The sequence below is a fragment of the Citrobacter sp. CK202 genome (assembly GCF_030333225.1).
Lineage (GTDB): Bacteria > Pseudomonadota > Gammaproteobacteria > Enterobacterales > Enterobacteriaceae > Citrobacter_B > Citrobacter_B koseri.
In genome coordinates this window covers 56,059-110,060 of the sequence record NZ_JAOWGI010000013.1, presented here as the reverse complement: position 1 = coordinate 110,060, position 54,002 = coordinate 56,059, and the positions used below count along the sequence as shown (strand labels likewise).

The window sequence follows — 54,002 nt, the reverse complement described above, 5'->3', positions numbered from 1 at the left end:
TGGTAGATTTCGTGCAGTTGAAACATTAGTAATGAAGTCTGTCACTTCATTACTGAAGAAGTAATGTAACTATCATATTTTAAATCTCTGAAAATAACTATACAATTCAATAAATTGAATTTCAGCATGACGGGAAACATGTATGATAAAATTTTTAATGTTGATTGTGGTGACATTAACCATTGCAGGTTGCTCCCCTCTTGCACCTACAGGCTGTCAGAAAAAAAACGCAATGGAATCATGCGAATATAAGAGTTCGGGTAAAGTGTCAGATAAGGATATATATGGATGGTATTCATCCAGAATAAAAAAAGCTTTGGACGCAGCACTTACAGAGCCCCATGCCTGGAATGGTAAAAGATGTAACGCTCATTTGGATTTCAAAGTCGATGGCACCCTGCAAAATTTTATCGTGAAAGGTGGTGACAAAGATTATTGCGCTGCATTGCAAAAAGCTTCTGAAAGAGCGACATTCCCGGCGTTTACCGATCGGAGAGTTTACTTTAATATGGGTTCCGCAAGATGGAACTTCGAAGGTCAGCCATGAAAACTATGGTGCGCCGGGAGATCCCCGGCGTTCTCAACCTGAGAAAAAACCATTTTCACTTCCGCTGGCCAGACCGTTTCCTCAACATCCACCAGCAGCAGATTTTCCAGTTCAATAATCCTGTTAGTGGTGTATTGCGAAAGTTGATCCATCACTTCACCTCCGACCATGCCCGCTTATTACATCTCGGGAAGCGTTCTAGCCTCCATATCCAAATCATCCACAGCATCTTATGAAATTCAGGTAGCGCCTGATAATCATCAGCACTCATCTCGAGGGCCTTGAGTCGCCACTCTGCCACCTTGGCAACCCGCCATAACATCACCATGCAAAACAGAGTGCAAACAATAAGGAAACCGAAAAAAAGATAAGTAATCACCTCACCCCCATATAACCATTGCGGCCATAGCAAACGCCACACCAACAATCATGAACGCAGTAGGCCAGTCCGTCACTTGTGCTCCTGCTGTTGATCCGCTTTGATGTGCAGCCGTGGTTCTCCGTCTTTCGGTTCTGGCCACTGGCGCGCCATATTCACTTTCAGCTTTTCTTCCATTGCTGCTGTGATTTCACCATCGCAGATACCAGCGCGCCGCTGGGCGTCCCATAACAGGAACTGCATATCAGCCCACTCGCTGAGGTCGTCAGGTTCTGCTGCGGCTTCCAGCGCCTCTTTCGACAGGTGCTTAAGTGGACCAACAGGACCAACATTTCCGAACGTGGCATCAGACCATTCAGCATGGCGCCGCCGGATTAAATTACGCAGTTGGAGAGATGCGCCTTTTTCTTCAGGCAACTCATCACGATTACTTACAAGTTCATCGTTCCTTGCATCACGCAGAGCGTAAAAGACTTTATTACGCAATTCGTTGAACTCGTCAGAGCGAATATCTTCAGCGCAGTACGGCGGCGTCAGCATGCTGAAAATCATGGAAAGTTCACGCTCTGATAACTGGATAGTTTTCACGATTTACCTCCGTTAAGCATTGCGGCGCGGCAGGCGTCATACGATTCACGCATGGCATCTTTGACCCATCCAAGCGGCTTGTTACCGCGAATTTCCAGCCATTCGTCGAATGTTGGTACTGCCGGCGCTGGCGGGGCGGTGTAGACAGGAATCAGATCCTCACCGGAATCTCGCCACATCCACTCTTTAGTGCACGCAGCGTTTTTCCCGCCCATGCTCTTGAAATTGTCGAATGACTGCGGGTCTGCATATGCCACAGGCTCAGCGGTAAGCGATGCCAGCGCGATACGCGCCAGCTCTCGTACAACTTCTGGTGGTGCGTAACGGTCATTCAGGTCATCCCACAGACGGAGCATGTTGTCGCTTTCAGGGTGTACATCCTCATTTGTTCCGGCCAGCGCGGTAATCACCTCGTCGGCTGCATCAATAATTTTTTGCGCCTGTTCTCTGGTAATAGTGGTCATGGGTTAGTCCTTTGGCGTACATGCGCCACGAAGAGGTATTTCACCGTCGTTTATCTTTTTAACTTCAGCAAAGGCTGCGCGACACGCTGATTCTGAGTTAAATTCCTGAGCGGCGATTGAGGGGCTATTCCAGTTGTAGCCGCCAAGCATCCAGATAATTAATACCCACATAACTCACTCCCCCTTACCGATGCCAGCGGCGGCAACTTCTTTCGCCAGCCGCTCAGCTTCACGAAAGTCCCAATCCACGCGGTGCGCTATCTCAATTGCAGAGCGCACAGTGCGCTCAATCAGAGAGTCCAGTTGATCGATTGTCATTGCTATGTCAGGGTTGTGAGCCAGTAACTCAGCGCGCCGAATCTGCCAGTTGTTGCAGGTTTCCAGTAATGAATTAGCCATCACTCAGCCTCCATGTTGATGCCAGCGGCGCGGTCAATGCGTTCAATTTCTGCCAGAATTAACGCGCCAGCTTTCACCAGGTCACGGCGCGGGTTAGTTGGTTTCCACCATGCCGGGTCCCACGGCCAGTTATTTGGCTCGTCTGCTGACTGATAATCGCCAGGGTTTGTCGGAAATACCCACCCGCGAGCGTTCGTGTAATGCGCATAACATGCCGCTGCGCCAGCTAATTCCCCGCTATCATGTAAATCGTCATGCTCTGGCGTCCACCCTTCAACCGATTGTTGCCGCTGGCGCTCTGCTATCACATCCAGAATTGCGGGGTTGAATGCACGCGCCTCCAGTTCTGCTATGCGCTTCTCTGCGGCGTCCAAATCCTCGCCTAACTTCTGCGCCATCTGAAACCAGTTAGCTCGCTGTTCTTCTTTGGCTTCCAGCTTTGATTCCAGGTGATCGATATAGAGCTTCAGAACGTCGGCGCGGTGCTTACCCCACGGCTTAATGACGTCAAATCGCTTATCACCCTGCACCCATTCTGTTTTATCGTGCCACTCATTGAATGCGGTACGGAAAGACTGGAGCGCTTCCAGCTCATCCAGCAGCGCCAGCGCAGTTGCCGGGGTAAAATGCTTCATGAAATCATTCAGCGCATTGATTCGTTGCTCGAACGGCATAACCGGAGCTTCGCCAGCGATTTTTGTTTTCTCTGCGATATCACGCAGCGCCTGTTTGTCGATGTTGCTCATTGGGCGGTCTCCTGGCGAAACATCATGATTGTCAGATCGCCTTTAGTAGCCAGGCGAACTGTCGTTCCGGGCTCGATGCTGGAAAGGTCAAACGCATCGTAAAATTCGTTTACTGCTTTTTGACGACGAGATTGCTTTCTGCGTTTATCCCACTGCTTTAGCGCAATAGAGATAAACCACTGGCCTGTTTTGAACATGATGAATAGCCATCCCATTAAGGCGAGTCCGGTATTTAGAACGTCCAGAATGCTCATGCTGCACCGCCTTTGCGAAGTTTCTCCATGAACAAGCGAGCTGAGACGATGATGTCTCTGATGCGTACTGATTTTTCGTCTAACTGCTCACCACCGTTTTTAATATGCGCATCCAGTTCTGCCCTGTGATGCTGAATGAAGGCGTTAAGGTCATGCGCCCGCACTTCAGCCAGGAAAGCGTCGGTTGTCGGAGTCGCGTTGATGGCGTCATACACTTCTTGCAAGCATTGTTCGTCAACAAGGTCGCCATCCGGCAGTTGTGTTTTGTTATAAGCCCGGTACACTTCGCTCGCTTCATGGAGTAAACATTCAGAACTACTAATCAGCCCCGCATTCTCCGCAGCCAGCGCGTCACGCTCCTGTACCAGTTTTTCCGTTGCTTCCTGCGCAAGTTTATTGGCCTGTTCAGCAGCATCCATGAGGCCGTTAATCATGCTCAGCTTTGCAGCCAGCGCATTGCTACGGGCAAACTGCACTTCCAGTTGAGATGCCAGATCGCTAATCAGCGCGGCAGACTCAGCACAATGCAGTTCTTTCGCCAGATCATGCCCTGACTTCACTAACTCAATGATTTTTGTTTCTACCGTTGATTTCATGCTGACGCTCTCCCGTAAAATGCCAGAACTCTCTTCATCGCCGCGCTGTTGCGGCAAACGGATGTGACCATGTTTTTTCTCACGGTCGATTTGAAGCGCTTGATATTCAGTTCTCCGCCGGGCAACAGCGAATAAACCGGGTGATGCGGCTCGCCTGTACGGATAACTACCGCTTTGCGCGTCAGGTGAAGCAGCAGGTTGTGAGATTTCTTGCCGTCGCATCCCAGCAGGTTCTGAACCTGTCTCGGCGTGATGGTCTGGTTTTCCCGAAGGAAATCAACAATTGCCCACAGTGATTTGCTTGCCATCGTCATTCTCCTCCCGTTAAATCAGCCCGGCGTCTTTACGCTGCTTGTATTTCGCCATTAACAACTCGGCTGGTGTTGGCCCACGATCCTGCAAAGGTGCGGCTATAGCGCGACGAACGGGTGGTATGGGCTTTCCAGCAAGAGTGCGTTTTTCCCAGTCATGCAGGATGTCGCCAGCAGCCCGGATAAGTTCCTTTTCGCTGAGTTGCCCCTCCGTTCCACGACGGCGCAACTCCAGGCAGACGTGGTAATACAGCGGGTTTTTATCCCTCCAGGGGAATTGCTCACTCGTCGGATAGCGAAAAACAAGTTTCCGCCAGCGCCAGTATTCGCTCATGATGTCGTCCACACTGACTCCCAGCGCGCCACTCCCTTCACGGCACCACGAAATAAACTGCCCGGGCGACGGCCAGAACGGTGACTGACTGGATCGGGCTTTCTGCATTCCGGCGGAAAGTTGCTCACGGGAGGTGATGCCTGACTCAGCAAAGGCGGCGATCCATTGCTGCTTTGCAACGCGAATATCATCGCCAGTACGTAGGTTCGTCTGAGTGGATGCCGGAAATACCTGCATGAGATTTTCAAAAAGCATATCCACCAGCTTTTCAGCGTCACTGTTAACAACCTTACGGCCGTCGTAAGAATCTCCAGCCATGCGCGATAGCACTTCGCTGTCGCGATTCTGAATTGCACGATAAAGATCCGGGGTCATAAAAATTTCTCCCATGCTTCAGCACTGTTCCAGTGCGGGCCGGTTTCGGATTTGCTTGCGCTGACATCTGCGCGTGGCTTGCGGGTAGTGTCTTCACGGTGAAGGGTTAACGTGTCCCACTTGGCGCGGAGCTTTGCGGGGGAGAGAATATTTTTGTACCAGAACGAGTCTTTGCAGGCCCATCTGAACAACTCACAAATCTCTTTGTGGGTGCGTCCGTCCAGCTGGCGCATCAGGCGTATGTCATTCGCCCAGCCAGCCATATTCGGTTTTTTCAGGGATGGTTTGGTGATGTCACGCAGCGCCAGCATCCACTCTGCGCAGCGGAGATCGTCAGATGTCCCCCACTTGTCACCTTTCGGAGTCTGGACTGCTGCATCAGGAACAATTTTGGAAATTCTCTGACGTACATTAAATACGTTAGTATTTAATATATATTGTTCATGATGTGCGCTTGTTTGTGCGGATGTATGTGCGCTTTCATGTGCGCTACCTACCGCCAAATCCGCGCCGTTACTGGCTTCGCCATGTGCGGGCATATGTGCGCTGGTATGTGCGGAAGTTTGTGCGGGCAAATTGTCCATTTTTTGAGCATATTCGACATAATTTGAGATCGTGATCACACGCCCTCTTTGCCGTTCTCCCTCAATGGAAATCATCCCTTCACGCACAAAAAACGTCAGCATTCTCTCAACAGCATCACGGCTTGTTGGGTTGCCTTTTCTGTCACGTAGTTTCAGGCCCAGATCGGCCGCCGTGGTCACCAGTTGTCCGGTTTGTAGCGGCCATTGGCGACCTTTAAAGCTCGCTGTGTATGGCTGGCTGGCAGCGCCCAAAAGCAGGTTATCCCACAACGTACGCAGGTAAACATCTTCTGACCATGGCTGCTTGAGTACACTCCGGTACAACGGGATGAATCCGGTCTTCTGGTTTTCCATCCGGTTGCTCCTGGCGGCGCGTACCGCCGCAAAATCGGCGTAGGCGACATTCGACATAGCTATGCCTCCCTTGCCTGGTGTTTTGAAAAACTCTTTGTCATAATGATCTCGCAATGAGTACGCAACGAATTGCACCCGAAGGCCGTCTGTGTTGGAGCACAGCGGTCTTCACCCTTTCAGAACAAGCCCTGTTGCTTGCCCCGTTTAGCCCGTTTTGAATCAAACCGATCAGCCGGTAATGTTTGCTTTTCTGCCCACAATTTCGCGTGGCGTAAAACATCATCAAAAATCCTCCCCTTTCTGCTTGCCTGGCTCATTCGCTTGTACATATCGACGGCCTGAAATGCCCCTCCCTGAGCCACCGCTACGGTGAAGCCCTGGCGGATCAACTCTTCCCGGACATGCTTTTCTATGAACTCCAAATGATTCATCTGGCAACCTCACATGACACCCGGCGCTATGGCCGCGATACCACTCAGAACCTGAACGACAGCATCACCCGGCAACATATTCAGCAGATGCTCAATCCCTTCCCTGACCTCTTTCACCAGTTGATGCTTTGGCGCATTCAGCATTACGGCCTGTTTCGCCTCGCTGATTTCCTTCTCCATCGCTGCATAACGCGTCATGAAACAATCCTGTCCGATAAGGCGACCACGAAACTCAAGCGGCAAAACAGCCAGGATCGCCGGAGTCAGCTGACGGATGTTTTCGCGCGCATATCCGGTATCGCTGTCCAGCCAGCGGAAAAGCTTCTGCCGCTTACGGCTCAGGTCGTCAGGAAAATCCAGCCCGGCGCCGCCCTGCCGTTCCCATTCCTCAACGATGATCCCGGCGACTACGTCCTGGTTGTCCAGCGATGCCGACCACGCACGAACGGCAGCCCGAATCTGGTCATGCTTATCCGCCGGATCAGGCTGATTGCGATTTATCATCGTGGCTGGAGGAAACCCGGTATTTTGTTGAAATGAAATTGAATGCACGGTTACGCCCTCGCATCCTGCGCTGGTAATCCGTCCGTGGGGTTCGGATACAGATCAGGGCGCAATTCATGGGGGGTAACACCAGTTGCGTTGAAAATTGGTAAAACACGATCGGCTGGCACGACGCCCTTGTATCGTGTTTTCCAGCGACTAACCGACATCGGTTTAATGCCTAGCTTTGCGGCTAAGTTGCTGGCAGTGCCAGCTTTCTGAATGGCCTTTTCTAATCCGTTCATGAGTATCTCCACTAGATTCACAAATAAATTAAGCCTCAGACTTAACAAAAGATCAAGTCCTGAGCGAATTTTAATTTATAAGCAAAAGGCTTATTCTTCTGATATGGCTGAGAAAAAAATACTTAACCCGATTCTCATCGAGCGTTTGACAGAACTGACGCAACGAGGGATGACAAAATCTGATATGGCAAGGGTTGCGGGGATTACCCCGCAATCCGTAAACGGCTGGTTCAAAAAAGGTGTTATTAGCAAAAGTTCTGCATTAGCGGTTGCAGATGCTGCTGGCGTATCAGTTCCCTGGCTACTTGGTGAGGATGTTGGAGAGAAGGACGGTCTTAAGCCTGACGAACAGCGCCTACTCGAGCTCTATCGCCAGTTGCCGGAAGAAGAGCAGCAGAACATGTTGCGGATCGTGTCTCTGCGCCTTAAGGAACTCGACGAGCTGTACGCCAAGTACATGGGGCGGCGGATTAAGGGTGACGGAGAATAGCCGTTTTTTGAAAATCATGCTCTAGTGGCACATTTTAAGTGTTAAGGAAGCAATCAAGTGAATAAAATTCTGTTTGCTTATCCCACATTACAGAAAGATGGAATAAAGGGGCTTAAGTGGTATCAGCCCATGCCGATGCTATCCCCCTCTCCTACAAATGAGTTGCAGACAGTGATTATCACTATAGGCTTTTCTGTCCCTGTAAATCATCTTGTACGCACTGAAATAGATATTCTATTTAATAATCATACAGTAATCATTATGCATGATGATGATGGTTATTTTGAAACATCATCAATCAACTTCATTGAAAGCGATCACGTTTGTTACATTTCATCTATGTTTGTCAGCGATGTAGACCTCAGTAAAGAGGGGCTTTATGAAGCCAAAATTACAAACTTCAAAAATGATGAACATGGTAATAAGACAAGCGAAATAATCGACAGCCATAGCTGTTATTTTCATGTAATTCATCACACCGGAGATGCCGTAAATGGGGCAAGTTTATAGTTTTAACCCCGCGAAAGCGCCAGTTGAAAATAGAGCTGTAACCCCCCATACTAACTTCAAAGACGGTGATGGTTCTGGTGGGGGTGGTGACATGCAGGCAAGAGTTGCAAAGCTTGAGTCAGATGTTGAATACATTAAGCGCGATATCGCTGAAGTAAAATCTGACATAAAGTCAATCGATTCAAGGTTAGCGGCAATAGAGACAGGCATTGGCTCCGCCAAAACAACCATAAAAGCATCGGCTGCTGTAGTGAGCATCATTTTTGCTTTCTGTGCTTATATTTTTGGGAATTACGTTTCAAAAATTCTGGATGCTCTTAATGGACTTGTTCTAAAATAACTCTTCGACCCGGACACCACGCCGGGTTTTTATTGCCCTTTCCTCACGAACTCCGCAGCATCCCTCTTTGCACCCTTGCCTGTTTCGTAGCCATGCACGCTACATCTACTTAATCAGGCTATCCTTGTTGATATATGATGCAAATAATCAGTTGGAAAATAATGAGAGAGTATCTGATAGTATGCTTGGTAACTGTTGTTATGGTCGCCGCGATTTCACTGGTTATGCTGGCCTGGTGAATTTTGCAGGGGTCTTTTCCCTGAAACATGCGCGACAACACACTCCGGTCAGACGAGCTCTGTTATGGTGCATGAACAAGAAATAACAGCACCATATATCCGACTTACAGCCCGGATTACGACACGTTCCGGGCTTTTTTTTTGCCCTATTCTTTTGGCAGCATTAGTACATCCAGCGCTAACTCAACAGCAAGATCAACCTGCTCCTCCTGCCACAGAACCTGAATCGTCTCGATTATTTCTGCCTTTGTGATCTCACGCCCTTCAACCAGAATCTGCATCACAGCCATACCGATCACCTGCGCTATCTGCGGATGCATCTCCGCGAAAAACTCATCATCGTTTGACATATACCCATCCTCTTTGGCGTTTTTGTGAGCATAAGCATCCTCTACTCCCATACATTCGTCAAAAAAATAAGCCTAAAACTTAACTATGAATTCAGTCCTGAGCTTGACACTAGTTAAGTCTAAGGCTTAATATAAATTCACAGCAACACGACCACCCAGGCAGGACGCCCACGAATGTAGCCGCACCAGGCGTATGAAGATGGTGATGAGGTGGATGAGTTAACGCGCAGCAGGTATCAAACGTTCCGCCAGCCGGGCGACAACGGCAAGCAGAGGGATAAATCATGAGTGAGGTTATTTTTAGCTTTGACAATTCTCAGGATGCAGCACGCGCTGGGATGTTGATGAGTAAGGCAGATCCGTCACTGCGTTATATGCAGATGCGAGCAACGGTCTGCGTAACCTGGCATGCGAACATCATTGCGGCCACGCAGGCAGTCCTGGATGCAAACATTCCGTGCACTTTTCAGTACTGGAATGAAATTAAAAACAGTCATCGCAGAGGATGAAAATGATTGATTTCGCACGTCAGCCAGCACGCATCCAGGCCGTTCGAGGGAATGCTTTTACAGCGCCATTTCGATTTTTTTGGTGTGTCATGAAAGGTTGTATCACCAAAAAGGAAACCAGCAAATGAACTCTTTGTTCGCACTGGTATTAACGGTCGCAATGACCAACGGTGACTTTCAGGATGTGATTCTCGGTGTATATGACAACCAGCAGGAATGCCAGGCCGCAGCTGTCGAGCAAAAGGTTAATGGTGAGTGCTGGCCTGTTGAGGGAATCATTCGCAACGGAGAGCTACCAGCAAGCATCTGAGGAGGGGTAATGCAGAAAGAATGCGGTTACTGCCGCAAACCCGTTGAAGAAGGCAAAGAAGTAAAGAGCATCCTTTTCTATCGCAATGGCAACCGGCTTGCCAACAAAGAAAAAGAATACTGCTCAAAGCAATGCGCTGAATACGATCAGATGGCGCACGAAAGTTAACCAGCAGTTCTGAAATATGAAATAAAAAACTCGCCATTAATTTGGCGCGGCTTTTTACACCCTGAATTTAATAACCGGAGAAGTTTTATGGAAATCGTAAAAATCGAAATGAACCTGAAAGCAGTGAATAAAGAATTGGCTGTATTCAACTGCGAGAAGAAAGTATCAGGCGTTATTCATTCAGCCGAAACGGGCGCGGTCACGGTCATTCTTGACGGTGGCTATGTATTCGGCAAGTTCGACTGTCCTCTTTGTGCTGTAGAGGCAATTTCAATGTTGTCCGTGAAAGTAAGTGATGGCGATAACGCCGGGTTTGGCAACTACCGCAGCTACAAACTCGATTACTCAGAAAAAGTTTTCAGCACCGTTCATTAAGCAAAAGCCCACACGAGGTGGGCTTGCCCTGTCCGGTCTAACCGACCAAAGCGAACCGGACATTCTACTTGGTAAAACCGAGGTGCCATTAAGGCGCCTCCATTCTACACGAAGTGAGGATAAAACAATGAGTGGAACTAATCCTGTATTTTTAGTCCGCAAAGCAAAAAAATCATCAGGACAAAAAGATGCGGTTCTCTGGTGCAGTGATGATTTTGAATCGGCAAATGCCACACTGGATTATCTCCTGATTAAATCCGGCGCAAAGCTGAAAGATTATTTTAAAGCTGTCGCCACTAATTTCCCTGTCGTTAACGAACTGCCGCCGGAAGGCGAACTCAGCTTAACGTTCTGCGATTTCTACCAGCTCGGCAAAGACAACATGACCTGGGTACAGATCCCCGGTGTTACGCTGCCCTCTTCTGAGGCCGTTGCCGTCGCCCGTCAGCGTATCGTTGATGGTGTTGATACCGAAACTGGCGAAATTATCCAGCACGATCAGGCGTCAACTGAAGACAATGGCGATCTACCTGAACACCCTCAGTTAACCGTTGTGGCAACGATGCCCTTCCGTCATCGCATACTGGCCCAACATATTGGCGATGGCGAGTATCTCTATCATGTCGATGCAGAGCAGAAAAAAGCAATTCTCGCTCTGGAAATGGACACTGATAACTCATATGTCCAGAACATTTTACTTGCGGCTGAGAATGTTGAACCATTCAAAAAGGCCATTGAACACGATATCCATAAAGCGGTAAATGCCGTTAAGAACGTGTTTCCTGCTGATGGCAAAATCCCTGAGCTGGCAAGCGTTATCCAGTTTCTGAAAACATGGTTCGATACCCCTCATATTGATCGCGGGTTGCTCGTTAAAGAGTGGTGCAAAGGTAATCGTGTATCAGCTATTCAGCGTACTGAAAGCGGCGCGAACGCTGGCGGCGGAATTGCATCCGATCGCAAGATGCCCCAGACCACTCTCGGTCTTGAATTTGAAATAGCCTTAGGCCTGCTGGCGCGTCAGTACGAATTTGATATTTATTCTCTGCCATTGCAGATCGAACTAAAGGCTAACTCAATCATGAACGCAGTTGACGACCCTGAGTGGCTGGCAACGCGCGAACTGTTCGTGTCAATGCCTGGTGGTCTGGACTATTCCCGCGCATGCATCGTTGCAACAGTAAAAACCACACCAGATGAACTATACAAATCCCCGTTTCGCCACCGCGAGTACCTGAATAAGGTGCTGACAGAAACTGACCACGCCAATCCCGATCCGCTTGTCGTTGATATTGCCTGCGGACGTTCGTCCATGCCTATGCCAACGCCAGTAAGACAGGATGAACCATCCGTTGAAGAAGTAAACCGACAACTCGCAGCTGCGCGCGGTGATTACGTTGAAGGTATCAGTGACCCTAACGATCCGAAGTGGGTTCATGAAGACTACAACGCCGCCTCAAATGAGGGAGAAAAAACGGAAAATGAGGACGCCGCCGATGTGCAGGTTCAAGAAACTGACGGTAATGAAGAACAGACTGGTGATGCGCTGCTCGCAAGCGAAAGTGATTTGGGGAATGGTGAAGAGGCAGATACCGGCGAGCAAGCCGATGTAGACCACCATCAGCCGGAAGTGAGCCAGAACAACGATTCTGCAAGCCATTCTGAGCCAGAAACGCAACAAAACGTGCCGGAAATGCAACAGGAAGAACCAGAGCCAGCGTCAGTGTGGCCGGAATACTTCGAGCCGGGGCGTTATGAAGGCGTACCGAACGAGGTATATCACGCGGCGAATGGCATCAGTTCGACAATGGTCAAAGATGCACGTGTAAGTCTGATGTATTTCGAAGCGCGCCACGTATCCAAAACCATCCAGAAAGAACGCACCAAAGTTCTGGATATGGGGAACCTGGTGCACGCGCTGGCGTTACAGCCTGAACAACTGGAAAAAGAGTTCAGCATCGAACCGGAAATCTCGGAAGGCGCGCTCACGACGACAGCGACGATCCGCGCGGTTATCGACGAACACAACGCCAGCCTGCCGGCATTACTCACCGCAGACGATATCAAAGCGTTGCTGGAAGAGTACAACGCCACCCTGCCCGCGCCATTACCGCTTGGGGCATCCGTCGACGAAGCGTATGCGTCATATGAGCTATTGCCTGAAGAGTTCCAGCGCATCGAAAACGGGACTAAGCATACAGCAGCGGCAATGAAGGCCTGCATCAAAGAATACAACGCCACCCTGCCCGCGCCGATTAAAACCAGCGGAAGCCGTGACGCGCTGCTTGAGCAACTGGCGATCATCAATCCTGATCTCGTTGCACAGGAAGCACAGAAGCCACAGCCGTTGAAAGTATCCGGCACCAAAGCGGATCTGATTCAGGCAGTGAAATCCGTCAAACCTGAAACAGTGTTTGCCGACGAGCTGCTTGACGCATGGCGCGAAAACCCCGGCGATAAAATTCTGGTTACCCGCCAGCAGTTGAGCACCGCGCAGGCCATCCAGAAAGCGCTGCTGAATCACCCGACCGCCGGGAAGCTGCTGACGCATCCGAACCGCGCCGTAGAGGTGAGCTATTTCGGTATTGATGAGGAAACCGGGCTGGAAATCCGCGTGCGCCCTGACCTTGAAATTGACATGGGCGGCCTGCGCATCGGCGCTGACCTGAAGACTATCAGCATGTGGAATATCAAGCAGGAAGGTCTGCGCGCGAAGTTGCACCGGGAAATCATCGATCGCGATTATCACCTGAGCGCTGCCATGTACTGCGAAACCGCAGCGCTGGACCAGTTTTTCTGGATATTCGTCAACAAAGACGAGAACTACCACTGGATCGCCATCATCGAGGCATCCGAAGAACTGCTTGAACTCGGCATGCTGGAATACCGCAAAGCAATGCGCGCCATCGCGAACGGATTCGACACTGGCGAATGGCCAGCGCCGATTACCGAAGATTACGCCGAAGAACTCAACGATTTTGATGTGCGCCGCCTTGAAGCGCTGCGCGTACAGGCATAAGGGGGAACAGTCATGGAAAATAGAAACATAGCGGTAATTGATCAGCAGGCACCCAGCACAATGAATAATGGCTCGTTACTGCTGAATGGCGATGTCATGGATCGCATGATGAAGATTGCTGATGTTATGTCCCAGGGTATTTCTACTGTGCCCAAACATCTTCAGGGTAAGCCATCAGACTGCCTCGCCATTGTCATGCAAGCCGCGCGATGGGGTATGGACCCCTACGTAGTCGGTCAGAAAACACACGTTATAAATGGCACTCTAGGATATGAAGCTCAGTTAGTTAGCGCGGTACTGACTGCCACCGGCGCAATACGGGGGCGATTCCATTATGAATATCGTGGCGAAAAGGATCTGATGGAGTGCCGTGTTGGCGCAATTATTAGCGGAGAAAAAGACATTACATGGAATGAATGGCTCTGCGTTTCGGAAGTAACAATCAAAAACTCGCCCCTGTGGAAAAGTAACCCAAAGCAGCAAATTGGCTACTTGCAAGTGAAATACTGGGCTCGTGCCTACACACCATGGGCGATTTTGGGGGTCTACACCCCTGATGAGTTGGAGGAACGCGTTGAGCGCGAAATAAATCCAACCCCGCGAATGACTGTTGAAGAGATCACCAGCGAAACAGGCATCCTCGCTACCGCGCAGGAATCAGCAACTAACGTTGATGCCGTTGCCGACGACCTACGCGACCGCATTGACACAGCAAGCTCTGTTGACCAGGCCAAAGCTATCCGCGCTGATATTGAGTCGCAGAAAGCGTTGCTGGGAACTGCGCTGTTCACTGAGCTGAAAAATAAAGCGGTGAAGCGCTACTACCTTGTTGACGCCAAAAATAAAGTTGAGGCCGCTATCAACTCCCTGTCGAATCCCGGAGAACCAGAAGCGGCGGAACTGTTTGCTAAAGCTGAAGGCACTCTTCACACAGCGAAACGGCACTTAGGCGACGAACTGTATGACCAGTTCCGCATCACCCTGGACGACATGAAACCGGAATACGTGGGCTAAGGGAGGCGGGAGGGTTCGCCCTCCCGGTAATGACATGAGCAAATCATTAAATGCACGCTGCATTCGCCGCTGGGAAGTCGAATTTAAACCACTCTGCGATTCGAAAGTAAACCCGTACTGGCGCAAGCGTGATCTGCGCGGGTATATCCGCGAAGCGGCGCTCAACACTGCTTACAACATGGTTGAGAGCATGGCTGAGAACAACGCCAAATTTGACTATGACGGCGCGCCGAACTGCTGGAGCTATGAGTTCTCTCTCTCTCTCTGGTATCGCTTGCGCCGGGGAAAATATCTCAAAGAAGCGCGCGACTTCCTGAATGAAGATGCGACCAATGACGATATCGACGAAGAGATTCAGAACGAGCTGGAGGCCTGGAATGACTGAGCGCGGAATGATTTTTAATGGTGAGATGGTGCGCGCCATTCTCGACGGCCGGAAGACGCAGACGCGGCGAATCATCAAGCCGCAGCCAGAGGCAACATTAAGCGGAAGTTTATCCGGTAAGTGGTTAAGCAGACCTCTTAACGGACTGTTGTTGCCGAAAATTGAAGATATCGCAATCCATTGTCCGTTCGGCGCCGTCGGCGATCGCATCTGGGTGCGTGAGACGTGGGCGCGCTACAACATCGACCAGGATAGCCACGATATGGCTTACCGGGCTACGCCCCCTACAGACTGGCCAGAAGAAGGAAGATGGCGTCCATCAATTCACATGCCGCGCTGGGCTAGTCGTATTCTTCTGGAAATTACAGACGTGCGGGTTGAGCGGTTGAACGCTATCAGCGAAGAGGATGCGCGAGCAGAAGGCATTATTGACGGTGGCTGTCTGAATTGCGGGGAACCTGAGCCATGCGGCTGTGTTAATCCACAACCAGACGCAACTGATGTCTTCGCCTACCTCTGGCAGTCAATCTATGGGCAAGAAAATTGGGATGCTAACCCCTGGGTGTGGGTAATCGAATTCAGACGGATCGACGGGGGTGACCATGCGTATTGAAGAACTGAAAAAGCTTCCGAAATTATACCGGGTTATCACTGTTGAACTTGACGTTTTGCGTAACGGGTTCGGGGCTAATTACGGTGTAATTTACGATGTTGATACCGTTGTTAAACGCAAGGTTCGCCGCGTTTTAGATGGCGATGGCTGGCGCTGGGCGATGGTTCGTGAGCACCGCAATCAAGAGCAATGGGACTACTTCTTTGAGTACGACAAAGAATGCCTCCATGAACTTAATTACACGCTTGGCCTGATTAAGTGAGGTGAATATGCGACTAATTAACCGCAGCACGCAATCTCCGCTGGCGCGCCGGGCGTGCGATGCAGCACTGGCAAAACATGTTGAGCTTTACGGGGAGTTTGGCCGACAGAAAACAAAGACCACTTATACCGTGGCGGTCGATGGCGTGAAGGTGACGGTAGAAGTTGTTAACCGACACAAGAGCTATGTAGCCACCGCAATGACAGGTATGCGCCGACTGCGCGCACTGCCAGGGCAGATTGCCTGATAACGAATTATCAATGTCACAACACCGGCGCATCTATACTGGCGCCGGTTACCTGAGGTGAACCATGTCACAGGTAATTTTTAACGAAGAGTGGGTTGTTGAGTCCAGACTTACCGAAAGAACAGGGCTTACTGAAGGACAGATTAAAAATTATCGCCAGAAACTATGGGTTGAAGGTGTTCACTTCAAGCGCCTTACTGCGCTTGGACAGACTGACAACTCTAAAGGTCTGCTTTGGTACAACTACCCGAAGATTAATCAGTTAGTTCAGGATGCTTAATGAAATACCCGACTGGTGTTGAACTGCATAACGGAAAAATCAGGATCACATTTATCTATCGCGGCATTCGTTGCCGCGAAGTTCTCCAGGGTTGGGTTGTCAACAGTAGCAACATTAAAAAAGCGGGCAATCTGCGCGCGGCAATTGTGAGTGAGATACAACTCGGTAAGTTCGACTACGCAGATCGTTTCCCGGAATCAAAAGCTCTTAAGAAATTTTCGTCCACAAAACGGATCTCCACATTCAAAGAACTGAGTGATTTTTTTACAGATACAAAGTCACTGGAGGTATCTGAAGCCACTTTGCTATCCATCACATCAGTCGTTAACACCCTGAAACGAGTAGTGGGTGAGAACACACGCCTGGTTGATATTCAGCACGCAGATATTCTGAATTACCGCAAAGAACTCCTGACCGGGGAAGTTTTCAACCCTTCAATGCCAAACCGCATCAAAAATGGGCGCGCGCCCTCAACAGTCAATAAACAGATGGCTGTTTTATCAGAAATGCTGAAGCTTGCAAACCGAAGCCAGTTTATATTGCATGCTCCTTATGAAGGAGTGTCGAGACTCAAGTTATCTAAAAATGATCCCGACCCACTTTTACTTCATGAGTACCAGGCACTGATAGCCGCCCTTCCCCGTAGCCAGGCATTAATCATCATTATTGCGGTACATACAGGGATGAGGCCGGGCGAGATATGCGCACTGGCATGGGAAGATATTGATTTGGTAAAAGGTGAAATCCACGTATCCAGAAATTTGACGAACAAGCGAGTATTTGTACCCCCTAAAACAGATGCCGGGATAAGGACGATAACGTTGCTGAAACCTGCTCATGATGCTCTGCTGGAGCAATACGAAATCACCGGTAACAGTCCAAAACAGGAAATTCAGTTTCATCATCGTGAGATCGGAAAAACTGAGCAGCAATATCTTCGCTTCGTTTTTTCACCGACAACATACTCGTCAACGAAAGGCGGTTACTTTTCCAAGGACTCGATTTCGTATGGCTGGAGGCGTGGGACTAAACTTTCAGGTATACGTGAGCGCAATCCATATCAGTCGCGTCACACATATGCCTGCTGGACGCTGATGGCCGGAGCGAACCCGTCATTCATAGCCAGTCAGATGGGGCATGAAGATGCGCGGATGGTATACGAGGTTTACTCCAAGTGGATTGGTGATATGAACCAGGAACAGGTCAACATGCTGAACAATCAGATGCCGACAGCACTGCCCCCAGGACGCCCCCACGGGCGAGGGAGTATGAAAAAAGTCATTTAATTTCATAGCGCTGGTTTCAATCCACACAATCAGCGTTAAACTACTAATACCGTTAATTTAGGGAGAAAAGATGATGCGCGTACTGGTTGTCGAAGATAATGCCTTATTACGCCACCACCTGAAGGTTCAATTACAGGATTTGGGGCACCAGGTTGATGACGCAGAAGATGCAAAGGAAGCCGATTATTATCTTAACGAGCATCTGCCGGACATCGCCATCGTCGATTTAGGCCTCCCGGATGAAGACGGGCTTTCGCTGATCCGCCGCTGGCGCAGCAATGACGTTTCCCTTCCTGTTCTGGTATTAACCGCCCGTGAAGGCTGGCAGGATAAAGTGGAAGTGCTGAGCGCCGGCGCCGACGACTACGTGACAAAACCGTTTCATATTGAAGAAGTGGTCGCGCGTATGCAGGCGTTAATGCGCCGCAACAGCGGCCTGGCCTCGCAGGTTATCTCTATTCCGCCTTTTCAGGTGGATCTCTCCCGCCGTGAATTGTCCGTAAATGATGAAGTGATAAAACTGACGGCGTTTGAATACACCATTATGGAAACGCTGATCCGCAATAATGGCAAAGTCGTCAGTAAAGATTCGTTGATGCTACAGCTCTACCCGGATGCGGAACTGCGTGAAAGCCATACCATTGATGTATTAATGGGGCGCTTACGCAAAAAAATTCAGGCGCGATATCCTGATGATGTAATTACCACCGTCCGTGGTCAGGGATACCTGTTCGAACTGCGCTAATGAATAAATTACTGCGTCATCTTTTTCCTTTATCGCTGCGCCTGCGCTTTCTGCTGGCGACGGCAGGCGTTGTGCTGGTGCTCTCTCTGGCCTACGGCATGGTCGCGCTGGTTGGCTATAGCGTCAGTTTTGATAAGACAACCTTTCGCCTGTTACGCGGTGAGAGCAACCTTTTCTACACCCTCGCGTCATGGCAAAACAATAAAATCAATATCGAGATCCCGGAAAATCTCGATATGCAAAGCCCCACGATGACACTGATCTATGATGAGAACGGCAAGTTGTTATGGGCGCAGCGCAACGTTCCCTGGCTGGAGAAACGTATCCAGCCGGAATGGCTGAAAGCCAACGGTTTTCATGAAATTGAAGCCGATGTCGATGCCACCAGCACATTGCTGAGTGAAGATCATTCCGCCCAACAGCAGCTCAAAGAGGTGCGGGAAGATGACGACGATGCGGAAATGACCCACTCCGTGGCGGTGAATGTCTATCCGGCTACCGCGCGGATGCCGCAACTGACGATAGTGGTTGTCGATACTATCCCCATCGAGCTGAAACGCTCGTATATGGTATGGAGCTGGTTTATTTATGTTCTGGCGGCAAACCTGCTGTTAGTCATCCCGTTGCTCTGGGTCGCCGCATGGTGGAGTTTACGCCCTATCGAAGCGCTGGCGCGTGAAGTGCGCGAGCTGGAAGAACACCACCGTGAAATGCTCAACCCGGAAACCACGCGGGAACTGACCAGCCTGGTGCGCAACCTCAACCGGCTGCTAAAGAGCGAACGTGAACGTTATGATAAATACCGCACCACGTTAACCGACCTCACCCATAGTCTGAAAACGCCGCTGGCGGTATTGCAGAGCACCCTGCGTTCAATGCGCAGCGAAAAAATGAGCGTCAGCGACGCCGAACCGGTCATGCTGGAACAGATCAGCCGTATCTCCCAGCAGATCGGTTATTACCTGCATCGAGCCAGCATGCGCGGAAGCGGCGTGTTACTCAGCCGTGAGCTGCACCCCGTAGCGCCGTTACTGGACAATCTCACCTGCGCGCTCAATAAGGTGTATCAGCGTAAAGGGGTCAACATTAGCCTCGATATTTCGCCGGAAATCAGCTTCGTCGGCGAGCAGAATGACTTTGTTGAAGTGATGGGCAACGTGCTGGATAACGCCTGTAAATACTGCCTGGAGTTTGTTGAAATTTCAGCCCGGCAGACCGATGAGCATCTGCATATTCTGGTAGAAGACGACGGCCCAGGCATTCCGCAAAGCAAGCGTGATGTGGTTTTCGATCGCGGTCAGCGCATTGACACCCTGCGACCAGGGCAAGGCGTGGGGCTGGCGGTCGCCCGTGAGATCACTGAGCAATATGAAGGGAAGATCGTCGCCGGTGACAGTTTGCTCGGCGGAGCGCGGATGGAGGTGATTTTTGGTCGCCAGCACCCGATTCAGCGCGATGAATGACGCTGGCGTGTAATATTTATGTATGTTCTTCACCGCATGTCGTTAAGCATCCGTTATAATCGGTGTCAGATACCAGCCTGCGGATAATCAACATGGAATATCAATTAACACTTAACTGGCCCGAATTTCTTGAACGCCACTGGCAAAAACGCCCGGTGGTGTTAAAACGTGGGTTCAACAACTTCATTGATCCGCTCTCCCCTGACGAACTGGCGGGACTGGCGATGGAAAGCGAAGTCGATAGCCGTCTGGTCAGCCATCAGGATGGTAAATGGCAGGTCAGCCACGGCCCGTTCGAGAGTTACGACCATCTCGGCGAGAACAACTGGTCTCTGCTGGTTCAGGCCGTAAACCACTGGCATGAACCTACCGCCGCGCTGATGCGCCCTTTCCGCGCGTTGCCAGACTGGCGTATTGACGATCTGATGATCTCCTTTTCCGTCCCCGGCGGCGGCGTGGGTCCGCATCTGGATCAGTACGATGTCTTTATCATTCAGGGAACCGGTCGCCGCCGTTGGCGCGTAGGCGAGAAGCTGCAACTGAAGCAGCATTGCCCTCACCCGGATCTACTCCAGGTCGATCCTTTTGAAGCCATCATTGATGAAGAGCTGGAGCCCGGCGATATTCTGTATATCCCACCCGGTTTCCCGCACGAAGGCTACGCGCTGGAAAACGCGATGAACTACTCGGTTGGTTTCCGCGCGCCGAATACGCGTGAACTGATCAGCGGTTTTGCCGACTACGTTCTGCAACGCGAACTGGGCAGCACCTATTACAGCGACCCGGATATCCCGCCGCGCGAGCATCCTGCCGACGTTCTGCCGCAGGAGATGGACAAGCTGCGTGAAATGATGCTCGACCTGATCAATCAGCCTGAACACTTTAAACAGTGGTTTGGCGAATTTATCTCCCAGTCTCGTCACGAACTGGACATCGCGCCGCCGGAACCTCCGTATCAGCCGGATGAGATCTATGATGCGCTGAAACAAGGCGATGTGCTGGTGCGTCTGGGCGGATTACGCGTCCTGCGCATTGGCGATGAGGTCTACGCCAACGGTGAGAAGATTGATTCTCCGCACCGCCCGGCGCTGGAGGCGCTCTCCAGTCACATCGTGCTGACCGCCGAGAATTTTGGCGATGCGCTGGAAGACCCGTCGTTCCTCGCAATGCTGGCCGCACTGGTCAACAGCGGGTACTGGTTCTTCGAAGGGTAATAAGTTATTGCGATTGAGCCTGATGGCAACGCTAGCGCGTTTTATCAGGCCTACACACGGTAGGCCTGATAATCGAAGCGCCATCCGGCGCCATCACACCACGACACCATTACTGCTGCTTCGCAGTTAGCTCCGCAATACGCACAATCACCTGCACCGCTTTCTCCATCCCTTCCAGCGTCACAAACTCATGCTTGCCATGATAGTTATAGCCGCCGGTAAAGAGGTTCGGGCACGGTAAACCCATAAACGAAAGCTGGGCGCCGTCAGTGCCGCCACGGATCGGCTTCATATCCGGCACAATATCGCAGTCACGCATTGCCTGCTGTGCAATATCGAGAATATGTGGGTGTTCGACCACTTTCTCGCGCATATTGTAATAGCTGTCTTCGATCACCAGCTCGATGTAGCAGTCCGGGTGCAGCCCCTTCCCGACCTTTTTAGCGATCTCCATCATTTTGCGCTTGCGGGCTTCAAACTGTTTGCGGTCGAAATCGCGAATGATGTAGTGCATATCCGCACGATCAACGGTGCCTTTCATACTCGCCAGATGGTAGAAGCCTTCATAGCCTTCGGTCGTCTCCGGGCTCTCATCCGCCGGAACCTCGGCATGAATACGCGCCGCCAGCGACAGCGCATTCACCATCACGCCCTTCGCCGTACCGGGGTGTACGTTATTGCCCACGATTTTGATATTCACGGAGGCCGCATTGAAGTTTTCAAACTCCAGTTCCCCTACGCCGCCGCCATCAACGGTATAAGCCCACTGCGCGCCGAAAGCCTCAACGTCAAAATGTTTCGCCCCTTTACCGACCTCTTCATCCGGCGTAAAGGCCACGCGAATATCACCGTGCGGAATGTCTTTCTGTTTCAGTACCGCCAGCGCGGTCATGATTTCCGCCACGCCCGCTTTGTCGTCAGCGCCCAGCAGCGTTTTCCCGTCAGTGGTGATCAGCGTCTGCCCCAGCAGTTGATGCAGAACCGGGAACATCACCGGCGACAGCACCTCATCGCCGATCCCTAGCGCAATATCGCCACCACGGTAGTTTTCCACAATCTGCGGATTCACATTTTTACCGCTGAAATCAGGTGAGGTATCAACATGAGAGATAAAACCAATCGCGGGAATATCGCCAGCAACGTTGGCTGGCAGCGTCGCCATGACGGTCCCTTTGTCACTTAACGTGACGTTCACCAGCCCCATTTCTTCGAGCTGTTGTTTGAGCAAATGTAATAATTTCCACTGGCCCTCAGTGCTGGGCACTTGCCGTACGCCCGCCTTTGATTGGGTATCCAGCGACACGTAGTGTAAAAAACGCTCAAGTAGTTTATCCATGCAGTCACCCTCACTTTTCGTGACAACATTATTAATAAGCAAGAAAAGACAAATATTGCGTCAGGTCACTTTTATCCCTGCAAACGAGAATATTTCGCGTAGACACTTTTTCTGACTATAAAGCTAAGCCAGTAATTCGCAACAAGGATTGGCGATTTTAGCGGTTTGCCGTAGAATGACCGCCCTCATTAAGAGTCACCAAGGTGGTTAACCACAAACCCCGCATCGGTCAGCCATCCGTTGCGTCTACATGGGACAGAGTAAAAAATTGAATAAACAACCGCGTTCGCTTTCACCGCTGGTACAACTGGCGGGAATTCGCAAAAGCTTCGACGGAAAAGAGGTCATTTCTAATCTGAATCTGACCATCAATAACGGCGAATTCCTCACGCTGCTTGGCCCCTCTGGCTGCGGTAAAACAACCGTTCTGCGCCTGATTGCCGGTCTGGAAAATGTTGATGCCGGTCATATCATGTTGGATAACCAGGACATCACCGACGTTCCAGCGGAACACCGCTATGTGAACACCGTCTTTCAAAGCTATGCGTTATTCCCCCACATGACCGTATTTGAAAATGTGGCTTTCGGTTTACGCATGCAGAAAACCCCCGCCGCCGAGATTACCCCTCGCGTCACCGACGCTCTGCGCATGGTGCAACTGGAAGAGTTTGCGCAGCGAAAGCCGCATCAGCTTTCCGGCGGGCAGCAGCAGCGTGTGGCCATCGCCCGCGCCGTCGTCAATAAACCGCGTTTATTGCTGCTGGATGAATCCCTCTCCGCGCTGGATTACAAGCTGCGAAAGCAGATGCAGAACGAACTGAAAGCGTTGCAGCGTAAGCTGGGCATCACTTTTGTGTTCGTTACGCACGATCAGGAAGAAGCGCTGACCATGTCTGACCGTATCGTGGTGATGCGCGACGGCATTATTGAGCAGGACGGCACGCCGCGAGAAATCTATGAGGAGCCGAAAAACCTGTTCGTCGCCGGATTCATTGGCGAAATCAACATGTTTAACGCCACGGTAATTGAACGTCTCGACGAACAACGCGTACGCGCCAATGTAGAAGGACGCGAGTGCAATATTTATGTTAACTTTGCCGTCGTTCCTGGTCAGAAACTGAACGTACTGTTACGCCCGGAAGATCTGCGCGTTGATGAAATTAACGATGATAACCACATTGAAGGTCTCATTGGCTACGTGCGCGAGCGCAACTACAAAGGTATGACGCTGGAGTCCGTCGTCGAACTGGAAAATGGCAAAATGGTGATGGTCAGCGAATTCTTCAATGAAGACGATCCTGACTTCGACCACTCTCTCGACCAAAAAATGGCCATTAACTGGGTAGAAAGCTGGGAGGTCGTACTGGCTGATGAAGAACACAAGTAAATTCCAGAATGTAGTGATTGTCACTGTCGTTGGTTGGCTTGTGTTGTTTGTCTTTCTGCCCAACCTGATGATTATTGGTACCAGCTTTTTGACCCGTGATGACGCGAACTTCGTCAAAATGGTCTTTACGCTGGATAACTACGCTCGTTTGCTCGATCCGCTCTATTTTGAGGTATTGCTGCATTCCCTCAATATGGCGCTCATCGCCACCTTCGCCTGCCTGGTGCTCGGCTATCCCTTTGCCTGGTTTCTGGCGAAACTGCCGGAAAAAGTGCGTCCGCTGCTGCTGTTTTTGCTGATCGTGCCGTTCTGGACCAACTCGCTGATCCGTATTTACGGCCTGAAAATTTTTCTCAGCACCAAAGGCTATCTCAACGAGTTCCTGCTGTGGCTGGGTGTGATTGACACCCCGATCCGCATCATGTTCACGCCGGGCGCGGTCATTATCGGTCTGGTCTATATCCTGCTGCCGTTTATGGTGATGCCGCTCTACTCCAGCATTGAAAAACTGGATAAGCCGCTGCTGGAGGCCGCCCGCGATCTGGGCGCCGGTAAATTGCAGACCTTTATTCGCATTATTATTCCACTGACCATGCCGGGGATCATCGCCGGGTGTCTGCTGGTGATGCTGCCGGCGATGGGGCTGTTCTATGTCTCTGACCTGATGGGTGGAGCAAAGAACCTGCTGATTGGTAACGTTATTAAGGTTCAGTTCCTGAACATTCGCGACTGGCCGTTTGGCGCAGCCACCAGCATTACGCTGACGATTGTGATGGGCCTGATGCTGCTGGTTTACTGGCGCGCATCGCGGCTGCTGAATAAGAAGGTGGAACTCGAATGATCGGTCGACTGCTTCGTGGCGGTTTTATGACCGCTATCTACGCGTACCTGTATATTCCAATCATCATCTTGATTGTGAACTCCTTTAACAGTTCGCGCTTTGGCATCAACTGGCAGGGCTTTACCACCAACTGGTACAGCCTGCTGATGAATAACGACAGCCTGTTGCAGGCGGCACAGCACTCGCTGACGATGGCGGTGTTCTCGGCCACCTTTGCCACGATCATCGGCTCGCTAACGGCAGTGGCGCTGTATCGCTATCGTTTTCGCGGTAAACCGTTTGTCAGCGGCATGCTGTTCGTCGTCATGATGTCGCCGGATATTGTAATGGCGATTTCACTGCTGGTGCTGTTTATGCTGCTCGGCATCCAGTTGGGCTTCTGGTCGTTGCTGTTTTCGCATATCACCTTTTGCCTGCCCTTCGTGGTCGTTACCGTTTACTCGCGCCTGAAAGGGTTTGACGTGCGGATGCTGGAAGCGGCAAAAGACCTTGGAGCCAGTGAAGTCACGATTTTGCGTAAGATCATTCTGCCGCTGGCAATGCCTGCGGTCGCGGCTGGCTGGTTGCTCAGTTTCACCCTGTCGATGGATGACGTGGTGGTTTCGTCATTCGTCACCGGGCCTGGCTATGAGATTCTGCCATTGAAAATTTACTCAATGGTAAAAGTCGGCGTTTCGCCGGAAGTTAACGCGCTGGCAACGATTTTGTTGGTTCTGTCGCTGGTTATGGTCATCGCCAGCCAGCTTATTGCTCGTGATAAAACCAAGGGCCGTTGAGGCCCACTATTCAGGGGACGTTAAATGAAAAAATGGTCACGCCACCTGCTCGCGGCGGGTGCTCTGGCACTGGGCATGAGCGCCGCTCACGCTGATGACAACAACACGCTCTATTTCTACAACTGGACCGAGTATGTTCCACCAGGACTACTGGAACAGTTCACTAAAGAGACGGGCATTAAGGTTATCTATTCGACCTACGAATCGAATGAAACCATGTATGCCAAGCTGAAAACGTATAAAGACGGCGCCTACGACCTGGTGGTGCCTTCCACCTATTACGTCGATAAAATGCGTAAAGAGGGCATGATCCAGAAGATCGACAAAACGAAGTTAACCAACTTCCACAACCTCGATCCTGAAATGCTCAACAAACCGTTTGACCCGAATAACGACTACTCCATCCCGTATATCTGGGGCGCAACGGCAATTGGCGTTAACAGCGACGAAATTGACCCGAAAACCGTCACCAGTTGGGCTGACCTGTGGAAGCCTGAGTATAAAGGCGGCCTGCTGCTGACTGACGATGCGCGTGAAGTGTTCCAGATGGCGCTGCGTAAGCTGGGTTACTCCGGCAACACCACCGATCCTAAAGAGATTGAAGCGGCGTATAACGAACTGAAAAAACTGATGCCAAACGTGGCGGCGTTCAATTCCGACAACCCGGCTAACCCGTATATGGAAGGCGAAGTCAACCTGGGGATGGTGTGGAACGGTTCTGCGTACGTTGCACGTCAGGCAGGGACGCCGCTTGAGGTTATCTGGCCGAAAGAAGGCGGTATTTTCTGGATGGACAGCCTTTCTATTCCGGCGAATGCCAAAAACAAAGAAGGCGCGCTGAAGCTGATCAACTTCCTGTTGCGCCCGGATGTGGCGAAAGAAGTGGCGGAAACCATCGGTTATCCGACACCGAACCTGGCCGCACGTAAGCTGTTAAGCCCTGAAGTGGCAAATGATAAATCACTCTACCCTGATGCCGACACCATCAATAAAGGGGAATGGCAGAACGACGTGGGTTCCGCCAGTGCTATCTATGAAGAGTATTATCAGAAGCTGAAAGCGGGACGCTAATTCAGCGTTGTAAAGAATGCCCGATGGCGCTGCGCTTATCGGGCCTGGATAAATGCAAACCGTAGGCCGGATAAGGCATTCGCCGCCATCCGGCAAAAAAATCACAGTCCTTTCAATAATTTCTCAATAAACGCCGGTACAACCTGGCTTGCCGGGCCATAATATTTCTCTTCAAACTCGCTGCCGACCTGGCTTGGTTCAAGATTTAGCTCGACCGTATGCGCGCCATGCAGGCGGGCCTCATGCACAAACCCGGCAGCCGGATAAACATGCCCGGATGTTCCGATAGCGATAAACACATCCGCCATCGCCAGCGCCATATAGATCTCATCCATGCCAAGCGGCATTTCACCAAACCACACGACGTGCGGGCGAAGCGAAGCCGGGAACTGGCAGCAGTGGCACTTATCGTCTGAAGTCACATCGCCCGTCCAGTCCAGAATTTGCCCGCTCTGGGAGCAGCGCACTTTCAACAGCTCGCCGTGCATGTGAATGATATTCTTGTTGCCCGCGCGTTCATGCAGATTATCGATATTTTGCGTCACCAGCAGGAAACGATCGCCCAGCGCCTCTTCCAGTTTTGCCAGCGCGACATGCGCCGGGTTGGGCTGAATCTCAGGCCGCTGCAACTGCTGACGGCGGGCGTTGTAAAATGACTGAACCAGTTCTGGATCGCGGGCAAACCCTTCCGGGGTCGCCACATCCTCAACCCGATGCTCTTCCCAGAGACCATCAGCGGCGCGAAATGTACGAATGCCGGATTCGGCAGAGATTCCCGCTCCAGTAAGAACTAATACTCTTGGTTTTTCCATCATTTCCGGCACCACTCTGTCTCTGAAAAAGATTCGCTGACGCAGGCGTTCACGCAAATGGCGTTTGTTTTTACGAAAACGGCTTAATCGATGAGCCCGACGCGACTGCATAACAACCTCTTTTGATTAATCGGTAAGATGTAAGAAGGCAGCGCCGCGCATCCCGCCCGCATCACCGTGTCGCGCCCGTTCAATACGCGGTACACGAGCAACAGGAAGGAGATGACGTGGCAACCTGTCTGCCAGTTGCGTTGTTATAGCAGTGAAGTTTGATAATCCTCCCCCAATCACCACCAGATCGGGATCGACGATCGTGAGGATATTCCCCAGGCAGACCGCCAGTAAATCCTGGTAACGTTCAACATGCGCACGCGCGCGTTCATCACCTTGCTCCCACAAAGCAATAATCTCCGGCGCCTGTAGAGGTTGATGATAGTAATGCTGATACAGCCACGCAAACCCGCGGCCGGAAAGATAATTTTCGATGCAGCCCAGTTGACCGCAGCCGCAGCGACGCAGAGGAAAATCGAACCCCATCAGGGTGAGCGCATCGACAGGCAAACGCATATGACCAAACTCGCCGGTAATATAGCTGCGACCGGTGATCGGCTTACCGTTGAGCACCAGTCCGCCGCCTACGCCCGTCCCGAGGATAAGCCCCATGACCAGCGGATACTGCGTGAACTCATCATCCCAGGCTTCCGACAGTGCAAAGCAGTTCGCGTCGTTATCCAGGCGAACATCACGATCCAGCCGGGCGCTGAGATCGGCGCGGAGCGGTTTACCGCTGGCGGCAGGAACATTGGCGGCATACAGCGTTCCGTCTTCCGTTTCCGGCATCCCGGGAATACCAATGCCCACGGAACCTTTTACGTCAAACCGCTGGTCGGCTTCCGCCACCAGATCGCAGACCGCCGTTAAAAAAGCCTCATAGCCTTCGCGTGGCGTCGGTACGCGTTTTTCCCAGCGCAAACGTCGCTCGTTATCAAACACGCCTAAGGCAATTTTTGTCCCGCCAATGTCAAACCCGTAATGCATCACGCACCGCTCCTTGTTCTTATGTACTGCGACTACTGGCCGCTTAACACTCTCGCAGGGTCAATATTGCTGGCGCGCCGCGCCGGATACCAGCTCGCCAACAAGCTCAGCAACAATGCCGTAACCAGTACGTAAATAACGTCCAGCCAGTGTAATTCGGATGGCAGGAAGTCGATAAAATAGATGTCTCCAGAAAGGAACTGATGCCCTATCAGCTTTTCGATGCCTTCGATAATAGGGGTCAGTTGCAATGAGACGACCACGCCAATCGCCACACCGCACAGACTGCCGAGCAGACCCGCCAGCAGCCCATACCAGACGAAAATGGCGCGGATTAGGCCATCTTTCGCCCCTAAGGTTCTTAATACCGCGATATCGCCGCTCTTATCTTTTACCGCCATCACCAGCGTCGAAACGATGTTGAAGCAGGCCACGCCGATCACCAGCACCATCGCCAGATACATGATGGCGCGGATCATCTGAATATCATGGTACATATAGCCGTAAGTACCGATCCAGCTCTTAATGTAAACGTAACTGTCGGTCACTTCGCCAGCGTCCCGTACCAATTTATTGGCGTTAAAGACATCGTTGACCTTAATCGCGATGCCGGACACGCTGGCCCCCATATCCAGGTACTGCTGCGCGTCTTCCATAGGGATCATGGCAAAGCTGTGATCGAGCTGACCGCTCAGTTGCAGAATCCCCGTCACATGCAGACGTACTCGCTTAGGCTGCTGCAATTTATGATCGGCGCTGGCATTGGGGATCATGATCGACACCCAGTCGCCCTGCCTCACTTTCAGCGCATCGGCAACGCCCTTGCCAATGATGATCTGCTGCTCGCCCGCCCTGAAGTTATCCCAGGCATGGTTTTGCACAAACGACGGCAGCGCGCTCAAGCGCTGTTCCTGTTTAGGATCCACGCCCTTCACCTGGATTGCGCGCAGATTCGCCCCGCTCTCCACCAGCCCGGTAAAGTTGATATAGGGCGCTGCCGCTGCAATCCCCTGTACGTGCTGCACTTTTTCCAGCGCTTCGCGCCAGTGAGTCCACGGCTGATTCACCGCTTCAATTTCACCATGCGGCACCACGGCCAGAATACGGTTGTTCAGCTCGCGCTCGAAACCGTTCATCGCGCTTAAACCGACAATCAGTACCGCCACGCCCAGCGCGATGCCGATAGTCGAGATAACGGAAATCAGCGACACCATACCGCCGCGTCGACGACCACGACTAAAGCGCAAGCCGATCAATAACGATAAAGGCGAAGCCATTACTCAGCTCCCATCAGGCTCAGTTCTGCCGTCAGCAGACCGTCGCGCATTTCAAGCTGACGGCTCATTCGCTTCGCCAGTTGCAAATCGTGAGTCACCACCAGAAACGCCGTTCCCTGAGCGCGATTGAGTTCACCCAGAAGCTGGAAAATACTGTCGGCATTGCGCGCATCCAGGTTGCCGGTCGGTTCATCCGCCAGCACCAGGCGCGGATTGTTGACCAGCGCTCGGGCGATGGCGACACGCTGACGCTCGCCGCCGGAAAGTTCGGATGGACGATGGTTAGCACGGTGATCCAGCCCCACCGCCTGCAACATTTCACGCGCCCGCTCGGTAATTTCAGCCGGTTTTTTCTTGCCGATCAGCAGCGGCATGGCGACGTTTTCCAGTGCGGTGAAATCCGGCAGCAGGTGATGGAACTGATAAATAAAGCCAAGCTTCTGGTTGCGCAGTTCCGCTTTCGCCGCCGACGAGAGTTTGCTCATCGGCTGGCCGCTAAAAATGACATCGCCCGACGTCGGCGTATCCAGGCCGCCCAGCAGGTGCAGGAGCGTACTTTTCCCGGAGCCGGAGCTGCCGACAATCGCCATCATTTCGCCTTCGCCAATGCTGAAGCTGACATCGTGCAGCACGTCGGTTTGCACGGAGCCTTCCTGATAGCGTTTGCACAGGTTGTCGCATTGCAACAGGATCTTATTCATAACGTAAAGCCTCAGCGGGTTGGGTGGCGGCAGCGCGCCAGGAAGGATACAGCGTGGACAATAACGCGATGGCCATCGCCACCAGCGCAATAACAACAACCTGTAGCGGTTCAATCGCCACCGGCAGCGCAGCGCCATCCAGGAACGCGCCAATGATCGGCATCAGGTTATTCAGTTGGCTGGCCAGCAATGCGCCCAGCACTGCCCCCAGCAGCGCGCCGATAATCCCGGCGCTGGCGCCCTGAACCATAAACACCATCATGATCTGGCGCGGCGTCAGCCCCTGGGTTTGTAAAATAGCCACTTCGCCCTGCTTCTCCATCACCATCAAACCTAACGAAGTAATAATATTAAACGCCGCCACGGCGACGATCAGGCTTAACAGCAAACCCATCATGTTTTTTTCCATGCGCACGGCCTGGAACAGTTCACCTTTTCGCTCACGCCAGTCCTGCCATTTCGTCCCCTCCGGCAGCGTCTGCTGGCTGAGGGTATCCACCTTCAGCGGCTCATTGAGCCACAAGCGCCAGCCGGTGATATTGCCCGCCGGGTAGCGCATCAGGCGCGACGCGTCCTGAATATTGGTCAACATCTGGTAGCCATCCACTTCGCTGTTCGCCGCGAAGGTGCCAATCACCGTAAACAGGCGCTGGCTCGGCAGGCGTCCCATTGGCGTGAACTGGCTGGCGGAAGGCACCATCACGCGAATTTGATCGCCGCGATTGACGCCCAACTGCCCGGCAAGCTGCTCGCCGAGGATGACATTATACTTGCCCGCTTCAAGAGAGGTTTGCTTCACATTGACCAGATACGGCGTTAAGGGATCTTTTTGCGCCGGGTCGATACCCAGCATCACGCCCACGGCGACGCTACGCGCGCTTTGCAGCACGACATCTCCCGTGGTAAGCGGCGCGATACGGTTGACGCCATTCAACGTAACCGCTTTTTCGGGTATCTGCTGTGGATTAAGGGAGCCCTGCTCAGACGAGAGAATTGCCTGCGGCATCAGGCCAAGGATGTTGTTTTGCAGTTCACGTTCAAAACCATTCATCACCGACAATACCGTGACCAGCGCCATCACCCCGAGAGTAATGCCAATGGTGGAAAGCCAGGAGACGAAACGACCGAAACGATCTGCTGCACGCCCACGCATATAACGCAGGCCAATAAATAGAGCGACAGGTTGGTACATGAAATCCGTCTGGTTGCTGTTAGCAAAGCCCCGAGTATATAAGCGAAAGCGGAATGGGTAAATGACTGAACCGTAAGTGTTCGTCAGCGTAATTCTGAAAAGTATCAAGAAATCAACTTCCTGAAGATACCTGCCTTGATACTCACCCTTGACCCTGATCTTTATCTTAAAAAAATAAAATACAGAATGTTACGCATTACAACACCGATCCCCGCCCGCAGGATCACAGGCTATGTTGAATAACACGAGTACGCCGTCCTGATGAAACAAAAAGAATTGTGGATCAACCAAATCAAAGGGTTATGCATCTGCCTGGTGGTCATTTATCACTCTGTGATTACGTTCTATCCCCACCTGACCGCTTTCCAGTATCCGTTATCGGAGATCCTGACGAAATGCTGGATCTACTTTAACCTCTATCTGGCGCCGTTTCGTATGCCGGTGTTTTTCTTTATTTCCGGGTATCTGATCCGCCGCTATATTGACAGCGTGCCCTGGGGAACCTGTATTGATAAACGGATCTGGAGCATTGTCTGGGTACTGGCGCTCTGGGGAGTGGCGCAATGGCTGGCGCTTAGCTGGCTCAACCACTGGCTGGCGCCCGAACGCGACATCAACAATGCCTCCAACGCCGCTTATGCCGGGTCCGTCGGCGAGTTTATTCACGGAATGCTGACGGCCAGCACCAGCCTCTGGTATCTGTATGCGCTGGTTGTCTATTTTGTGCTGTGTAAAGTCTTCAGCCAATGGGCAAAACCACTGTTCGTACTGTTTGTACTGCTGAGCGTGACGATAAACTTCGTGCCGACGCCGTGGTGGGGAATGAACAGCGTGATCCGCAACCTGCCTTACTACAGCCTCGGCGCCTGGTTTGGCGCCACGCTGATGGAGTGGATTAAGCATGTCCCACTGCGTCGTTATGCTATCGCGTTTGCGGGCATTGCGCTGCTCGCCGTCATCGCCTGGCTGGCTAATGTATCCCTGCTGCTCTCACTGGTGTCGATTGTGCTGATCATGAAACTTTTTTATCAGTATGAGCAGCGCTTCGGCATGCGTTCTTCCAGCCTGCTGAATGTCATCGGCTCAAACACTATTGCTATCTATACAACCCACCGTATCCTGGTCGAAGCGTTCAGCTTAACGTTGATTCCGAAAATCAACGGCGCGGCATGGTCGCCGCAGCTTGAGTTTGCTCTGCTGTTGGTTTACCCCTTTGCCAGTCTGCTGATTTGCACGCTGACGGGCCTTACCGTCCGAAAAATTTCGCAACGCCTGTTTGCCGATCTCTTCTTCTCTCCGCCTTCACTCCCTGCCGTTACCAGCTATTCGCGTTAATCTTTTCGCCCCCTTCCGGGGGCGAATCAATTTGCTAAAGAGAAACGATCACGGATAATAAAGAGCATTGCTTATCAGTGATATGCCCCCATAGTGTGGTGTATACCCAATAGAGATCCTGCAACCACTATGCCTGAACAACAACGTTATACTCTGCCAACCAAACCCGGCGATCAGCGCCAGTTGGGCGAGCTTACCGGCGCCGCCTGCGCCACGCTGGTGGCGGAGATTGCCGAGCGCCATGCTGGCCCAATCGTACTTATTGCACCTGACATGCAAAACGCCCTGCGCCTGCATGACGAAGTTCGCCAGTTCACCGACCAACTGGTGATGAATCTGGCGGACTGGGAAACGCTCCCTTACGACAGCTTTTCCCCACACCAGGAAATCATCTCTTCACGCCTGTCCACGCTTTACCAGTTGCCGTCAATGCAGCGCGGCGTATTGATTGTTCCGGTAAATACGCTGATGCAGCGCGTTTGCCCGCACAGTTATTTGCACGGCCACGCCCTGGTGATGAAAAAGGGTCAGCGTTTGTCGCGCGACGCCCTGCGCGCACAGCTGGATAGCGCGGGCTATCGTCATGTTGATCAGGTCATGGAACATGGTGAATACGCCACTCGCGGCGCGCTGCTGGATCTGTTTCCGATGGGCAGCGAACAGCCCTATCGTCTTGATTTTTTTGATGATGAAATCGACAGCTTGCGCCTGTTTGATGCCGATACCCAGCGTACGCTGGAAGAAGTCGACGCCATCAATTTGCTGCCCGCGCATGAATTTCCGACCGATAAAACGGCCATCGAGCTGTTCCGCAGCCAGTGGCGTGACACATTTGAAGTTAAACGCGACGCCGAGCATATTTACCAGCAGGTCAGTAAAGGCACGCTGCCTGCCGGGATCGAATACTGGCAGCCGCTGTTCTTCAACGAGCCGCTGCCGCCTCTGTTCAGCTACTTCCCGGCGAACACGCTGCTGGTGAATACCGGCGCGCTGGAAAACAGCGCTGAGCGCTTCCAGGCCGATACCCTGGCGCGTTTTGAAAACCGTGGCGTCGATCCTATGCGCCCGCTTTTGCCGCCGGAATCCCTGTGGCTGCGGGTCGATGAGCTGTTCTCCGAACTCAAACGCTGGCCCCGCGTACAGTTAAAAACCGAACATCTGCCAGGTAAGGCGGCGAATACCAATCTGGGTTTTCAGAAACTGCCGGATCTGGCGGTACAGGCGCAGCAAAAAGCGCCGCTGGACGCGCTGCGTAGATTTCTTGAATCCTTCAACGGGCCGGTCATTTTCTCCGTAGAAAGCGAAGGCCGCCGAGAAGCGCTCGGGGAACTGCTCGCCCGTATTAAAATTTCACCCAAACGAATTTTGCACCTGAATGAGGCGCTCGACGCCGGACGTTACCTGATGATTGGCGCTGCGGAGCATGGCTTTATCGATACGCAGCGTAATCTGGCGCTTATTTGCGAGAGCGATTTGCTGGGTGAACGCGTTGCGCGTCGCCGTCAGGACTCACGTCGCACGATTAACCCCGACACGCTGATCCGCAACCTGGCGGAACTGCATCCTGGCCAGCCGGTGGTACACCTTGAGCATGGTGTGGGGCGTTATGCGGGGATGACGACGCTGGAAGCCGGCGGCATCAAGGGCGAGTACCTGATGCTCACCTACGCCAACGACGCCAGACTGTACGTACCGGTGTCATCTTTGCATCTCATCAGCCGCTATGCCGGAGGCGCCGAAGAGAACGCGCCGCTGCATAAACTGGGCGGCGACGCCTGGTCTCGCGCCCGACAGAAAGCCGCGGAGAAAGTGCGCGACGTGGCGGCAGAGCTACTGGATATTTACGCCCAGCGCGCGGCGAAAGAAGGTTTCGCCTTTAAGCACGATCGCGAGCAGTATCAACTGTTCTGCGACAGCTTCCCGTTCGAGACCACGCCAGACCAGGCGCAGGCCATTAACGCCGTCCTGAGCGACATGTGCCAACCGTTGGCAATGGATCGTCTGGTGTGCGGCGACGTCGGCTTCGGGAAAACCGAAGTGGCGATGCGCGCCGCGTTCCTGGCGGTGGAAAACCACAAACAGGTCGCGGTGCTGGTGCCTACCACCCTGCTGGCGCAACAGCATTTCGATAACTTCCGCGACCGCTTCGCCAACTGGCCGGTGCGCATCGAAATGCTCTCCCGTTTCCGTAGCGCCAAAGAGCAAGCGCAGATCCTTGAGCAGGTCGCTGAGGGGAAAATCGACATTCTGATCGGCACTCATAAGCTGCTGCAAAGCGATGTGAAATTAAAAGATTTGGGCTTGCTGATTGTCGATGAAGAGCACCGTTTCGGCGTACGGCATAAAGAGCGCATCAAGGCAATGCGCGCCGACGTCGATATTCTGACGCTGACGGCAACGCCAATCCCTCGTACGCTCAACATGGCGATGAGCGGTATGCGCGATCTGTCGATTATTGCCACACCGCCCGCCCGTCGTCTGGCGGTAAAAACCTTCGTCCGTGAATATGACAACCTGGTGGTGCGCGAGGCTATCCTGCGTGAAGTTCTGCGCGGCGGCCAGGTGTATTATCTGTATAACGACGTGGAGAATATCCAGAAAGCCGCGGACCGACTGGCGGAACTGGTGCCGGAAGCCCGCATCGCGATTGGTCACGGGCAGATGCGCGAGCGCGAACTTGAGCGTGTTATGAACGACTTCCACCACCAGCGCTTTAACGTTCTGGTGTGTACCACCATTATCGAAACCGGTATTGATATTCCAACCGCGAACACGATCATCATTGAGCGCGCCGACCATTTTGGCCTGGCGCAGCTCCACCAGCTACGTGGTCGCGTTGGACGTTCGCACCATCAGGCGTATGCCTGGCTGCTGACGCCGCATCCAAAAGCGATGACGACCGACGCGCAAAAACGTCTGGAAGCCATTGCCTCGCTGGAAGATTTGGGTGCCGGTTTTGCGCTGGCGACTCACGACCTCGAAATTCGCGGCGCTGGCGAGCTGCTTGGCGAAGATCAGAGCGGGCAGATGGAGACCATCGGCTTCTCGCTGTATATGGAGCTGCTGGAGAACGCCGTGGATGCGCTGAAAGCCGGACGTGAGCCGTCGCTGGAAGACCTCACCAGCCAGCAGACGGAAGTCGAACTGCGTATGCCGTCGCTGCTGCCGGATGATTTTATCCCGGATGTGAATACGCGTCTGTCGTTCTATAAACGCATTGCCAGTGCGAAAAACGAAAACGAGCTGGAGGAGCTCAAGGTAGAGCTGATCGACCGTTTCGGCCTGCTGCCTGACCCGGCGCGCAATCTGCTGGATATCGCGCGTCTGCGCCAACAGGCACAGAAGCTGGGCATTCGAAAACTGGAAGGCAACGAGAAAGGCGGTACGATCGAGTTTGCCGAGAAAAATCACGTAAACCCAACCTGGCTGATTGGTCTGTTGCAAAAACAACCGCAGCACTTCCGCCTCGACGGCCCGACACGCCTGAAGTTTATTCAGGATCTGGCGGAGCGTAAAACGCGTATGGACTGGGTGCGCCAGTTTATGGCGCAACTGGAAGAAAACGCGGCGGCGTAACGCCCTACGACGCCGGATGGCGGCGCAAGCGCCTTATCCGGCCTACGGAAAGCATATCCTGTAGGCCCGGTAAGCGCAGCGCCACCGGGCACATCGCCTTATCCGGCCTACGGGAAGCATACCCTGTAGGCCCGATAAGCGCAGCGCCACCGGGCACATCGCCTTATCCGGCCTACGAGAAGCATACCCTGTAGGCCCGGTAAGCGCAGCGCCACCGGGCGTAATGCCCTCTGCCATCCCCGCGTTTTCGCCCACATTTACAACACTTTGCACTTCTCTTGCACTTCAAGACATGACAACCCGCCATAATGATCATTGACTCAATTTATTACAATAACCATTTGATTTGTGATGATAATGAATAACATGCGACTTTCCCGCTGGCTGGCGTTTTTTACGCTCGCCGCGTCCGTAGCGCTGGCGATACCGGCGCAGGCGAACACCTGGCCGCTTCCTCCTCCCGGCAGCAAACTGGTGGGCGAGAATACATTTCACGTTGTCGAAAACAACGGCGGCTCGCTGGAGGCGATTGCTAAAAAATACAATGTCGGTTTTTTAGCGTTGCTACAGGCAAACCCGGGCGTTGATCCTTACGTTCCCCGCGCGGGCAGCGTTCTGACCATCCCTCTGCAAACCTTACTGCCGGACGCGCCACGCGAAGGTATTGTGATTAACCTCGCCGAATTGCGTCTGTATTACTATCCTCCCGGAAAAAATTCGGTGACCGTGTATCCGATCGGTATCGGTCAACTGGGTGGCGATACGCTGACGCCAACGATGGTCACTACCGTCTCGGATAAGCGCGCGAACCCAACCTGGACACCTACGGCGAATATCCGCGCCCGTTACAAGGCTCAGGGAATAGACCTCCCTGCCGTGGTTCCCGCCGGGCCGGATAACCCAATGGGCCATCATGCGATCCGCTTAGCGGCTTATGGCGGCGTCTATTTGCTGCACGGCACGAATGCTGATTTCGGTATCGGGATGCGCGTCAGTTCCGGTTGTATTCGCCTGCGTGACGGTGATATTGAGACGCTGTTCCGTCAGGTCACGCCGGGTACGAAGGTCAACATTATTAATACGCCGATCAAAGCGTCCGTTGAACCTGGCGGCATGCGCCTGGTAGAAGTCCACCAGCCGTTATCGAAGAATATTGATGACGATCCGCAGATATTGCCGATCGTATTGAACGGTCAAATGCAGGCTTTCAAAGATGCCGCACAGACCGATGCCGCCGTTATGGAGCATGTTATGGAAGTGCGTTCAGGAATGCCGGTCGATGTCACCCGCCATCCCGGGATAACGCAGCAGTCGATGTAACGTCGGATAATAAAAAAGCCCCGCTCAGACAGCGGGGCTTTTTTGTGGCAGTAGCAGTGGCATTAATGAGGGTTAATGCTTATTTGTAGATAACCGCAGTCCCGTGGAGGGTGTTAGGACCGGTTACCGAAGTAATGCGGAAAGATTTCGCGCCCATTTCATCCGCTTTTTGCGCCAGTTGATCTTCCAGAGATCCCAGGTTAGTCCCGGCGGTTGCGGAAATGGTGCCTACTTTCTGTTGATCTACAGGCGTCGCCTGAACTTCAACAGCAGCGAAACTTGCGAAAGAGAGTGAACTCAGTACAGCGGCAGCAATGAGGGTTTTTACGTTTTTCATGATAGTGACCTTTAGCAGATGAACGGTGTCGAAATATTTACTTAACGATCGATAGGTAAATCATAGATGTGATCCAGGTCACACGTCAACATTTTTTTATAACGATCATTATATAAATTAAAAAGGACTTATTTTTCATATCAATACAGGTGAATTATTTTTCTTCTGAATGCGCTGGAGACTGAGCGGGATTATTTTTATAATGGTTGTTCAACAAACCCAACAAGGTACAACGGCATCATGACAACTGACTCGACAGGTTGCGTAAAAAAAAGCCGTGGCCGACCAAAAGTGTTCGACAGGGAAGCCGCGCTTGATAAGGCCATGACACTCTTCTGGCAGCACGGCTATGAAGCAACATCGCTCGCCGACCTCGTGGAAGCGACCGGCGCAAAAGCGCCCACGCTGTACGCAGAATTTACGAACAAGGAAGGGTTGTTCCGCGCAGTGCTGGACCGCTATATCAGCCGTTTTGCGGCAAAACATGAGGCCCAGCTCTTTTGTGAAGAAAAAAGCGTTGAGTCCGCTCTGGAAGACTATTTCACCGCCGTCGCGACATGCTTCACCAGTAAAGACACCCCTGCCGGGTGCTTTATGATCAACACGTCCGCCACACTGGCCGCCTCCTCCCGTGAAATCGCCCATACGGTGAAATCCCGCCACGCGATGCAGGAGCAGACGCTGACCCAGTTTTTGCGCCAGCGGCAGGAGCGCGGGGAAATTCCGGCGCACTGCAATCCACAAACGCTGGCGGAATATCTGAACTGTATTTTACAAGGAATGTCGATCAGCGCGCGTGAAGGCGCGACGTTTGACAAACTGATGCAGATAACCCGCACCACCCTACGGCTGTGGCCGGAGATGCTGAAGGCTTAGCGCCTGACCGTCTGATAAAAAAAAGCCCCTCAGCCTGAGCGAATGAGGGGCTAACGTGCAGAGTACAGCTTTTTTTACGCGTCGTTATTCAGAATCAATTGGCCGTTATTATCCAGCGGGATTTGCGTTCCGGGATCTTTATCCATGCGGATTTTCCCCTGCTGATCGCCAATCTTGTAAGTGACGTCATAGCCCAGCATTTTCTCTGACTTGTCATACACCGTTTTACAACGCTGCTGCGTAGAGGTGTAGGTGTCATTTTCCTGCATTGATCCCTGGATTTGGTTACCGGCGTACCCTCCGCCCAGCGCCCCGACGACGGTCGCCACATCTTTACCACGGCCACCGCCGAACTGATGACCAATCACGCCGCCAGCAACCGCGCCAAGCACCGAACCGGCAATGCGATTTTCGTCCTGAACAGGTTTGCGGTGCGTGACCGTCACGTTGCGGCATTCCTGACGCGGTGTTTTGACGGTTTCTTTTATGGGTGTGGCTGATACGACTTGCGCATATTTCGGGCTACGGTCAAAAACGTTCAGACTGGCCACCGCCGCCACACCCAGCGCAGCAGCTACGCCAATCCCTATACCCGCCAACATTGATTTATTCACGGGAATTCCTCCTTTTTTGCTATTAGTAACAATTTTGCAACCAGCAGAGGGGTTAAGCAAATCAGAAAGAGGATGAAAAGTGCGGGGTTATGCGGCAAACAGACACGATTCAGAGAACTCTGAAGCAGATGGCGCGATTAAATTGCCGGATGGCGGCCGATGGCCTTATCCGGCCTACATGCAGTGCGAGCTGTAGGCCTGATAAGCGAAGCGCCATCAGGCGATACGGTAAGGATTAATGCAATTTCAGACGCGGGCGAATCACACGGTTAATGCTGCCTACTAACATCATTAACCCGGTTTTAAAGTAACCGTGCAGCGCAATCTGGTGCATACGGTAAAGCGAAATGTAAACAAAACGCGCAATACGCCCTTCCACCATCATTGAACCGCGCATCAGGTTCCCCATCAGGCTGCCGACAGTCGAGAAATTAGAGAGCGATACCAGCGAACCGTGATCTTTATAAACGTAGTCTTTCATCGGTTTGCCTTTCATCTGCGCCAGAATATTATTCAGTGCGCAGCTTGCCATCTGATGCGCGGCCTGAGCGCGCGGCGGCACAAAGCCCCCTTCAGGACGTGCGCAGGAAGCACAGTCGCCGATGGCATAAACATCCGGGTCACGGGTGGTTTGCAGCGTCGGTTCAACCACTAACTGGTTGATGCGGTTAGTTTCCAGCCCGCCAATATCTTTCAGGAAATCAGGCGCTTTAATCCCTGCCGCCCACACCATCAGGTCAGCTTTGATGTGTTCGCCATCTTTCGTGTGCAGGCCGCCTTCGTCTGCGCTGGTCACCATCGTCTGAGTCAGTACGCGTACGCCCAGTTTGGTCAGTTCGCTATGCGCCGCAGCGGAAATACGCGGCGGCAGCGCAGGCAGAATGCGCTCACCGGCTTCAACCAGCGTCACGTTCAGCGCTTCGTTAGTCAGGCCTTTGTAGCCGTAGCTGTGCAGCTGTTTCACAGCGTTATGCAGTTCCGCAGAAAGCTCCACGCCCGTTGCGCCGCCACCGACAATCGCAATGTTGACCTTACCGCTAACACCCATGCTGGAAGAGTATTTCAGGAACAGGTTCAGCATTTCCTGATGGAAGCGACGCGCCTGATGCGGGTTGTCCAGGAAAATACAGTGTTCTTTAACGCCAGGGGTGTTGAAGTCGTTAGAGGTGCTGCCCAGCGCCATCACCAGGGTGTCGTACGCGATTTTACGCTCAGGAACCAGCAGTTCCCCTTTCTCGTCACGCAGTTCCGCAATGGTGATCGTTTTCGCTTCACGATCGATATCCATAACCGAACCCAACTGGAACTGGAAACCATGATTACGCGCATGCGCCAGGTAGCTCAGAGCGTCCACGCCTTCGTCCAGTGAACCGGTCGCCACTTCATGCAGCAACGGCTTCCACAGATGGCTGTGGTTTCTGTCCACCAGCGTGATTTTTGCCTTTTTCTTACGACCCAGTTTTTTACCCAACTGAGTCGCCATTTCAAGCCCGCCAGCACCGCCGCCGACAATCACGATCTTTTTCAATGGTGTAGTCAACGTGACCCCCTTAAATTTATTAACCAATTGTTAAGTAAAAGTTATAAATATAGCCTTTAATTAACAACAAGTTACGGTAATGCAAAGTGACTTCGCTAGTGAGAATAACACGAACGGTGCATTGGTCATACCAAAATTGATGTACATCAAGTTTTCTCGCTGAAAAGATAGACAACCCTGCCTGAATGCTCATAAAAAAACCAGCCCGAAGGCTGGTTTCTGAGGGGGGTGATCGGGTTACAACAGCTTAACCTAACGTTTTAAACGCTTTTATCCGCTGTAAATGAGGAGAGATATTCTTAAATTTATGGGTCTGCTCTTCGTCCCAGACAATTTCATAGAAATGATGCAGCTCTTTTGCCGAACGATGGCTGTCCAGCGCTTCATCATGCCGGGACAGGATCACCAGGCAGCGATCGCGGTTTTTTTCGCGGAAATTGGTGACGCATTTCGTTGCGATATCGGCATACTCTTCCGGGCGGTCGATTTTGCCTTCCATGTTCTCATAGGGGAACAGATTAGGGTTGAATACCACCTGGCGTATGTCGCACAGGAAGCCAATCCGCTCCGCCCAATACCCACCCAGTCCTACGCCACAAATTAATGGCCGATCGTCCACATTCAGTTGCAACATTTTGTCTACTTCTTTCAGCAGATGCTGCATGTCATGTTTGGGATGCCGTGTGCTATAGCTGATCAGTCTGACATCCGAATCAATAAACTGTAGCTGCAACACTTTCTCGTGGTTACCCGGACTGTTGGAGTCAAAACCGTGTAAATAGATAATCATCGCATCCTCACACAAAACTCGGGTTAATGACCTGCTTTTTCTTCCTGCCAGCGTTCATGCAACTGGTTAAGCTGGGCGCTGACCGTTTTCCAGCGTGCGGAGTCCATCAACTCCTGACGCGAAAATGAACCTTTATGATACAAACGCGTAACACGTTCTGCATTGATCGGCGACAGATTATCTAACACGCTGACCGCTCCTTTACGATTATTACAGACCAGGATCATATCGCAACCCGCATCCAGCGACGCCTGCCCGCGCTCCGCGTAGCTCCCCATAATCGCCGCTCCTTCCATCGACAGATCATCGGAGAAAATCACGCCATCAAAACCAAGTTCCTCACGCAGCACCGTTTTCAGCCAGTGTGGTGAACCACTCGCCGGACGCGGATCGACATCGCTGTATATGACGTGCGCCGGCATAATCGCATCAAGTTTGTTCCCGGTGATTAGCGAACGGAACACCGACATATCCCTGGCGCGAATTTCCGCCTCAGGACGCGGATCGGTTGGCGTTTCTTTATGCGAATCGGCAGTGACTGCCCCGTGTCCGGGGAAGTGCTTACCGGTGGTTTTCATTCCGGCAGCATGCATCCCGTCAATAAAACGCGTCGCCATTGCCAGAGCTTTAAGCGGATCGGCATGGTAAGAACGCTCGCCAATTGCTGCGCTGATATGCCCGACATCCAGCACCGGCGCGAAACTGATATCAATGTCCATCGCGATCATCTCGCTGGCCATTAGCCACCCGGCATCCTGCGCCAGTTTGCCCCCTTCTTCCAGCCCGTGCAGCGCAGCAAAAGATTGTGCGGCTGGCAGGCGGGTAAAACCTTCACGAAAACGCTGTACGCGTCCGCCTTCCTGGTCAACCGCCACCACCAGATGGTTGCGCGAAGCCGCCCGAATCTGGCGGACTAATTCGCGCAGTTGCTCCGGGTCATGATAATTACGCGTAAAGAGGATCAGCCCCCCCACCAGCGGATGGGCCAGAATCTCGCGCTCTTCTGCGTCCAGCTCAAACCCTTCGACATCCAACATTACTGGACCCACACTGCTCTCCTTATCCTTTCTTTTTCAGCTGCCGCCAGGCGTCGTCGGCCAGCTTGATAAATTGTTGTTCGCCGGTTTGCTGCCAGCGGTATTCAAACCATCCGGCTTTCAGCATCATTACCCAGGGGCGCCATAACCTGACCTGTCGCCATAGCGTTTGCGGACAGATATACGCAACGGCGGCATAGGATCTCACCAGCCGTTGATGCTGCCGCTCATCCTCTACCCATACAGCGGCCAGCTCCAGAGCGATATCGCCGTCCCCGGCGTATTCCCAGTCAATCAACCGTAGCCCCGATGCCGTCTGTACCAGGTTATCGCCGTGGACATCCATATGCAAAGGCGCCAGACGCAGCGGACGAGGTTCCCGCGCCGCTCGCAGCCGTTTTAGCATCCGTAGCCAGTACGGCGTCCTGCGTGCCGGATCGCTCCCCTGCCAGTAGCGCATAAGCAGCGGTAACAGCGAAATACGCCAGCCAAAACGCGGTTGTTGATGCAGATGATACAGTAAGCCCGCCAGTTCGTCGGTATCCGGTAATCCAGATTTTACCTCTCCCTGCAAATAGTCCACCGCCATCCAGCCGGGAATATAAAAACGCGGTCTGGGGGCAAGGGTTTCCGGTAAACGTGACAACGCGTGATACTGACGCAAAAAATCAGATTCAGGCGCAAAGGGATCATGATGGCAACGGAGCACCAGACGGCGGGCGTCATGTTCAATGATGCAACTCCCGCCGCTTAATCCGTTGTGGCAGGCGGCGACGGGATGATATTGCGGGAAGTAGCGCGACAAAACGTCGTCGCGCGTCAGTAGATTATTGTTGCTGGACTGCACCTTTACCTGACCAGATTATCTCGCCAGTTTGTACCAGCATTAACTGCATTTGCAGCGATGGCGCATTGACGTTACCCGCCGCGCTGGAATAGAGCACATATTGCGCCCCTACGTTACGGGCGATGCCAATCGCTTTACTGCGCGTACCGAGGCTGTCCTGCGGTGATAAACCCAGTTGCTGCTTCGCCATCGCCAGTTGCTGCGCGGAAACCAGCGTAAATTTACCGTTATTCGCCAGCGCATTACGTAAAGTCTCTGTGGCCTCGCCCGCGTTGAGCGAACCGTTGGTGCGGTTATTTACGCTATCGACCAGCAGTACGTTACCCGCCGTTACGCCATCAGCCTGGAGCATTTTTCCGACCATCGGCTGCATCGCGCTGTTCCAGTCATAATGGCGCACGCGCGGCGCAGGCTGTGCGGTCTGGTCTTCGTGTTCAATCGGGCCCGGCTGTTGCGGGATCGTCGGCACCGATGGCACGACCGGCACAGGCTGCTGCGGCTCAGCTGGCTGTTCCGGCGCCGGTTTGACTTCATCAACCGGTGCGGGTTCACGTTGCCCCACACAACCGGAGAGGAATATCGCCAGCGCGGCCACCAGTGCGTAGCGATTCATTTTCATCATCAAAATTCACCCCTTACAAATAAAGATAAAGTCTAACCTTATGCGCCCCCAGATAATTGGCGCTGCCATACAGCGTGACCGACGAACGCGCCGGAATAGTCACACTGCGTGGCGCTTCCAGAGGATGCATTTCCAGCCCTCTGGCGTCATACCAGTAAAACCGATAATGCACGGTAACGGGTTCTTGCCTTTCGTTATAGAGGCGTGAGGATGCAGAAGGCTGAATATCGGACGTCGTCAACGCAGGCGCTTCCGCCGTGATACCGGCCGCCAGCAGCGTTGACTCCATCACCAGTGTCTGTTCATCACTGACCGGAATTTCAGGGTGTGAACGACAACCCACAAGCAACAGTAAGGCCAGTGATATCGCAAGGCATCCTCTGGTCATTGTCAGAGGCCTTTATGCGCCAGCATCGGCCCCAGCGCACGCCCGCCCAGCAGGTGCATATGAATGTGATAAACCTCCTGCCCGCCATGACGGTTAGTATTCATGATCAGGCGGTAGCCGTCTTCGGCAATGCCTTCCTGCCCGGCAATTTTTGCCGCGACGGTGATCATACGGCCCAGCGCCTGTTCGTGCTCCGCCGTGACATCATTAACCGTTGGGATCAGGGTATTCGGGATGATCAGAATGTGCGTGGGCGCCTGCGGCGAAATATCGCGAAATGCGGTAACCAGTTCATCCTGGTAAACGATATCCGAGGGGATTTCACGACGGATAATTTTGCTGAATATAGTTTCTTCTGCCACGACATTTTTCCTTTTTTCAAAATTAGCCATAACGTTGCGCCATGCTACGCCGAGCCACACTGCGAGTATAGAGTATGAGCGAGTTACTCACGCTCTTTCAACTTTAACCCACGATTTATTAAGCAAAAAATCTGTCAGTTGCTGCGCTTATACTCATTTCCCTCTTCTCTTTGCACCTCATAGCACTGAAACAAGATTTCATTTTCACCCGTAACATCTGTTTACAGCATTAATGCAAGTGCGTATATTTCGCATTTGCATTTTCATGCGCATTTGATGGTTAGAAAATTAAAAGGGTTCGCCATGCCATTTCATGGTTTGAACTTAACGTTCATCATTATTAGGGGTTTTTCGATGTCTTTCACAACACACACCCAGGATGAGCAGCGTCAGCCTGCCGCAGTTCCCACACTGCTGGCAGCCTGCATCGCTATGGCATTGATGCCTTCCACCAGCTTCGCCGCTACCACAACAGAAGAAACAATCATTGTTGATAGCGCATCACAAGCCGACACGTCCAGCGATGAAGAACAGGACTACAACGTTAAAACGACAACCGCTGGCACTAAAATGCAGATGGCGCAGCGCGATATTCCTCAGTCTGTCAGTATCATCAGCCAGCAACGCATGGCTGATCAGCAATTACAAACCCTTGGCGATGTGATGGACAGCACGCTGGGTATCAGCAGAAGCCAGTCAGACTCCGACCGCAACCTCTACTACTCACGCGGTTTCCTCATCGACAACTACATGGTCGATGGCATCCCCACCTATTTTGAATCACGCTGGAATCTTGGCGATGCCCTTTCTGACACGGCCCTGTTTGAACGTGTGGAAGTCGTACGCGGCGCAAATGGATTAATGACCGGAACCGGCAACCCTTCCGCGTCTATCAATATGATCCGCAAACATGCCACCAGCCGTGAATTCAAAGGTAATGTGTCTGCGGAATATGGAAGCTGGAACAAACAGCGTTACGTAACCGATTTACAAAGCCCGCTGACAGAAGACGGTAACGTACGTGCGCGGATTGTTGCGGGTTATCAGAACAATGACTCATGGCTGGATCGTTATAACAGCGAGAAAACATTCTTCTCCGGCATTATCGATGCCGATCTGGGGAGCACAACCAGCCTTTCCGCCGGGTATGAATATCAACGCATCGACGTTAACAGCCCGACCTGGGGCGGTTTACCTCGCTGGAATACGGATGGCAGCACCAACAAATATGACCGCTCGCGCAGTACCGCTCCAGACTGGGCTTACAACGATAAAGAGTTTAATAAAGTCTTTGTCACGCTGAAGCAGCGTTTTGCGGATACCTGGCAGGCAACGCTCAACGCCACGCATTCTGAAATCAAATTCGACAGTAAAATGATGTACCTGGATGCCTATGTCAATAAAGACACCGGTATGCTGGTTGGCCCTTACGCCAACTATGGGCCAGAGTACGGTTACATTGGCGGTACGGGCTGGAACAGCGGCAAACGTAAAGTCGATGCTGTCGATCTTTTCACCGATGGGGGCTACGACCTGTTTGGCCGTCAGCATAACCTGATGGTCGGCGGAAGCTACAGCAAACAGAATAACCGCTATATGAATACCTGGGCGAACGTATTCCCGGATGAACTGGGCAATTTCTACAACTACGACGGTAACTTCCCGGAAACAAACTGGGGTCAACAAACCGTTGCCCAGGATGATACCACGCACATGAAATCGCTCTATGCAGCGACCCGCATTTCGCTGGCCGATCCGCTGCATCTGATCATCGGCGCTCGCTACACCAACTGGAGTATCGACACGCTGACCTACCGGATGGAGAAAAACCATACCACGCCATATGCCGGATTGGTGTATGACATTGATGATAACTGGTCTGCCTACGCCAGCTATACTTCCATCTTCCAGCCACAAAACTATCGTGATAGCTCGGGTAAATATCTCGCCCCTATTACGGGTAACAACTATGAAGTGGGCTTGAAATCTGACTGGATGAACAGCCGCCTGACCACCACATTGTCGGTCTTCCGTATTGAGCAGGATAACGTCGGCCAGTCGACCGGTAGACCGATTTCAGGTAGTAACGGCGACACCGCGTATAAAGCGGTAGATGGAACCGTCAGCAAAGGCGTTGAATTCGAAATTAACGGCGCTATCACCGACAACTGGCAGATGACTTTCGGCGCAACGCGCTTTATCGCGGAAGATAACGAGGGAAATGCGGTGAATCCGAACTTGCCACGTACAACCGTGAAGCTGTTTACCAGCTACCGTCTGCCAGTCATGCCTGAGTTGACCGTCGGCGGTGGCGTTAACTGGCAGAACCGTGTTCACGGCAGCGACACGGTCACACCATACGGCACATGGCGCGCGGAACAAGGCAGCTATGCGTTAGTGGATCTGTTCACTCGCTACCAGGTAACCAAAAACTTCGCCGTACAGGGCAACATCAACAACCTGTTAGACAAAACCTACGACACCAATATCGATGGTTCTATTGTCTACGGCGAACCACGTAACGTCAGCATTACTGCAAGCTATCAGTTCTGATAACGTTACTGACGAAAAGGGAGCCATCTGGCTCCCTTTTTTACGTTCTCGCAAGCCTGATGGCGGCTAACGCCTTATCAGGCCTACAACTGTGCTATAACCGTAGGCCGGATAAGCCACGCGCCATCCGGCAACACAGCGTAAAAAAGGCAGCCATTTGGCTGCCTTAGTTCTCCCCAACGTCTTACTGCTTAGCTATTGCGGATGTATTCATCCATTTCCGTTTTCAGGTTATCGGATTTCGTACCGAAAATAGCCTGAACGCCGGAACCTGCGACGACGACACCAGCTGCGCCAAGCGTCTTCAGGCCAGCCTGATCCACTTTAGCAACGTCAGCGACGCTAACGCGCAGACGGGTGATACATGCGTCGAGGTTAGTGATGTTCTCTTTACCACCAAACGCGGCGATCAGGGCCGGAGCCATTTCACTGGTTGCGCCCACTTTGCTGTCTTCGCTCGCATCTTCACGACCCGGCGTTTTCAGATCCAGCGCTTTAATCAGCACACGGAAGACGGTGTAGTAAATAATCGCATAACCTGCACCAACAATCGGGAACAGCCACAGTTTGCTGCTGTTGCCAGACAGAACGATGAAGTCAATCAGACCGTGCGAGAACGATGTACCGTCACGCATACCCAGCAGGATACAGATCGGGAATGCCAGACCTGCCAGAATCGCGTGGATAACGTACAGGATCGGCGCAACGAACATGAAGGAGAACTCGATCGGCTCGGTGATACCGGTCAGGAACGAGGTCAACGCTGCGGAGATCATGATACCGCCCACTTTCGCGCGGTTTTCCGGTTTAGCAGAGTGCCAGATCGCGATAGCCGCAGCAGGCAGACCGTACATTTTGAACAGGAAGCCGCCGGACAGTTTGCCCGCAGTCGGGTCGCCCGCCATATAACGAGGAATGTCGCCGTGGAACACCTGACCTGCTGCGTTGGTGTATTCACCAATCTGCATCTGGAAAGGAACGTTCCAGATATGGTGCAGACCAAACGGCACCAGGCAGCGCTCAATGAAGCCATAGATACCAAACGCCACAACCGGGTTCTGGTAAGCAGCCCACTGAGAGAACGTCTGGATAGCCGTCCCGATCGGCGGCCAAATGAAGGACAGGATCACGCCGGTGAAGATGGCAGCCAGACCAGAAATGATCGGCACAAAGCGTTTACCCGCAAAGAAGCCCAGATACTCAGGCAATTTGATACGGTAGAAGCGGTTGAACATGTACGCTGCAATCGCACCGGAGATAATCCCCCCGAGAACACCGGTATCCGCCAGGTGTTTTGCTGCGATTTCTTCAGCAGGTAAATGCAGAACCAGCGGCGCAACCACGGCCATGGTTTTGACCATGATGCCGTAAGCGACAACCGAGGCCAGAGCCGAAACGCCGTCGTTGTTGGTGAAGCCCAGTGCGACACCAATGGCGAAAATCAGCGGCATATTTGCAAAAACAGAACCGCCGGCTTCTGCCATAACGTGCGACACAACGGCTGGCAGCCAGCTGAAGTTAGCGGAACCGACGCCCAGCAGGATACCTGCGATAGGCAGTACGGATACCGGTAGCATCAGCGATTTACCGACCTTTTGCAGGTTAGCAAATGCATTCTTAAACATAATTAGGAGTGCTCCTGAGTATTTGTGCTTATACACTTCATCCTTCAAACCGCCTCAGCGTTGGCTGCGCTCGTTCATCCCAGTCACTTACTCAAGTAAGCTCCTGCAATTCACTCACTTGCCGCCTTGATGCAGCCTGAATGATTTTGTGTATTCTACGTTTTCACGCATTGGCGAGGGGGGAGAACCTCGCCGTGGACAGGGCATCTAAGCGCCCTTTATTTATTACACAGAGTAAAATAAATAAGCTCGGTTTTGTTTGACGGCTATCACGTTTCAGCTCCAGACAGCCATAAAACCATCACATTCTGACAAAATGAGTGTCTGAATGTTACAATTCGCTCATTCACCGCCCATTTTGTGGCGGTGAACTTTACTCGCTTTGAATATTAATTACGAGCTTTAAAAAAACTCAGTTAACGGGTTGATTGCAGGCGAGAAGCGTCGATGTGGAACAGGCGGGCAAAGTTTTCAGTGGTTGCCTGCGCCAGTTCTTCAACGGCAACACCCTTCAATACGGCCATATACTCTGCAACATCGCGAACCATTGCAGGCTGGTTCTCTTTACCACGATGTGGCACCGGAGCAAGATAAGGAGAGTCCGTCTCAACCAGCAGACGATCCAGAGGAACATAGCGGGCGGCATCACGTAACTGCTCGGCGTTGCGGAAGGTCACGATCCCGGAAAAAGAGATATAAAACCCAAGATCCAATAATTTACCCGCCGTCTCCCTGTCCTCTGTAAAACAGTGTAGTACGCCACCGCAATCCGTCACTTTTTCTTCGCGCAAAATCGCCAGCGTATCGGCGCGTGCGTCACGGGTATGCACAATCACGGGTTTATTTAATTCACGGCCAATCTGAATATGGTTAATGAAGGATTCTTGCTGGCGAACTTTTGTTTCCGGCGTATAAAAATAATCCAGCCCGGTCTCCCCCATGGCCACCACGCCTTCTTCAGCGGCAAAGCGACGCAGGTCTTCCACATCGTATGTTTCATCCTGGTTTAACGGGTGTACGCCGCAGGAAAACACAACGTTATCCCGCTCGCCAACTAGTTCGCGCATACTCCGGTATCCGGGCAGGGTTGTCGCCACCGCCAGGCAGAACTTCACATCGCGCGCGGCGGCTTTTGCCAGCACGTCATCCACGTCCTTATGCAGAGATTGATAATCCAGGCCATCAAGATGGCAGTGTGAGTCGACTAAAAACATAATGTCTCTCTCAAAGATGGGAAACAGGCAACATGGCGCCTGGTTGCAGGTAATGCTCTATGCGGAGAATAAGATCGGTTAATACCAGTTCGCGGTTTAATCCGGTCACGTTAATCAGCTGTTCGCGACAATGGCAGACATCGCTGAGTATGGCCTGGATACGTGCGACGGATAACCGTTCAGCTATCGACGCCACCAGCGTTCCGGCATCCTGATTTGTCAGGCTGGAAGCGCCATACCGGTATTTAAGGGCATCCATAAGCAGCGTTGCCAGCCAGTGTAAACGTACGGCGGCCTGTTCGTGATTCAACACCGACAGAAGGATATACCAGTCGCCGGATTGCAGCGTATTCGCCAGCGCTTCGCAAAGCGCGTTACGATGCGCCCAGCTGTCGGCCTGCAACAACGCCAGAGCGGCGCCGGGAGCCCCTGCGCTCAGGCGCAGCGCCGCCAGCAACGTCTCTTGTGACATTGTCACTTCACGAGAAAGCCAGGAAACAGCGTATTGTTCGGATGGCGGCGCAAGATGATGCAGACGGCAGCGGCTGCGTAAAGTCGCCAGCAGGCGTGCCGGTTCACGGCTGGCAAGGAAGAACCAGGTTTGCTCCGGCGGCTCTTCGAGCGTCTTTAATAAGGCATTCGCCGCGGCATCAGTCAGCAGGGCCGCATCCGGGATCAATACGACTTTCGCGCCGCCAAGTCGAGAATGTTCGTACAGCTTCTCGCCCACATCGCGTACCGCGTCCACGCCAAGGGTGCTTTTCCCCTTTTCCGGCAACAGCGAATAATAGTCAGGATGCGTACCCGCCTGCATTAACTGGCAGCCACGACAGCGCCCGCAGCTTTTATGCCCTTCCGGTTGCTGGCACAGCAAATAACGACTGAGGGCATAAATCAGCGCATCATCCCCCATTCCGGGCAACGCCTGAATCAGTAACGCATGGTGGCCCCGACCCGCCTGATAGCTTGCTACCAGTTTTTCAAAGTCTGGCCGTAACCACGGATACCATTTCATGCACCCTGCTCCTTGATCCAGGCCGTTACGGTTGTGCGAATATCGTTCATCACAGACTCCAGCGGCTGAGTCGCATCAATGGTGCGGATGCTGGCATCGCTGGCGGCCAGCTCAAGGTAGCGGGCACGCGTGCGATTGAAGAAATCCAGAGACTCCTGCTCAATGCGGTCAAGTTCGCCGCGCGCGCGCGCGCGTTTTAAGCCAACCTCCGGCGTCACATCCAGATACAGGGTCAGGTCAGGACGGAAGTCGCCCAATACCGCATCACGCAGCGTCGCCAGCATCGTCTGGTCGATCCCACGGCCGCCACCCTGGTAGGCCTGAGTGGACAGGTCATGGCGATCGCCAATGACCCACGTTCCTTTCGCCAGCGCAGGCTTGATAACGGTTTCCACCAGTTGCACTCGCGCGGCATAAAACATCAGCACTTCAGCTTTATCCGTGATTGTTTCATCACCCACCGATTTGATGTCCAGCACCAGACTTCTTAATTTCTCTGCAAGCTGGGTGCCGCCCGGCTCACGCGTAAAAATCATGTCGTGAATACCCAGTTGCTCAAGTGTCTCCACCACCACGTTACGCGCGGTGGTTTTTCCGGCGCCTTCCAGGCCTTCGATGACGATATAGTTACTGCCCATTTTTTTCCTTAAGCACTTTCAGGTAGTCCTGCACTGACCGGTTATGGCTGGCAAGATTGGTGTTAAACGTGTGACCGCCCTTTCCGTCAGCCACAAAATAGAGGTACGGCGTTTTCGCCGGATGCGCGGCGGCTTTCAAAGAGGCTTCGCCAGGCATGGCGATAGGACCTGGCGGCAACCCGGTGATGGTATAGGTGTTATACGCCGTCGGCGTTTCCAGCGCCGCGCGCGACAGCTTACCATTATAACTCGCCCCCATGCCGTAAATCACGGTCGGATCGGTCTGCAAACGCATACCAATACGCAGACGGTTAATAAAGACTGATGCCACCTGATCGCGTTCGCTGGCGACGGCCGTCTCTTTCTCGATAATAGACGCCATCGTCACCAGTTGATTCTTATCTTTATAAGGCAACCCTTCCGCGCGCCCTTCCCAGACGTCATCTACCGCTTTAACCATCTTTTGATGCGCACGCTTCAGAAGCGCGACGTCGGTGGTGTTGGCGGTATACATCCAGGTGTCCGGCCAGAACCAACCTTCAAGCCACTCCGGGTTCTCCAGCTTCAGCGCCCGCGCGACGGTTTCGTAACGGTCATCGCTAAGCGTATGCTGAATATAAGGCGCATTCCGCAACTGATTCAGGTAATCGCTCAGGCGCATCCCTTCGACCAGACGTAGCGGGAACTGTGCTTCTTTACCGCTTTCCAGCAGTTTCAGCATCTCCCGTACGGTCATATCAGGCGTTAAACGATAGGTGCCCGCTTTAAAGTTTGATAATTCAGGTTCAACGCGCAACAACCACTGAAACACGCGCGGCCGATTGATAATCTTGTCGGCGTAGAGTTGATCGCCTAATGCCAGACGCCCGGTTCCGGCCTTCAGGGTAAAGATCGTCTCTTCTTTTATTAACAAGGGGCTGTCGGCCAGTTGGCGCACTTTCCACATTCCTGCGCCAGCGGCAATGCCCAACACAACGACCAGCAGAAGGAAAAAGCGTAACATTCTTTTCATGACTAATTCGGGTGCTCACAAAGTGGGGCTAAAAAATCGAACAATGAACGTGCAAACATCAGTTTATCGCCACAGGCGCGCACGGGAATCACGGGCATCAACGCATTGCAGATAACCATCTCATCGGCCTGCATAAGCGCGTCCTCCCTGGCATACACTTCGACAACCTGGAAAGGCGATTGTGCCAGCGACTGTAAACAAAATTGTCGCATAATGCCGTTTACCCCCGCCTGATCCAGGCGCGGCGTGTACACCACATTCTCTTTACGCCAGAACAAATTAGCCGCACAGCATTCCGTAACCCATCCCTCGCTGTCAAGAACCAGCGCTTCATCGGCGTTTGTCTGCTCAAGATGAGACCGAATCAGTACCTGTTCCAGCCGGTTAAGGTGTTTTATACCCGCAATCATAGGGTTACGCCCCAGCCGTACGGGGCTTAGCGCCAGCGTAATACCTTCCGTACGCCAGCGTTCATAATGAGTGGGATAAGGAGAAACGGATAAAATTCGCGTGGCCGCACGACAGTTTGACGGGCTGTAGCCCCTGCCGCCGCTGCCACGACTCAGAATAACTTTCAGTACGCCACTGTTCTGGCCTGCTGCCATCGCCGTCATTTCGTGTTGCAGTTCCGTCCATTGACTGAAGGGAAGCAGCAGTTTTTCGCAGGCATCCTGCAAACGGCGAAGGTGTGCGGTCAGGAGGCAAATTCTACCGTCACGGATTCGCGCAGTAGTGAAACAGCCATCGCCAAACTGCGTCGCGCGATCGCTTGCGGCAAGAGAATCCTGTTCACGGCCATTAATTAAGAACATAGTGGCTCCTTATTCGTGGTCGATTAGTGTGGCAGGATGGTTAACACAGGACAAGGGAAGAAAGCTGAATAAAAAAGGCCCGACAAGCG

The 54,002-nt window shown here is 52.5% G+C and carries 62 protein-coding genes and 2 pseudogenes; 28 read left to right on the top strand and 36 right to left on the bottom strand.

Going from position 1 to position 54,002, the window contains the following annotated elements:
* The first annotated feature begins 142 nt into the window (after positions 1-142).
* Complete coding sequence (locus OGX84_RS01280) at positions 143-547, top strand: cell envelope integrity TolA C-terminal domain-containing protein (RefSeq protein WP_047462960.1); 405 nt, start codon at positions 143-145, stop codon at positions 545-547.
* Here the strand turns inward: OGX84_RS01280 and OGX84_RS01275 are convergent.
* From OGX84_RS01275 to OGX84_RS01210, 14 genes and pseudogenes are all read right to left on the bottom strand, one after another.
* Entirely contained in the window at positions 538-699 is a 162-nt protein-coding gene (locus OGX84_RS01275) for a hypothetical protein (protein WP_192466417.1), read from the bottom strand. The two genes, OGX84_RS01280 and OGX84_RS01275, sit on opposite strands and share 10 nt — an antisense overlap.
* A 326-nt stretch (positions 700-1,025) precedes the next feature.
* Positions 1,026-1,325 (bottom strand): annotated as a pseudogene (locus tag OGX84_RS01270) (DUF550 domain-containing protein); the annotation flags it as partial.
* A 440-nt stretch (positions 1,326-1,765) separates the two neighbouring features.
* Positions 1,766-1,978: pseudogene (locus OGX84_RS22735) on the bottom strand (hypothetical protein); the annotation flags it as partial.
* A 3-nt stretch (positions 1,979-1,981) separates the two neighbouring features.
* Positions 1,982-2,149, bottom strand: coding sequence for a hypothetical protein (locus tag OGX84_RS01260; RefSeq protein ID WP_181397018.1), 168 nt, complete (start codon positions 2,147-2,149; stop codon positions 1,982-1,984).
* 3 nt (positions 2,150-2,152) lie between these two features.
* On the bottom strand, positions 2,153-2,377 hold the full coding sequence (locus tag OGX84_RS01255) for a hypothetical protein (protein ID WP_200089829.1): 225 nt from the start codon (positions 2,375-2,377) through the stop codon (positions 2,153-2,155).
* Positions 2,377-3,123 (bottom strand): ead/Ea22-like family protein, encoded by a 747-nt coding sequence (locus tag OGX84_RS01250; RefSeq protein ID WP_286457271.1) that lies wholly within the window; start codon positions 3,121-3,123, stop codon positions 2,377-2,379. Before OGX84_RS01250 ends, OGX84_RS01255 begins: the two co-directional genes overlap by 1 nt.
* Complete coding sequence (locus OGX84_RS01245; protein ID WP_286457270.1) at positions 3,120-3,377, bottom strand: DUF4752 family protein; 258 nt, start codon at positions 3,375-3,377, stop codon at positions 3,120-3,122. The genes OGX84_RS01250 and OGX84_RS01245 overlap by 4 nt, the downstream gene beginning before the upstream one ends.
* Positions 3,374-3,973, bottom strand: coding sequence for a hypothetical protein (locus tag OGX84_RS01240; RefSeq protein ID WP_286457269.1), 600 nt, complete (start codon positions 3,971-3,973; stop codon positions 3,374-3,376). The genes OGX84_RS01245 and OGX84_RS01240 overlap by 4 nt, the downstream gene beginning before the upstream one ends.
* Positions 3,970-4,281 carry a hypothetical protein gene (locus tag OGX84_RS01235; protein ID WP_286457267.1) on the bottom strand — a complete coding sequence of 104 codons (312 nt, stop codon included), beginning with the start codon at positions 4,279-4,281 and terminating at the stop codon, positions 3,970-3,972. Before OGX84_RS01235 ends, OGX84_RS01240 begins: the two co-directional genes overlap by 4 nt.
* Before the next feature lie 16 nt (positions 4,282-4,297).
* Positions 4,298-4,993, bottom strand: coding sequence for a replication protein P (locus OGX84_RS01230; protein WP_286457265.1), 696 nt, complete (start codon positions 4,991-4,993; stop codon positions 4,298-4,300).
* Entirely contained in the window at positions 4,990-5,931 is a 942-nt protein-coding gene (locus OGX84_RS01225) for a phage replication protein O (RefSeq protein ID WP_502873610.1), read from the bottom strand. Before OGX84_RS01225 ends, OGX84_RS01230 begins: the two co-directional genes overlap by 4 nt.
* A 176-nt stretch (positions 5,932-6,107) precedes the next feature.
* Complete coding sequence (locus OGX84_RS01220; RefSeq protein WP_286457261.1) at positions 6,108-6,362, bottom strand: hypothetical protein; 255 nt, start codon at positions 6,360-6,362, stop codon at positions 6,108-6,110.
* A 9-nt stretch (positions 6,363-6,371) separates the two neighbouring features.
* A complete protein-coding gene (locus OGX84_RS01215; protein WP_258525350.1) occupies positions 6,372-6,914 on the bottom strand; it encodes a toxin YdaT domain-containing protein in 543 nt (180 codons plus the stop codon).
* A 2-nt stretch (positions 6,915-6,916) separates the two neighbouring features.
* Complete coding sequence (locus tag OGX84_RS01210; protein ID WP_135184444.1) at positions 6,917-7,150, bottom strand: transcriptional regulator; 234 nt, start codon at positions 7,148-7,150, stop codon at positions 6,917-6,919.
* A 103-nt stretch (positions 7,151-7,253) separates the two neighbouring features.
* Here OGX84_RS01210 and OGX84_RS01205 point away from each other — a divergent pair, with 103 nt between their 5' ends.
* The 3 genes from OGX84_RS01205 to OGX84_RS01195 are packed head-to-tail and all read left to right on the top strand — an operon-like array spanning position 7,254 to position 8,490.
* Positions 7,254-7,640: a helix-turn-helix domain-containing protein gene (locus OGX84_RS01205; RefSeq protein ID WP_279266374.1), complete on the top strand. Its 387-nt coding sequence runs from the start codon at positions 7,254-7,256 to the stop codon at positions 7,638-7,640.
* A gap of 57 nt (positions 7,641-7,697) precedes the next feature.
* On the top strand, positions 7,698-8,150 hold the full coding sequence (locus OGX84_RS01200) for a hypothetical protein (protein WP_286457253.1): 453 nt from the start codon (positions 7,698-7,700) through the stop codon (positions 8,148-8,150).
* Positions 8,134-8,490, top strand: coding sequence for a hemolysin XhlA (locus OGX84_RS01195; RefSeq protein WP_286457251.1), 357 nt, complete (start codon positions 8,134-8,136; stop codon positions 8,488-8,490). Before OGX84_RS01200 ends, OGX84_RS01195 begins: the two co-directional genes overlap by 17 nt.
* Before the next feature lie 385 nt (positions 8,491-8,875).
* On the opposite strand, the gene OGX84_RS01190 is transcribed toward OGX84_RS01195, so the two are convergent.
* The gene (locus tag OGX84_RS01190; protein WP_286457249.1) at positions 8,876-9,079 is read right to left on the bottom strand and encodes a hypothetical protein; all 204 of its coding nucleotides are present in this window, start codon (positions 9,077-9,079) and stop codon (positions 8,876-8,878) included.
* Positions 9,080-9,363: 284 nt separating this feature from the next.
* On the opposite strand from OGX84_RS01190, the gene OGX84_RS01185 reads away from it, so the two are divergent.
* The 15 genes from OGX84_RS01185 to roxA all read left to right on the top strand — a co-directional run bounded on the left by OGX84_RS01185 (position 9,364) and on the right by roxA (position 20,969).
* The gene (locus tag OGX84_RS01185; protein WP_286457247.1) at positions 9,364-9,588 is read left to right on the top strand and encodes a hypothetical protein; all 225 of its coding nucleotides are present in this window, start codon (positions 9,364-9,366) and stop codon (positions 9,586-9,588) included.
* A 124-nt stretch (positions 9,589-9,712) separates the two neighbouring features.
* Positions 9,713-9,898 carry a YdfD/YebW family protein gene (locus OGX84_RS01180; protein ID WP_112002254.1) on the top strand — a complete coding sequence of 62 codons (186 nt, stop codon included), beginning with the start codon at positions 9,713-9,715 and terminating at the stop codon, positions 9,896-9,898.
* Between the two features lie 9 nt (positions 9,899-9,907).
* Positions 9,908-10,066 carry a YdaE family protein gene (locus tag OGX84_RS01175; protein ID WP_012132778.1) on the top strand — a complete coding sequence of 53 codons (159 nt, stop codon included), beginning with the start codon at positions 9,908-9,910 and terminating at the stop codon, positions 10,064-10,066.
* 21 nt (positions 10,067-10,087) lie between these two features.
* Positions 10,088-10,441: a DNA breaking-rejoining protein gene (locus OGX84_RS01170; protein WP_077956858.1), complete on the top strand. Its 354-nt coding sequence runs from the start codon at positions 10,088-10,090 to the stop codon at positions 10,439-10,441.
* A 127-nt stretch (positions 10,442-10,568) separates the two neighbouring features.
* Complete coding sequence (locus tag OGX84_RS01165) at positions 10,569-13,460, top strand: RecE family exodeoxyribonuclease (protein ID WP_286457245.1); 2,892 nt, start codon at positions 10,569-10,571, stop codon at positions 13,458-13,460.
* A 12-nt stretch (positions 13,461-13,472) separates the two neighbouring features.
* Complete coding sequence (locus OGX84_RS01160; protein WP_286457243.1) at positions 13,473-14,474, top strand: recombinase RecT; 1,002 nt, start codon at positions 13,473-13,475, stop codon at positions 14,472-14,474.
* Positions 14,475-14,508: 34 nt separating this feature from the next.
* Positions 14,509-14,859 carry a hypothetical protein gene (locus OGX84_RS01155; protein ID WP_286457241.1) on the top strand — a complete coding sequence of 117 codons (351 nt, stop codon included), beginning with the start codon at positions 14,509-14,511 and terminating at the stop codon, positions 14,857-14,859.
* A complete protein-coding gene (locus OGX84_RS01150; RefSeq protein ID WP_286457238.1) occupies positions 14,852-15,472 on the top strand; it encodes an ASCH domain-containing protein in 621 nt (206 codons plus the stop codon). The genes OGX84_RS01155 and OGX84_RS01150 overlap by 8 nt, the downstream gene beginning before the upstream one ends.
* The gene (yajC, locus tag OGX84_RS01145) at positions 15,462-15,734 is read left to right on the top strand and encodes a preprotein translocase subunit YajC (RefSeq protein ID WP_229233757.1); all 273 of its coding nucleotides are present in this window, start codon (positions 15,462-15,464) and stop codon (positions 15,732-15,734) included. The genes OGX84_RS01150 and yajC overlap by 11 nt, the downstream gene beginning before the upstream one ends.
* A 7-nt stretch (positions 15,735-15,741) precedes the next feature.
* Entirely contained in the window at positions 15,742-15,981 is a 240-nt protein-coding gene (locus tag OGX84_RS01140) for a DUF4060 family protein (RefSeq protein ID WP_060816002.1), read from the top strand.
* 64 nt (positions 15,982-16,045) lie between these two features.
* On the top strand, positions 16,046-16,261 hold the full coding sequence (gene xisR / locus OGX84_RS01135; RefSeq protein ID WP_012132784.1) for an excisionase family protein: 216 nt from the start codon (positions 16,046-16,048) through the stop codon (positions 16,259-16,261).
* Entirely contained in the window at positions 16,261-17,547 is a 1,287-nt protein-coding gene (locus OGX84_RS01130) for a site-specific integrase (RefSeq protein ID WP_286457236.1), read from the top strand. Before xisR ends, OGX84_RS01130 begins: the two co-directional genes overlap by 1 nt.
* A 73-nt stretch (positions 17,548-17,620) precedes the next feature.
* On the top strand, positions 17,621-18,292 hold the full coding sequence (gene phoP / locus OGX84_RS01125) for a two-component system response regulator PhoP (RefSeq protein WP_024130426.1): 672 nt from the start codon (positions 17,621-17,623) through the stop codon (positions 18,290-18,292).
* Positions 18,292-19,755, top strand: a complete 1,464-nt coding sequence (gene phoQ, locus OGX84_RS01120; protein WP_012132787.1) for a two-component system sensor histidine kinase PhoQ — start codon at positions 18,292-18,294, stop codon at positions 19,753-19,755. Before phoP ends, phoQ begins: the two co-directional genes overlap by 1 nt.
* A 92-nt stretch (positions 19,756-19,847) precedes the next feature.
* A complete protein-coding gene (gene roxA, locus OGX84_RS01115) occupies positions 19,848-20,969 on the top strand; it encodes a [50S ribosomal protein L16]-arginine 3-hydroxylase (RefSeq protein ID WP_047457471.1) in 1,122 nt (373 codons plus the stop codon).
* A 109-nt stretch (positions 20,970-21,078) separates the two neighbouring features.
* On the opposite strand, the gene pepT is transcribed toward roxA, so the two are convergent.
* Complete coding sequence (gene pepT, locus OGX84_RS01110) at positions 21,079-22,305, bottom strand: peptidase T (protein WP_047457474.1); 1,227 nt, start codon at positions 22,303-22,305, stop codon at positions 21,079-21,081.
* Positions 22,306-22,555: 250 nt separating this feature from the next.
* Here pepT and potA point away from each other — a divergent pair, with 250 nt between their 5' ends.
* Genes potA through potD form a run of 4 tightly spaced genes read left to right on the top strand, consistent with a single transcriptional unit; the run spans position 22,556 to position 26,380 of the window.
* The gene (gene potA, locus OGX84_RS01105; protein ID WP_012132791.1) at positions 22,556-23,692 is read left to right on the top strand and encodes a spermidine/putrescine ABC transporter ATP-binding protein PotA; all 1,137 of its coding nucleotides are present in this window, start codon (positions 22,556-22,558) and stop codon (positions 23,690-23,692) included.
* Complete coding sequence (gene potB / locus OGX84_RS01100; RefSeq protein WP_275166369.1) at positions 23,676-24,533, top strand: spermidine/putrescine ABC transporter permease PotB; 858 nt, start codon at positions 23,676-23,678, stop codon at positions 24,531-24,533. The genes potA and potB overlap by 17 nt, the downstream gene beginning before the upstream one ends.
* Positions 24,530-25,309 (top strand): spermidine/putrescine ABC transporter permease PotC, encoded by a 780-nt coding sequence (gene potC, locus OGX84_RS01095; protein ID WP_012132793.1) that lies wholly within the window; start codon positions 24,530-24,532, stop codon positions 25,307-25,309. Before potB ends, potC begins: the two co-directional genes overlap by 4 nt.
* Before the next feature lie 24 nt (positions 25,310-25,333).
* Positions 25,334-26,380, top strand: a complete 1,047-nt coding sequence (gene potD / locus OGX84_RS01090; RefSeq protein ID WP_071258216.1) for a spermidine/putrescine ABC transporter substrate-binding protein PotD — start codon at positions 25,334-25,336, stop codon at positions 26,378-26,380.
* A 101-nt stretch (positions 26,381-26,481) separates the two neighbouring features.
* Here potD and cobB read toward each other — a convergent pair whose 3' ends face one another.
* The 5 genes from cobB to lolC are packed head-to-tail and all read right to left on the bottom strand — an operon-like array spanning position 26,482 to position 31,400.
* On the bottom strand, positions 26,482-27,303 hold the full coding sequence (gene cobB / locus OGX84_RS01085; RefSeq protein ID WP_047457485.1) for a Sir2 family NAD+-dependent deacetylase: 822 nt from the start codon (positions 27,301-27,303) through the stop codon (positions 26,482-26,484).
* 15 nt (positions 27,304-27,318) lie between these two features.
* On the bottom strand, positions 27,319-28,230 hold the full coding sequence (gene nagK / locus OGX84_RS01080) for an N-acetylglucosamine kinase (protein WP_104868793.1): 912 nt from the start codon (positions 28,228-28,230) through the stop codon (positions 27,319-27,321).
* 32 nt (positions 28,231-28,262) lie between these two features.
* Positions 28,263-29,507, bottom strand: a complete 1,245-nt coding sequence (gene lolE / locus OGX84_RS01075) for a lipoprotein-releasing ABC transporter permease subunit LolE (protein ID WP_112002264.1) — start codon at positions 29,505-29,507, stop codon at positions 28,263-28,265.
* Positions 29,507-30,208 (bottom strand): lipoprotein-releasing ABC transporter ATP-binding protein LolD, encoded by a 702-nt coding sequence (lolD, locus tag OGX84_RS01070; RefSeq protein WP_012132798.1) that lies wholly within the window; start codon positions 30,206-30,208, stop codon positions 29,507-29,509. Before lolD ends, lolE begins: the two co-directional genes overlap by 1 nt.
* Entirely contained in the window at positions 30,201-31,400 is a 1,200-nt protein-coding gene (gene lolC / locus OGX84_RS01065) for a lipoprotein-releasing ABC transporter permease subunit LolC (RefSeq protein WP_115182341.1), read from the bottom strand. The genes lolD and lolC overlap by 8 nt, the downstream gene beginning before the upstream one ends.
* 261 nt (positions 31,401-31,661) lie before the next feature.
* Between lolC and OGX84_RS01060 the strand changes: the two genes are divergently transcribed.
* The 3 genes from OGX84_RS01060 (at position 31,662) to ldtC (ending at position 37,631) form a co-directional block, all read left to right on the top strand.
* Positions 31,662-32,735, top strand: a complete 1,074-nt coding sequence (locus OGX84_RS01060; protein ID WP_012132800.1) for an acyltransferase family protein — start codon at positions 31,662-31,664, stop codon at positions 32,733-32,735.
* Between the two features lie 129 nt (positions 32,736-32,864).
* Positions 32,865-36,311: a transcription-repair coupling factor gene (gene mfd / locus OGX84_RS01055; protein ID WP_286457232.1), complete on the top strand. Its 3,447-nt coding sequence runs from the start codon at positions 32,865-32,867 to the stop codon at positions 36,309-36,311.
* 354 nt (positions 36,312-36,665) lie between these two features.
* Positions 36,666-37,631 (top strand): L,D-transpeptidase LdtC, encoded by a 966-nt coding sequence (ldtC, locus tag OGX84_RS01050; RefSeq protein WP_024130431.1) that lies wholly within the window; start codon positions 36,666-36,668, stop codon positions 37,629-37,631.
* Positions 37,632-37,710: 79 nt separating this feature from the next.
* Here ldtC and bhsA read toward each other — a convergent pair whose 3' ends face one another.
* Entirely contained in the window at positions 37,711-37,968 is a 258-nt protein-coding gene (gene bhsA / locus OGX84_RS01045; protein ID WP_047457498.1) for a multiple stress resistance protein BhsA, read from the bottom strand.
* Between the two features lie 240 nt (positions 37,969-38,208).
* On the opposite strand from bhsA, the gene comR reads away from it, so the two are divergent.
* Entirely contained in the window at positions 38,209-38,844 is a 636-nt protein-coding gene (comR, locus tag OGX84_RS01040) for a TetR family copper-responsive transcriptional repressor ComR (RefSeq protein WP_024130432.1), read from the top strand.
* 74 nt (positions 38,845-38,918) lie between these two features.
* Here the strand turns inward: comR and OGX84_RS01035 are convergent, their stop codons facing one another.
* The 8 genes from OGX84_RS01035 to hinT all read right to left on the bottom strand — a co-directional run bounded on the left by OGX84_RS01035 (position 38,919) and on the right by hinT (position 45,044).
* On the bottom strand, positions 38,919-39,458 hold the full coding sequence (locus tag OGX84_RS01035; protein ID WP_024130433.1) for a glycine zipper 2TM domain-containing protein: 540 nt from the start codon (positions 39,456-39,458) through the stop codon (positions 38,919-38,921).
* A 235-nt stretch (positions 39,459-39,693) separates the two neighbouring features.
* Complete coding sequence (gene ndh, locus OGX84_RS01030; protein ID WP_024130434.1) at positions 39,694-40,998, bottom strand: NADH-quinone dehydrogenase; 1,305 nt, start codon at positions 40,996-40,998, stop codon at positions 39,694-39,696.
* A 247-nt stretch (positions 40,999-41,245) separates the two neighbouring features.
* Positions 41,246-41,788 (bottom strand): alpha/beta hydrolase YcfP, encoded by a 543-nt coding sequence (gene ycfP / locus OGX84_RS01025; protein ID WP_012132812.1) that lies wholly within the window; start codon positions 41,786-41,788, stop codon positions 41,246-41,248.
* Between the two features lie 23 nt (positions 41,789-41,811).
* The gene (gene nagZ, locus OGX84_RS01020; protein ID WP_024130435.1) at positions 41,812-42,837 is read right to left on the bottom strand and encodes a beta-N-acetylhexosaminidase; all 1,026 of its coding nucleotides are present in this window, start codon (positions 42,835-42,837) and stop codon (positions 41,812-41,814) included.
* A 10-nt stretch (positions 42,838-42,847) separates the two neighbouring features.
* Entirely contained in the window at positions 42,848-43,672 is an 825-nt protein-coding gene (gene thiK, locus OGX84_RS01015) for a thiamine kinase (protein WP_286457230.1), read from the bottom strand.
* Positions 43,653-44,294, bottom strand: coding sequence for a penicillin-binding protein activator LpoB (lpoB, locus tag OGX84_RS01010; protein ID WP_012132815.1), 642 nt, complete (start codon positions 44,292-44,294; stop codon positions 43,653-43,655). The genes thiK and lpoB overlap by 20 nt, the downstream gene beginning before the upstream one ends.
* A 13-nt stretch (positions 44,295-44,307) precedes the next feature.
* Entirely contained in the window at positions 44,308-44,682 is a 375-nt protein-coding gene (locus OGX84_RS01005) for a YcfL family putative periplasmic lipoprotein (RefSeq protein WP_049008937.1), read from the bottom strand.
* Between the two features lie 2 nt (positions 44,683-44,684).
* Positions 44,685-45,044 carry a purine nucleoside phosphoramidase gene (gene hinT / locus OGX84_RS01000; protein ID WP_047463701.1) on the bottom strand — a complete coding sequence of 120 codons (360 nt, stop codon included), beginning with the start codon at positions 45,042-45,044 and terminating at the stop codon, positions 44,685-44,687.
* Between the two features lie 354 nt (positions 45,045-45,398).
* Between hinT and fhuE the strand changes: the two genes are divergently transcribed.
* Positions 45,399-47,597 carry a ferric-rhodotorulic acid/ferric-coprogen receptor FhuE gene (gene fhuE, locus OGX84_RS00995; RefSeq protein WP_275166374.1) on the top strand — a complete coding sequence of 733 codons (2,199 nt, stop codon included), beginning with the start codon at positions 45,399-45,401 and terminating at the stop codon, positions 47,595-47,597.
* Positions 47,598-47,788: 191 nt separating this feature from the next.
* Here the strand turns inward: fhuE and ptsG are convergent, their stop codons facing one another.
* The 6 genes from ptsG to pabC all read right to left on the bottom strand — a co-directional run bounded on the left by ptsG (position 47,789) and on the right by pabC (position 53,913).
* Positions 47,789-49,222 carry a PTS glucose transporter subunit IIBC gene (gene ptsG / locus OGX84_RS00990; RefSeq protein WP_024130440.1) on the bottom strand — a complete coding sequence of 478 codons (1,434 nt, stop codon included), beginning with the start codon at positions 49,220-49,222 and terminating at the stop codon, positions 47,789-47,791.
* A gap of 416 nt (positions 49,223-49,638) precedes the next feature.
* Positions 49,639-50,436, bottom strand: coding sequence for a metal-dependent hydrolase (locus tag OGX84_RS00985; RefSeq protein WP_047457509.1), 798 nt, complete (start codon positions 50,434-50,436; stop codon positions 49,639-49,641).
* Between the two features lie 10 nt (positions 50,437-50,446).
* The gene (holB, locus tag OGX84_RS00980) at positions 50,447-51,451 is read right to left on the bottom strand and encodes a DNA polymerase III subunit delta' (protein ID WP_071258231.1); all 1,005 of its coding nucleotides are present in this window, start codon (positions 51,449-51,451) and stop codon (positions 50,447-50,449) included.
* The gene (tmk, locus tag OGX84_RS00975) at positions 51,448-52,089 is read right to left on the bottom strand and encodes a dTMP kinase (RefSeq protein ID WP_275166375.1); all 642 of its coding nucleotides are present in this window, start codon (positions 52,087-52,089) and stop codon (positions 51,448-51,450) included. The genes holB and tmk overlap by 4 nt, the downstream gene beginning before the upstream one ends.
* On the bottom strand, positions 52,079-53,101 hold the full coding sequence (yceG, locus tag OGX84_RS00970; RefSeq protein ID WP_115609383.1) for a cell division protein YceG: 1,023 nt from the start codon (positions 53,099-53,101) through the stop codon (positions 52,079-52,081). The genes tmk and yceG overlap by 11 nt, the downstream gene beginning before the upstream one ends.
* Before the next feature lie 2 nt (positions 53,102-53,103).
* Positions 53,104-53,913: an aminodeoxychorismate lyase gene (pabC, locus tag OGX84_RS00965; RefSeq protein WP_275055079.1), complete on the bottom strand. Its 810-nt coding sequence runs from the start codon at positions 53,911-53,913 to the stop codon at positions 53,104-53,106.
* Positions 53,914-54,002: the final 89 nt, after the last annotated feature.

What these genes read in the sequence shown, in the direction of transcription:
- OGX84_RS01280 (WP_047462960.1), top strand. Translation starts at nt 143, where the DNA reads ATGATAAAATTTTTAATGTTGATTGTGGTGACATTAACCATTGCAGGT.
- OGX84_RS01275 (WP_192466417.1), bottom strand. Translation starts at nt 699, where the DNA reads ATGGATCAACTTTCGCAATACACCACTAACAGGATTATTGAACTGGAA.
- OGX84_RS01260 (WP_181397018.1), bottom strand. Translation starts at nt 2,149, where the DNA reads ATGTGGGTATTAATTATCTGGATGCTTGGCGGCTACAACTGGAATAGC.
- OGX84_RS01255 (WP_200089829.1), bottom strand. Translation starts at nt 2,377, where the DNA reads ATGGCTAATTCATTACTGGAAACCTGCAACAACTGGCAGATTCGGCGC.
- OGX84_RS01250 (WP_286457271.1), bottom strand. Translation starts at nt 3,123, where the DNA reads ATGAGCAACATCGACAAACAGGCGCTGCGTGATATCGCAGAGAAAACA.
- OGX84_RS01245 (WP_286457270.1), bottom strand. Translation starts at nt 3,377, where the DNA reads ATGAGCATTCTGGACGTTCTAAATACCGGACTCGCCTTAATGGGATGG.
- OGX84_RS01240 (WP_286457269.1), bottom strand. Translation starts at nt 3,973, where the DNA reads ATGAAATCAACGGTAGAAACAAAAATCATTGAGTTAGTGAAGTCAGGG.
- OGX84_RS01235 (WP_286457267.1), bottom strand. Translation starts at nt 4,281, where the DNA reads ATGGCAAGCAAATCACTGTGGGCAATTGTTGATTTCCTTCGGGAAAAC.
- OGX84_RS01230 (WP_286457265.1), bottom strand. Translation starts at nt 4,993, where the DNA reads ATGACCCCGGATCTTTATCGTGCAATTCAGAATCGCGACAGCGAAGTG.
- OGX84_RS01225 (WP_502873610.1), bottom strand. Translation starts at nt 5,931, where the DNA reads ATGGAAAACCAGAAGACCGGATTCATCCCGTTGTACCGGAGTGTACTC.
- OGX84_RS01220 (WP_286457261.1), bottom strand. Translation starts at nt 6,362, where the DNA reads ATGAATCATTTGGAGTTCATAGAAAAGCATGTCCGGGAAGAGTTGATC.
- OGX84_RS01210 (WP_135184444.1), bottom strand. Translation starts at nt 7,150, where the DNA reads ATGAACGGATTAGAAAAGGCCATTCAGAAAGCTGGCACTGCCAGCAAC.
- OGX84_RS01205 (WP_279266374.1), top strand. Translation starts at nt 7,254, where the DNA reads ATGGCTGAGAAAAAAATACTTAACCCGATTCTCATCGAGCGTTTGACA.
- OGX84_RS01195 (WP_286457251.1), top strand. Translation starts at nt 8,134, where the DNA reads ATGGGGCAAGTTTATAGTTTTAACCCCGCGAAAGCGCCAGTTGAAAAT.
- OGX84_RS01190 (WP_286457249.1), bottom strand. Translation starts at nt 9,079, where the DNA reads ATGTCAAACGATGATGAGTTTTTCGCGGAGATGCATCCGCAGATAGCG.
- OGX84_RS01185 (WP_286457247.1), top strand. Translation starts at nt 9,364, where the DNA reads ATGAGTGAGGTTATTTTTAGCTTTGACAATTCTCAGGATGCAGCACGC.
- OGX84_RS01180 (WP_112002254.1), top strand. Translation starts at nt 9,713, where the DNA reads ATGAACTCTTTGTTCGCACTGGTATTAACGGTCGCAATGACCAACGGT.
- OGX84_RS01175 (WP_012132778.1), top strand. Translation starts at nt 9,908, where the DNA reads ATGCAGAAAGAATGCGGTTACTGCCGCAAACCCGTTGAAGAAGGCAAA.
- OGX84_RS01165 (WP_286457245.1), top strand. Translation starts at nt 10,569, where the DNA reads ATGAGTGGAACTAATCCTGTATTTTTAGTCCGCAAAGCAAAAAAATCA.
- OGX84_RS01160 (WP_286457243.1), top strand. Translation starts at nt 13,473, where the DNA reads ATGGAAAATAGAAACATAGCGGTAATTGATCAGCAGGCACCCAGCACA.
- OGX84_RS01155 (WP_286457241.1), top strand. Translation starts at nt 14,509, where the DNA reads ATGAGCAAATCATTAAATGCACGCTGCATTCGCCGCTGGGAAGTCGAA.
- OGX84_RS01150 (WP_286457238.1), top strand. Translation starts at nt 14,852, where the DNA reads ATGACTGAGCGCGGAATGATTTTTAATGGTGAGATGGTGCGCGCCATT.
- yajC (WP_229233757.1), top strand. Translation starts at nt 15,462, where the DNA reads ATGCGTATTGAAGAACTGAAAAAGCTTCCGAAATTATACCGGGTTATC.
- OGX84_RS01140 (WP_060816002.1), top strand. Translation starts at nt 15,742, where the DNA reads ATGCGACTAATTAACCGCAGCACGCAATCTCCGCTGGCGCGCCGGGCG.
- xisR (WP_012132784.1), top strand. Translation starts at nt 16,046, where the DNA reads ATGTCACAGGTAATTTTTAACGAAGAGTGGGTTGTTGAGTCCAGACTT.
- OGX84_RS01130 (WP_286457236.1), top strand. Translation starts at nt 16,261, where the DNA reads ATGAAATACCCGACTGGTGTTGAACTGCATAACGGAAAAATCAGGATC.
- phoP (WP_024130426.1), top strand. Translation starts at nt 17,621, where the DNA reads ATGCGCGTACTGGTTGTCGAAGATAATGCCTTATTACGCCACCACCTG.
- phoQ (WP_012132787.1), top strand. Translation starts at nt 18,292, where the DNA reads ATGAATAAATTACTGCGTCATCTTTTTCCTTTATCGCTGCGCCTGCGC.
- roxA (WP_047457471.1), top strand. Translation starts at nt 19,848, where the DNA reads ATGGAATATCAATTAACACTTAACTGGCCCGAATTTCTTGAACGCCAC.
- pepT (WP_047457474.1), bottom strand. Translation starts at nt 22,305, where the DNA reads ATGGATAAACTACTTGAGCGTTTTTTACACTACGTGTCGCTGGATACC.
- potA (WP_012132791.1), top strand. Translation starts at nt 22,556, where the DNA reads ATGGGACAGAGTAAAAAATTGAATAAACAACCGCGTTCGCTTTCACCG.
- potB (WP_275166369.1), top strand. Translation starts at nt 23,676, where the DNA reads ATGAAGAACACAAGTAAATTCCAGAATGTAGTGATTGTCACTGTCGTT.
- potC (WP_012132793.1), top strand. Translation starts at nt 24,530, where the DNA reads ATGATCGGTCGACTGCTTCGTGGCGGTTTTATGACCGCTATCTACGCG.
- potD (WP_071258216.1), top strand. Translation starts at nt 25,334, where the DNA reads ATGAAAAAATGGTCACGCCACCTGCTCGCGGCGGGTGCTCTGGCACTG.
- cobB (WP_047457485.1), bottom strand. Translation starts at nt 27,303, where the DNA reads ATGCAGTCGCGTCGGGCTCATCGATTAAGCCGTTTTCGTAAAAACAAA.
- nagK (WP_104868793.1), bottom strand. Translation starts at nt 28,230, where the DNA reads ATGCATTACGGGTTTGACATTGGCGGGACAAAAATTGCCTTAGGCGTG.
- lolE (WP_112002264.1), bottom strand. Translation starts at nt 29,507, where the DNA reads ATGGCTTCGCCTTTATCGTTATTGATCGGCTTGCGCTTTAGTCGTGGT.
- lolD (WP_012132798.1), bottom strand. Translation starts at nt 30,208, where the DNA reads ATGAATAAGATCCTGTTGCAATGCGACAACCTGTGCAAACGCTATCAG.
- lolC (WP_115182341.1), bottom strand. Translation starts at nt 31,400, where the DNA reads ATGTACCAACCTGTCGCTCTATTTATTGGCCTGCGTTATATGCGTGGG.
- OGX84_RS01060 (WP_012132800.1), top strand. Translation starts at nt 31,662, where the DNA reads ATGAAACAAAAAGAATTGTGGATCAACCAAATCAAAGGGTTATGCATC.
- mfd (WP_286457232.1), top strand. Translation starts at nt 32,865, where the DNA reads ATGCCTGAACAACAACGTTATACTCTGCCAACCAAACCCGGCGATCAG.
- bhsA (WP_047457498.1), bottom strand. Translation starts at nt 37,968, where the DNA reads ATGAAAAACGTAAAAACCCTCATTGCTGCCGCTGTACTGAGTTCACTC.
- comR (WP_024130432.1), top strand. Translation starts at nt 38,209, where the DNA reads ATGACAACTGACTCGACAGGTTGCGTAAAAAAAAGCCGTGGCCGACCA.
- ycfP (WP_012132812.1), bottom strand. Translation starts at nt 41,788, where the DNA reads ATGATTATCTATTTACACGGTTTTGACTCCAACAGTCCGGGTAACCAC.
- lpoB (WP_012132815.1), bottom strand. Translation starts at nt 44,294, where the DNA reads ATGATGAAAATGAATCGCTACGCACTGGTGGCCGCGCTGGCGATATTC.
- OGX84_RS01005 (WP_049008937.1), bottom strand. Translation starts at nt 44,682, where the DNA reads ATGACCAGAGGATGCCTTGCGATATCACTGGCCTTACTGTTGCTTGTG.
- fhuE (WP_275166374.1), top strand. Translation starts at nt 45,399, where the DNA reads ATGTCTTTCACAACACACACCCAGGATGAGCAGCGTCAGCCTGCCGCA.
- ptsG (WP_024130440.1), bottom strand. Translation starts at nt 49,222, where the DNA reads ATGTTTAAGAATGCATTTGCTAACCTGCAAAAGGTCGGTAAATCGCTG.
- OGX84_RS00985 (WP_047457509.1), bottom strand. Translation starts at nt 50,436, where the DNA reads ATGTTTTTAGTCGACTCACACTGCCATCTTGATGGCCTGGATTATCAA.
- holB (WP_071258231.1), bottom strand. Translation starts at nt 51,451, where the DNA reads ATGAAATGGTATCCGTGGTTACGGCCAGACTTTGAAAAACTGGTAGCA.
- tmk (WP_275166375.1), bottom strand. Translation starts at nt 52,089, where the DNA reads ATGGGCAGTAACTATATCGTCATCGAAGGCCTGGAAGGCGCCGGAAAA.
- yceG (WP_115609383.1), bottom strand. Translation starts at nt 53,101, where the DNA reads ATGAAAAGAATGTTACGCTTTTTCCTTCTGCTGGTCGTTGTGTTGGGC.
- pabC (WP_275055079.1), bottom strand. Translation starts at nt 53,913, where the DNA reads ATGTTCTTAATTAATGGCCGTGAACAGGATTCTCTTGCCGCAAGCGAT.